At 73.5% G+C, this 49,007-nt stretch carries 47 protein-coding genes (1 of these 47 only partly in view); 28 read left to right on the top strand and 19 right to left on the bottom strand.

Features of this window, described 5'->3' with window-relative positions; all coding sequences use genetic code 11:
• Nucleotides 1–117: 117 nt before the first annotated feature.
• Entirely contained in the window at nucleotides 118–1,185 is a 1,068-nt protein-coding gene (locus tag ABZY33_RS14610) for a DUF3533 domain-containing protein (protein WP_356491901.1), read from the bottom strand.
• A gap of 150 nt (nucleotides 1,186–1,335) precedes the next feature.
• Here ABZY33_RS14610 and ABZY33_RS14605 point away from each other — a divergent pair, with 150 nt between their 5' ends.
• The 3 genes from ABZY33_RS14605 to ABZY33_RS14595 all read left to right on the top strand — a co-directional run bounded on the left by ABZY33_RS14605 (nucleotide 1,336) and on the right by ABZY33_RS14595 (nucleotide 6,823).
• Complete coding sequence (locus ABZY33_RS14605; protein ID WP_356491900.1) at nucleotides 1,336–4,779, top strand: DNA polymerase III subunit alpha; 3,444 nt, start codon at nucleotides 1,336–1,338, stop codon at nucleotides 4,777–4,779.
• Nucleotides 4,776–5,771, top strand: coding sequence for a hypothetical protein (locus ABZY33_RS14600; protein WP_356491899.1), 996 nt, complete (start codon nucleotides 4,776–4,778; stop codon nucleotides 5,769–5,771). Before ABZY33_RS14605 ends, ABZY33_RS14600 begins: the two co-directional genes overlap by 4 nt.
• A 173-nt stretch (nucleotides 5,772–5,944) precedes the next feature.
• The gene (locus ABZY33_RS14595; RefSeq protein WP_356491908.1) at nucleotides 5,945–6,823 is read left to right on the top strand and encodes an alpha/beta fold hydrolase; all 879 of its coding nucleotides are present in this window, start codon (nucleotides 5,945–5,947) and stop codon (nucleotides 6,821–6,823) included.
• A gap of 46 nt (nucleotides 6,824–6,869) precedes the next feature.
• Here the strand turns inward: ABZY33_RS14595 and ABZY33_RS14590 are convergent, their stop codons facing one another.
• Together ABZY33_RS14590 and ABZY33_RS14585 are read right to left on the bottom strand one after the other, a co-directional pair.
• The gene (locus ABZY33_RS14590) at nucleotides 6,870–7,889 is read right to left on the bottom strand and encodes a lytic polysaccharide monooxygenase (protein ID WP_356491898.1); all 1,020 of its coding nucleotides are present in this window, start codon (nucleotides 7,887–7,889) and stop codon (nucleotides 6,870–6,872) included.
• 235 nt (nucleotides 7,890–8,124) lie between these two features.
• A complete protein-coding gene (locus tag ABZY33_RS14585; RefSeq protein ID WP_356491897.1) occupies nucleotides 8,125–8,814 on the bottom strand; it encodes a response regulator in 690 nt (229 codons plus the stop codon).
• 139 nt (nucleotides 8,815–8,953) lie between these two features.
• Between ABZY33_RS14585 and ABZY33_RS14580 the strand changes: the two genes are divergently transcribed.
• The 4 genes from ABZY33_RS14580 to ABZY33_RS14565 are packed head-to-tail and all read left to right on the top strand — an operon-like array spanning nucleotide 8,954 to nucleotide 12,438.
• Nucleotides 8,954–9,937 carry a tripartite tricarboxylate transporter substrate binding protein gene (locus ABZY33_RS14580; protein WP_356491896.1) on the top strand — a complete coding sequence of 328 codons (984 nt, stop codon included), beginning with the start codon at nucleotides 8,954–8,956 and terminating at the stop codon, nucleotides 9,935–9,937.
• A complete protein-coding gene (locus tag ABZY33_RS14575) occupies nucleotides 9,934–10,464 on the top strand; it encodes a tripartite tricarboxylate transporter TctB family protein (protein ID WP_356491895.1) in 531 nt (176 codons plus the stop codon). Before ABZY33_RS14580 ends, ABZY33_RS14575 begins: the two co-directional genes overlap by 4 nt.
• Nucleotides 10,465–10,468: 4 nt before the next feature.
• Nucleotides 10,469–11,977, top strand: coding sequence for a tripartite tricarboxylate transporter permease (locus ABZY33_RS14570; protein WP_356491894.1), 1,509 nt, complete (start codon nucleotides 10,469–10,471; stop codon nucleotides 11,975–11,977).
• Nucleotides 11,974–12,438, top strand: coding sequence for a GNAT family N-acetyltransferase (locus ABZY33_RS14565; RefSeq protein WP_356491893.1), 465 nt, complete (start codon nucleotides 11,974–11,976; stop codon nucleotides 12,436–12,438). Before ABZY33_RS14570 ends, ABZY33_RS14565 begins: the two co-directional genes overlap by 4 nt.
• Before the next feature lie 10 nt (nucleotides 12,439–12,448).
• On the opposite strand, the gene ABZY33_RS14560 is transcribed toward ABZY33_RS14565, so the two are convergent.
• The gene (locus tag ABZY33_RS14560) at nucleotides 12,449–12,586 is read right to left on the bottom strand and encodes a hypothetical protein (protein WP_356491892.1); all 138 of its coding nucleotides are present in this window, start codon (nucleotides 12,584–12,586) and stop codon (nucleotides 12,449–12,451) included.
• A 108-nt stretch (nucleotides 12,587–12,694) separates the two neighbouring features.
• On the opposite strand from ABZY33_RS14560, the gene ABZY33_RS14555 reads away from it, so the two are divergent.
• Nucleotides 12,695–13,297, top strand: coding sequence for a class I SAM-dependent methyltransferase (locus ABZY33_RS14555; RefSeq protein WP_356491891.1), 603 nt, complete (start codon nucleotides 12,695–12,697; stop codon nucleotides 13,295–13,297).
• A 17-nt stretch (nucleotides 13,298–13,314) separates the two neighbouring features.
• On the opposite strand, the gene ABZY33_RS14550 is transcribed toward ABZY33_RS14555, so the two are convergent.
• Nucleotides 13,315–13,812, bottom strand: a complete 498-nt coding sequence (locus ABZY33_RS14550; protein ID WP_356491890.1) for a DUF402 domain-containing protein — start codon at nucleotides 13,810–13,812, stop codon at nucleotides 13,315–13,317.
• A gap of 201 nt (nucleotides 13,813–14,013) precedes the next feature.
• Here ABZY33_RS14550 and ABZY33_RS14545 point away from each other — a divergent pair, with 201 nt between their 5' ends.
• Entirely contained in the window at nucleotides 14,014–14,379 is a 366-nt protein-coding gene (locus ABZY33_RS14545) for a GntR family transcriptional regulator (RefSeq protein WP_356491889.1), read from the top strand.
• A 24-nt stretch (nucleotides 14,380–14,403) separates the two neighbouring features.
• Here the strand turns inward: ABZY33_RS14545 and ABZY33_RS14540 are convergent, their stop codons facing one another.
• Nucleotides 14,404–15,498: a DUF5925 domain-containing protein gene (locus ABZY33_RS14540; protein WP_356491888.1), complete on the bottom strand. Its 1,095-nt coding sequence runs from the start codon at nucleotides 15,496–15,498 to the stop codon at nucleotides 14,404–14,406.
• Between the two features lie 351 nt (nucleotides 15,499–15,849).
• Between ABZY33_RS14540 and ABZY33_RS14535 the strand changes: the two genes are divergently transcribed.
• A complete protein-coding gene (locus ABZY33_RS14535; protein WP_356491887.1) occupies nucleotides 15,850–16,659 on the top strand; it encodes an SGNH/GDSL hydrolase family protein in 810 nt (269 codons plus the stop codon).
• A gap of 17 nt (nucleotides 16,660–16,676) precedes the next feature.
• Here the strand turns inward: ABZY33_RS14535 and ABZY33_RS14530 are convergent, their stop codons facing one another.
• On the bottom strand, nucleotides 16,677–18,332 hold the full coding sequence (locus tag ABZY33_RS14530) for a protein kinase (RefSeq protein ID WP_356491886.1): 1,656 nt from the start codon (nucleotides 18,330–18,332) through the stop codon (nucleotides 16,677–16,679).
• Nucleotides 18,333–18,810: 478 nt separating this feature from the next.
• Between ABZY33_RS14530 and ABZY33_RS14525 the strand changes: the two genes are divergently transcribed.
• Nucleotides 18,811–19,080, top strand: a complete 270-nt coding sequence (locus ABZY33_RS14525; protein ID WP_356491885.1) for a hypothetical protein — start codon at nucleotides 18,811–18,813, stop codon at nucleotides 19,078–19,080.
• A gap of 170 nt (nucleotides 19,081–19,250) precedes the next feature.
• On the opposite strand, the gene ABZY33_RS14520 is transcribed toward ABZY33_RS14525, so the two are convergent.
• A complete protein-coding gene (locus tag ABZY33_RS14520; protein ID WP_356491884.1) occupies nucleotides 19,251–20,036 on the bottom strand; it encodes an ABC transporter permease in 786 nt (261 codons plus the stop codon).
• Nucleotides 20,033–21,004: an ATP-binding cassette domain-containing protein gene (locus ABZY33_RS14515; protein WP_356491883.1), complete on the bottom strand. Its 972-nt coding sequence runs from the start codon at nucleotides 21,002–21,004 to the stop codon at nucleotides 20,033–20,035. The genes ABZY33_RS14520 and ABZY33_RS14515 overlap by 4 nt, the downstream gene beginning before the upstream one ends.
• Before the next feature lie 63 nt (nucleotides 21,005–21,067).
• On the opposite strand from ABZY33_RS14515, the gene ABZY33_RS14510 reads away from it, so the two are divergent.
• Complete coding sequence (locus ABZY33_RS14510; protein ID WP_356491882.1) at nucleotides 21,068–21,781, top strand: TetR/AcrR family transcriptional regulator; 714 nt, start codon at nucleotides 21,068–21,070, stop codon at nucleotides 21,779–21,781.
• 189 nt (nucleotides 21,782–21,970) lie between these two features.
• Here the strand turns inward: ABZY33_RS14510 and ABZY33_RS14505 are convergent, their stop codons facing one another.
• From ABZY33_RS14505 to hmgA, 3 genes are all read right to left on the bottom strand, one after another.
• Nucleotides 21,971–23,185, bottom strand: a complete 1,215-nt coding sequence (locus ABZY33_RS14505; protein ID WP_356491881.1) for a type ISP restriction/modification enzyme — start codon at nucleotides 23,183–23,185, stop codon at nucleotides 21,971–21,973.
• Nucleotides 23,186–23,207: 22 nt separating this feature from the next.
• Nucleotides 23,208–23,957, bottom strand: a complete 750-nt coding sequence (locus ABZY33_RS14500; RefSeq protein WP_356491880.1) for a GntR family transcriptional regulator — start codon at nucleotides 23,955–23,957, stop codon at nucleotides 23,208–23,210.
• Between the two features lie 245 nt (nucleotides 23,958–24,202).
• Nucleotides 24,203–25,525, bottom strand: a complete 1,323-nt coding sequence (gene hmgA, locus ABZY33_RS14495) for a homogentisate 1,2-dioxygenase (protein ID WP_356491879.1) — start codon at nucleotides 25,523–25,525, stop codon at nucleotides 24,203–24,205.
• 133 nt (nucleotides 25,526–25,658) lie between these two features.
• Between hmgA and ABZY33_RS14490 the strand changes: the two genes are divergently transcribed.
• The 7 genes from ABZY33_RS14490 to ABZY33_RS14460 all read left to right on the top strand — a co-directional run bounded on the left by ABZY33_RS14490 (nucleotide 25,659) and on the right by ABZY33_RS14460 (nucleotide 34,570).
• Nucleotides 25,659–26,165, top strand: a complete 507-nt coding sequence (locus ABZY33_RS14490; protein ID WP_356491878.1) for a hypothetical protein — start codon at nucleotides 25,659–25,661, stop codon at nucleotides 26,163–26,165.
• The gene (locus ABZY33_RS14485; protein ID WP_356491907.1) at nucleotides 26,162–26,779 is read left to right on the top strand and encodes a TetR/AcrR family transcriptional regulator; all 618 of its coding nucleotides are present in this window, start codon (nucleotides 26,162–26,164) and stop codon (nucleotides 26,777–26,779) included. The genes ABZY33_RS14490 and ABZY33_RS14485 overlap by 4 nt, the downstream gene beginning before the upstream one ends.
• A 144-nt stretch (nucleotides 26,780–26,923) precedes the next feature.
• Nucleotides 26,924–29,146, top strand: coding sequence for a molybdopterin oxidoreductase family protein (locus tag ABZY33_RS14480; RefSeq protein WP_356491877.1), 2,223 nt, complete (start codon nucleotides 26,924–26,926; stop codon nucleotides 29,144–29,146).
• A 123-nt stretch (nucleotides 29,147–29,269) separates the two neighbouring features.
• Complete coding sequence (locus ABZY33_RS14475) at nucleotides 29,270–30,670, top strand: CitMHS family transporter (RefSeq protein ID WP_356491876.1); 1,401 nt, start codon at nucleotides 29,270–29,272, stop codon at nucleotides 30,668–30,670.
• A gap of 10 nt (nucleotides 30,671–30,680) precedes the next feature.
• On the top strand, nucleotides 30,681–31,997 hold the full coding sequence (locus ABZY33_RS14470) for an MFS transporter (RefSeq protein WP_356491875.1): 1,317 nt from the start codon (nucleotides 30,681–30,683) through the stop codon (nucleotides 31,995–31,997).
• Between the two features lie 76 nt (nucleotides 31,998–32,073).
• Nucleotides 32,074–33,462 carry an aldehyde dehydrogenase family protein gene (locus ABZY33_RS14465; protein ID WP_356491874.1) on the top strand — a complete coding sequence of 463 codons (1,389 nt, stop codon included), beginning with the start codon at nucleotides 32,074–32,076 and terminating at the stop codon, nucleotides 33,460–33,462.
• Between the two features lie 25 nt (nucleotides 33,463–33,487).
• Nucleotides 33,488–34,570: a Zn-dependent alcohol dehydrogenase gene (locus ABZY33_RS14460; protein WP_356491873.1), complete on the top strand. Its 1,083-nt coding sequence runs from the start codon at nucleotides 33,488–33,490 to the stop codon at nucleotides 34,568–34,570.
• Nucleotides 34,571–34,582: 12 nt separating this feature from the next.
• On the opposite strand, the gene ABZY33_RS14455 is transcribed toward ABZY33_RS14460, so the two are convergent.
• Complete coding sequence (locus ABZY33_RS14455; RefSeq protein ID WP_356491872.1) at nucleotides 34,583–35,497, bottom strand: LysR family transcriptional regulator; 915 nt, start codon at nucleotides 35,495–35,497, stop codon at nucleotides 34,583–34,585.
• 72 nt (nucleotides 35,498–35,569) lie between these two features.
• Between ABZY33_RS14455 and ABZY33_RS14450 the strand changes: the two genes are divergently transcribed.
• Complete coding sequence (locus ABZY33_RS14450; RefSeq protein ID WP_356491871.1) at nucleotides 35,570–35,959, top strand: RidA family protein; 390 nt, start codon at nucleotides 35,570–35,572, stop codon at nucleotides 35,957–35,959.
• 34 nt (nucleotides 35,960–35,993) lie between these two features.
• On the opposite strand, the gene ABZY33_RS14445 is transcribed toward ABZY33_RS14450, so the two are convergent.
• A complete protein-coding gene (locus ABZY33_RS14445) occupies nucleotides 35,994–36,650 on the bottom strand; it encodes a TetR/AcrR family transcriptional regulator (RefSeq protein ID WP_356491870.1) in 657 nt (218 codons plus the stop codon).
• A 79-nt stretch (nucleotides 36,651–36,729) separates the two neighbouring features.
• Between ABZY33_RS14445 and ABZY33_RS14440 the strand changes: the two genes are divergently transcribed.
• The 3 genes from ABZY33_RS14440 to ABZY33_RS14430 all read left to right on the top strand — a co-directional run bounded on the left by ABZY33_RS14440 (nucleotide 36,730) and on the right by ABZY33_RS14430 (nucleotide 38,990).
• On the top strand, nucleotides 36,730–37,881 hold the full coding sequence (locus ABZY33_RS14440; RefSeq protein WP_356491906.1) for an acyl-CoA dehydrogenase family protein: 1,152 nt from the start codon (nucleotides 36,730–36,732) through the stop codon (nucleotides 37,879–37,881).
• 92 nt (nucleotides 37,882–37,973) lie between these two features.
• Nucleotides 37,974–38,264 carry a YiaA/YiaB family inner membrane protein gene (locus tag ABZY33_RS14435; protein ID WP_356491869.1) on the top strand — a complete coding sequence of 97 codons (291 nt, stop codon included), beginning with the start codon at nucleotides 37,974–37,976 and terminating at the stop codon, nucleotides 38,262–38,264.
• A gap of 63 nt (nucleotides 38,265–38,327) precedes the next feature.
• Entirely contained in the window at nucleotides 38,328–38,990 is a 663-nt protein-coding gene (locus tag ABZY33_RS14430; RefSeq protein ID WP_356491868.1) for a TetR/AcrR family transcriptional regulator, read from the top strand.
• On the opposite strand, the gene ABZY33_RS14425 is transcribed toward ABZY33_RS14430, so the two are convergent.
• Entirely contained in the window at nucleotides 38,981–39,442 is a 462-nt protein-coding gene (locus tag ABZY33_RS14425; RefSeq protein ID WP_356491867.1) for a MaoC family dehydratase, read from the bottom strand. The two genes, ABZY33_RS14430 and ABZY33_RS14425, sit on opposite strands and share 10 nt — an antisense overlap.
• A gap of 92 nt (nucleotides 39,443–39,534) precedes the next feature.
• Between ABZY33_RS14425 and soxR the strand changes: the two genes are divergently transcribed.
• The gene (soxR, locus tag ABZY33_RS14420; protein WP_356491866.1) at nucleotides 39,535–40,026 is read left to right on the top strand and encodes a redox-sensitive transcriptional activator SoxR; all 492 of its coding nucleotides are present in this window, start codon (nucleotides 39,535–39,537) and stop codon (nucleotides 40,024–40,026) included.
• Here the strand turns inward: soxR and ABZY33_RS14415 are convergent.
• Both ABZY33_RS14415 and ABZY33_RS14410 read right to left on the bottom strand, forming a co-directional pair.
• On the bottom strand, nucleotides 39,959–41,317 hold the full coding sequence (locus ABZY33_RS14415) for a solute carrier family 23 protein (RefSeq protein ID WP_356491865.1): 1,359 nt from the start codon (nucleotides 41,315–41,317) through the stop codon (nucleotides 39,959–39,961). The genes soxR and ABZY33_RS14415 overlap by 68 nt on opposite strands.
• Nucleotides 41,314–42,432, bottom strand: coding sequence for an aryl-sulfate sulfotransferase (locus tag ABZY33_RS14410; RefSeq protein WP_356491864.1), 1,119 nt, complete (start codon nucleotides 42,430–42,432; stop codon nucleotides 41,314–41,316). Before ABZY33_RS14410 ends, ABZY33_RS14415 begins: the two co-directional genes overlap by 4 nt.
• A gap of 106 nt (nucleotides 42,433–42,538) precedes the next feature.
• On the opposite strand from ABZY33_RS14410, the gene ABZY33_RS14405 reads away from it, so the two are divergent.
• Nucleotides 42,539–43,051: a helix-turn-helix domain-containing protein gene (locus ABZY33_RS14405; RefSeq protein ID WP_356491863.1), complete on the top strand. Its 513-nt coding sequence runs from the start codon at nucleotides 42,539–42,541 to the stop codon at nucleotides 43,049–43,051.
• Between the two features lie 64 nt (nucleotides 43,052–43,115).
• Here the strand turns inward: ABZY33_RS14405 and ABZY33_RS14400 are convergent, their stop codons facing one another.
• Nucleotides 43,116–43,826 carry a 3-keto-5-aminohexanoate cleavage protein gene (locus tag ABZY33_RS14400; protein WP_356491862.1) on the bottom strand — a complete coding sequence of 237 codons (711 nt, stop codon included), beginning with the start codon at nucleotides 43,824–43,826 and terminating at the stop codon, nucleotides 43,116–43,118.
• Nucleotides 43,827–43,946: 120 nt separating this feature from the next.
• On the opposite strand from ABZY33_RS14400, the gene ABZY33_RS14395 reads away from it, so the two are divergent.
• Together ABZY33_RS14395 and ABZY33_RS14390 are read left to right on the top strand one after the other, a co-directional pair.
• Nucleotides 43,947–44,375, top strand: a complete 429-nt coding sequence (locus ABZY33_RS14395) for a helix-turn-helix domain-containing protein (RefSeq protein WP_356491861.1) — start codon at nucleotides 43,947–43,949, stop codon at nucleotides 44,373–44,375.
• Nucleotides 44,372–44,776, top strand: a complete 405-nt coding sequence (locus tag ABZY33_RS14390; RefSeq protein WP_356491860.1) for a DUF4180 domain-containing protein — start codon at nucleotides 44,372–44,374, stop codon at nucleotides 44,774–44,776. The genes ABZY33_RS14395 and ABZY33_RS14390 overlap by 4 nt, the downstream gene beginning before the upstream one ends.
• Before the next feature lie 787 nt (nucleotides 44,777–45,563).
• On the opposite strand, the gene ABZY33_RS14385 is transcribed toward ABZY33_RS14390, so the two are convergent.
• The gene (locus tag ABZY33_RS14385) at nucleotides 45,564–46,166 is read right to left on the bottom strand and encodes a hypothetical protein (RefSeq protein ID WP_356491859.1); all 603 of its coding nucleotides are present in this window, start codon (nucleotides 46,164–46,166) and stop codon (nucleotides 45,564–45,566) included.
• Between the two features lie 267 nt (nucleotides 46,167–46,433).
• On the opposite strand from ABZY33_RS14385, the gene ABZY33_RS14380 reads away from it, so the two are divergent.
• Nucleotides 46,434–49,007, top strand: partial view of a penicillin acylase family protein gene (locus tag ABZY33_RS14380; RefSeq protein WP_356491858.1) — the 5' portion only. 291 nt of this gene lie beyond the right edge of the window; only the first 2,574 of its 2,865 coding nucleotides appear in the window; its start codon is at nucleotides 46,434–46,436; its stop codon lies beyond the right edge, outside the window.

Raw genomic sequence — 49,007 nt, 5'->3', positions numbered from 1 at the left:
GCTCGCCCCCCTCGGTGCCGAGCTCGGCGCCGCCCCGGCCCCGCCCGCTCCCCCCCCGGCCCCCCGCCACCGTGAGGACGGTGGCGGGGCGCCGTGCGTGCCCGGGCCGGGGCGGGTTCAGGAGGCCACGCCGACGTGCGTCGAGCCGCTCCCGGTGCCCCCGCCGCCGCGGCGCGCGCCGCCCCGGCCGCGCTCGCGCACGGCCGGCACCAGCAGCGTCACCACGATCCCCACCACCGCCCAGGCCGACAGGACCAGCAGCGAGTGCGTGACGTCGTTGCCCTGGAAGTAGGCGATGGAGCGCGCCGCCCAGGTGCCCGCGCCGGGCGGCAGCCAGGGTCCGATCGCCCGCCAGAACGGCGGCAGCATGGGCAGCGGGAAGGCACCGCCCGCGCTCGGGTTGCCCGCGACGACGATCAGCAGCACGGCGAGGCCGATGCCGACGATGCCGGTCAGCTCCTCCAGGGCGAGCGTGATCGCGCCGACCGCGAAGGTGACCAGCGCGCCGAGCCCGGCCAGGCCCCAGAAGGAGCCGGGCAGCGCGCCGAGGATCGTGTCACCGATGATGAGCGAGCCGCCGATGCCGCCGACGACCGAGACGAGGGCCATCGCGCCGAGCCGGATCGCCGCGCGCTGCGGGCTCGTCGGCCGGGAACCCGCGCTGATCGACATGATCGAGGCGCACAGATAGCCGCCGACGCACCAGCCGACCACGAGGTAGAAGGCGGAGAGCCCGTCGAAGTCGTGCGCGGAGGCGGGCGCCACGTCGACCACCCGCACGGTCCGCCGCTCGGCGGCGTCGACCTTGGTGGCGAGGGTCTCGAGGCCACTGGCCAGGACCGTGCCGCCGCCGGACGCGACGAGCAGCGTGTCCTTGCTGCCCCGCGGGTCGACGACCAGGGCGCCGTCGATCTTCCGGTCCGTGATCTGCCGGCGCGCCGTCTTCTCGTCGGCGACCACCCGCGGGTCCAGCGGGGAGCCGGGCAGCCGCGCGAGGCGCTGCTCGGTCTGCTGGGCGGCCGCGGGCGCCGGGGCGACCACGCCGAACGGCACGTCCTTCGGCTTCGGATCGTGCAGCGCCCCCACGTAGGAGGCGATGAACAGCAGCTGGAGGGCGAGCACGCCGATGACGAGCAGGGCGGCCCGGGGGGTGACGGCGGATCTGAACTCGTCGGCGAACTTCATGCCCCTACGCTCCGGCGGGGCTCCCCGTCGTGCAGGCGGGGTGGGCCGAACGGGTGCCCGTATCGGCAGTCGCACACGCGTTCGAAAGTTGGTCTATGGTGGTGGTGGGGGAGGTGAGATCCGATTGGTTCGAGGGTGCTGGAGGTGCGCGTGGTGGACTTCACGCATCTGCACACCGTGTCCGGGTTCTCGGTGCGCTACGGCGCGTCCCATCCGGAGCGGCTCGCCGAGCGCGCCGCCGAGCGGGGCATGGCCGCCCTCGCCCTCACCGACCGCTCCACCGTCGCCGGGGCCGTCCGGTTCGCCAAGGCGTGCGCGCGGCACGGGGTGCGGCCGCTGTTCGGCACCGAGCTCGCGGTGGGCGCCCCCGAGCGCGACACCCGCCGCAGGGCCCCCGTGCGCGGCGGCGCCTTCGTCGACGAATCGACACCCCGGGCCACCTTCCTCGCCCGGGACGGAGCCCGCGGCTGGGCCGCGCTCTGCCGCCTGATCACCGCCGCGCACGCCGGTGACGACCCCAAGGACATCCGGCTGCCGTGGGCGGAGAACCACGGCGAGGGCCTCACCGTGCTGCTCGGCCCCGCCTCGGACGTGGGCCGCGCGCTCGCCGCCGGACGCCCCGACCGGGCGGCCGCGCTGCTCGCCCCCTGGCGCGAGGTCTACGGCGACGCCCTGCGCCTCGAAGCCGTCCACCACGGCAGGACCGGGACCGGGCCCGGCTCGCTGCGGCTGGCCGCCCGCACCGTCGGCTTCGCCGCCGAGCAGGGGATCCGGCCCGTCCTCAGCAACGACGTCCGCTACGCCGACCCGGGCGCGGGCCCCGTCGCCGACGTCCTGGACGCCGCGCGCCGCCTCGTCCCCGTCGACCCCGCCAAGGAACTCGACAGCGGGGAGCGGTGGCTGAAGGGGCCCGACGCCATGCTGCGCGAGGCCGAGCGGATCGTGGAGGCGGCCGGCTTCCGCCGGGGGACCGCCCACCTGCTCCTCGACCGGACCCGGTCCACGGCCGACGCCTGCCGCGTCGACCCCGAGGACGACCTCGGCATCGGCTCCGTCCGCTTCCCCGAACCGCACCTCGTGGGCGCGGGCCGGCGCACCGCGCAGCGGGTCCTCGCCTCGCGCGCGACGGCCGGCCTGGTCCGCCGCGGCCACGCCGGCGACCGGGTCTACGCGGAGCGGCTCCAGCGGGAGCTGGACATCATCGCCCACCACGACTTCGCCACCTACTTCCTGACGGTCGCTCAGGTCGTGGACGACGTACGGTCCATGGGTATCCGGGTCGCGGCCCGCGGCTCGGGGGCCGGGTCGCTGGTCAACTACCTGCTCGGCATCGCCAACGCCGACCCCGTCGAGCACGGCCTGCTGATGGAGCGCTTCCTGTCCGAGCGGCGGGCCGTCCTGCCCGACATCGACATCGACGTCGAGTCCGCGCGCCGCCTGGACGTCTACCGCGCGATCCTCGACCGGTTCGGCGCCGAGCGCGTCACCACCGTCGCGATGCCGGAGACGTACCGGGTGCGGCACGCGATCCGCGATGTCGGCGCGGCCCTGTCCATGGACCCCGCGGACATCGACCGGATCGCCAAGGCGTTCCCGCACGTCCGGGCCCGCGACGCCCGCACGGCCATGGCCGAACTGCCCGAACTGCGCCAGATCGCTGGGGAGTTCGGCTCCGACACCCGGCTGTGGGAGCTGGTCGAAGCACTCGACGCGCTGCCCCGGGGCGTCGCCATGCACCCGTGCGGGGTGCTGCTCTCGGACGCCTCTCTGCACGCCCGTACGCCGACCGTGCCGACGAGCGGCGAGGGCTTTCCCATGTCCCAGTTCGACAAGGAGGACGTGGAGGAGCTCGGGCTGCTCAAGCTGGACGTGCTCGGGGTACGGATGCAGTCGGCGATGGCGCACGCCGTGAGCGAGGTGGAGCGGGCGACCGGCACCGCCGTCGACCTGGACGCGGTGCCGCAGGGGGACCCGGCGACGTACCGGCTCATCCGGTCCACCGAGACGCTCGGCTGCTTCCAGATCGAATCGCCCGGCCAGCGCGACCTGGTGGGGCGGTTGCAGCCCGCCACCTTCGACGACCTGGTGGTGGACATCTCGCTGTTCCGCCCCGGCCCCGTCTCCGCCGACATGGTGCGGCCGTTCATCGAGGCGCGGCACGGCCGGGCCCCGGTCCGCTATCCGCACCCGGACCTGGCGGACGCGCTGCGGGAGACGTACGGCGTCGTCGTCTTCCACGAGCAGATCATCAAGATCGTCGACATCATGACGGGGTGCGGCCGCGACGAGGCCGACCGGGTGCGGCGCGGCCTGTCCGACGCCGAGTCGCAGGCGCGCATCCGGTTCTGGTTCGCCCAGCACGCGGCGGCGCGCGGGTACGACGCCGCCACCATCGCGCGGACCTGGGAGATCGTGGAGGCGTTCGGTTCGTACGGCTTCTGCAAGGCGCACGCCGTGGCCTTCGCCGTCCCCACCTACCAGTCGGCGTGGCTGAAGGCACACCACCCGGCGGCCTTCTACGCGGGGCTGCTCACGCACGATCCCGGGATGTACCCGAAGCGGCTGCTGCTCGCCGACGCGCGGCGGCGGGGGGTGCCGGTGCTCCCGCTGGACGTGAACCGGTCCGCGGTCGCTCATCGGATCGAACTGGTGTCCGGTCCGGACCGTCCCGAAGGCACCTGGGGCATCCGGCTCGCGCTCTGCGACGTCTACGGCATCAGCGAGGCGGAGGCCGAGCGGATCGCGGCCGGGCAGCCCTACGCCTCGCTGCTCGACTTCTGGCAGCGGGCCCGGCCCAGCCGGCCGCTCGCCACCCGGCTCGCCCAGGTCGGCGCGCTCGACGCGTTCGGCGCCAACCGCCGTGACCTGCAACTGCACCTGACGGAGTTGCAGCGCTCCGGGCGCGGCTCGCGCGGCGAGCAACTGCCGCTCACCGGTGGGCGGCGCACCGCCTCGGCCGGGCTGCCCGACCTCGGCGACGCGGAACGGATGAGCGCCGAGCTGGGGGTGCTCGGCATGGACGCGTCGCGGCATCTCATGGGCGACTACGAGCAGTTCCTGGACGAACTGGGCGTGGTGTCGGCGCGGCGGCTGCGGGAGGCCGAGCACGGGGCCACCGTGCTGGTGGCCGGGGCCAAGGCGGCCACCCAGACCCCGCCGATCCGGTCCGGGAAACGGGTCGTCTTCAGCACCCTCGACGACGGCACGGGCCTGGTCGACCTCGCGTTCTTCGACGACGCGCACGCCGCGTGCGCGCACACCGTCTTCCACTCCTGGCTGCTGCTCGTGCGCGGCACGGTCCAGCGGCGCGGACCGCGCAGTATGAGCGTGGTCGGTACGGCGGCCTGGAACCTGGCCGAGCTGACGGAGGTGTACCGGGAGCGGGGGCTCGACGAGGTGGCGCGGCGCATGGCCGCCCCGGCGCCCGGGACCGAAGGGGCGGACGGCGCCGGGGAGGCGGCCGGGACCGACCGCCGGATCCGGCTCTCCAACGGCTACGAGATGTACCCCTGGGCCGATCTCAAACCGGCCGGCGACGGCGGGCTGGGCCCCCGGCGCACGCTGTGGCACCGCAGTTCGGGGAGTGCGGGATGAGCGCGCGGGAGCGCGGCCGCACGGAGCCGGGCGGCGTGCTGTGCGTACGGTTCCTGCTGTCGCCCGCCCAGGAGACCGGGCTGCCCCGGCTGCTCGCACTCCTGGGTGAATTCAGCCCGGCCGTCGAGGCGCTGCCGCCCGACTCCGCGCTGGTCGATCTGCGCGGCGCCGTCCGGTACTTCGGGCGCGACGCGCGGCAGATCGCCTCCGTCGTCCGGGTCCGGGCCGTCGCCCTGTACGGCGTGGAGTGCGTCATCGGCGCCGGGCCCGGACCGCTGACCGCGCGGATGGCCGTGCGCGAGGCCACGGTCGGAGTGACCCATGTGGTGGACGACGCACGGGAGTTCCTCGCCGGTCAGCCCGTCGGCGCACTGCCCGGCGTCGGCACCGCCACCGCCCGGACCCTGCGCGAGTACGGGCTCGACACGGTCGGCCGGCTCGCCGCCGCACCGCTGTCCACGCTGCAGCGGCTCACCACGGCGCGCACCGGACGCGAGCTGCACGAAAAGGCGCGCGGCATCGACCGCGCCCGGGTCACCCCGAACGCCGCTGCCCGCTCCCTGGCCGCCGAACGCACCTTCGTACGCGACGAGTTGGACCCGTACCGGCACCGGCGCGCGCTGCTGGCCGCGGCCGACGAGGCGGGCGCCCGCCTGCGCGACGCGGGCCAGGTGTGCCGCTCGCTGACCCTGACGGTCCGCTACGCCGACCGGTCCTCGACCGTACGCAGCCGGGCGCTGCCCGAGCCGACCGCCCACTCCGTCGCCCTGGCCACCGCCGCGTACCGGATGTACGAGACGCTCGGCCTGCAACGGGCCCGGGTGCGGGGCGTGTCCCTGCGCGCGGAGGGGCTCGGCCCCGCCGGGACGGCGCCCCGGCAGCTGACCTTCGACCCGGTGGACGAACGGGCCCGGGTGCTGGAGGCGGTCTCCGACCGGGCCCGGGCGCGGTTCGGCCCGGGGGCGATCGTGCCGGCGTCCCTGGCGGCCTGACGCGCTCAACAAGCGCGGTGTATAAGGCTGCTGACATGCCATCAGGGAAGTATCGCGCAACCCGGCCGGGAAATTTTTACCGACGCGTAACTTCACGTCTCACCTACTCACGCGTAACTTGACGCGTGCACAGCAAACTCCTGCAACTCCCCTGAGCCGCAAGGAGCTTCATGATGCTGCCCACAGCCGCCCTCATCCGGAAGAGAGGGCGGCGGGCCGTGCGCGCCCTCGCCGTCGTCGCCGGTCTCCTCGCCGCGACGGTGACCCCCGCCGCCGTCGCCCACGCCGCACCCGCCGCCGTCCACAGCGGCTGGAACGACTACTCCTGCCAGCCGTCGGCCGCTCATCCGCGCCCCGTCGTCCTCGTCCACGGCACGTTCGGCAACTCCGTCGACAACTGGCTCGTCCTCGCGCCCTACCTGGTCAGGCGCGGCTACTGCGTCTTCTCCCTCGACTACGGACAGCTGCCCGGCGTGCCCCTCTTCAACGGGCTCGGGCCGATCGCGAAGTCCGCCGGACAGCTGGACACCTTCGTCGGCAAGGTCCGCGGGGCCACCGGCGCAGCCAAGGTGGACCTCGTCGGGCACTCCCAGGGCGGCATGATGCCGCGCTACTACCTGAAGTTCCTCGGCGGCGCCGCCGAGGTGAACGCGCTCGTCGGCATCGCCCCCGACAACCACGGCACCACCCTCAGCGGCCTGACCGGGCTGCTGCCCTACTTCCCCGGCATCGAACCGCTGCTGACACTCGCCACCCCCGCGCTCGCCGACCAGATCGCCGGATCGGACTTCGTCACGAAGCTCAACGCGGGCGGCGACACCGTGCCCGGCGTCCGTTACACCGTCATCGCGACCAAGTACGACGAGGTCGTCACCCCGTACCGCACCCAGTTCCTCGACGGGCCCGGCGTACGCAACGTCGTCGTACAGGACCTGTGCCCCGCCGACCTCTCCGAGCACGTGACCATCGGCACCGTCGACCTCGTCGCCTACCACGAGGTCGCCAACGCCCTGGACCCCGCACACGCCACCGCGACCGACTGCTTCAACTGACCTGTAGGAGGCGGCGGCCGGGGGTCGCCGCCCGAGGCCGGACAGGTCAGCGGCCGTGCCGGCCGCCCGTCACCGCGCGGCGGCGCACCGAGGCGAACAGGCCCGCGGCGCCGACGGCCAGGGCGGCCGCACCGCCCACCGCGATGTAGGGGGTGGTGGAGTCGCCGCCGGTCTCGGCCAGCTTCTCCGCACCGCCCTGCGCGGCCAGTTGCCCATCCGCGCCGCCGTCCGCGCCGGGGCCGTCCGCCGCGCCGCCGGCCTCCGGGGACGCCGACGCGGGGGCCTCGTGCGCGTCGTGCGTCGCGGCGGCGTCGCCGCTCATGTCCATGCCGCCGTGGTCGACCGTCGACTTGTCGGCGTCCCGCGCGATCTGCTCGTCCGTCGGCGCGGACGGGGCGGCCGCCGGGGCCGGGTCCGAGGCGGCGGCGGACCCGCCGTACGTCACGTCCGAGCAGGAGTAGAACGCCTCCGGGCTGTCCGAACGCTGCCAGATGCCGTAGACCAGCTGACGGCCCGTGCGCTCGGGCAGCGTGCCGGAGAAGGTGTAGAAGCCGCCCTCGGCCACCGGGTCCGTCTTCGTCGCGACCGGGTGCGCCAGGTCCAGGTCGGACCAGGCCAGCGGCTTCGAGGCGTCATAGCCCTGCTTCGTCAGATAGAGGTTGAACGTGCCCTTGTGCTGGGCGGTCACCTTGTACTTGAAGGTGTACGAGCCCGCCGTCACCCGCGTCGCGGGCCAGTCGGCGCGGGCCAGGTCCATGCCCTTGAACTCCTCGGCGCCGGCCGAGCAGAGCTTGCCGTCGGGGATGCGCTCTTGGGACTTGCCGCCGGCCGCGCCGTCCCGGATGCCGTTCCAGTCGTACAGGGCCTGCGGGCCGCCCGCGGCGACCGCCGCCTTGCACGCCGCCGACGTGGGGCTCTCCGCGCCCTCGGCGTAACAGGCCGCCACCCTGCTGGCCGGGTCGCCGAGCGTGCCGTGCGCTGCCGCGGGAGTGGCCGACAGGGTGATCAGGGCGAGCGGGGTCACGGCCGTGGCGGCCAGCGCGGCGACTTTGCGCGGAGTGGGCATGGGGGCTCCTGGGCGTTGGTGAACGGGGGTTGTGGCAGTGAAGTTAGCCCGGGGAGTGGTGCGGATCCGCCCTGTTCGGGGGGGTGAGTCGATCTTTATGGCGCGCTTAAGACGCGGCTCAGTCTGGGCTCAGGAAAGGACGCCACAGCACCCTGGAGGAGGCGGTCCGGTGGTGCCTGCCGCGTCGTCGTGGTCGCTCGCGCAGTTCCCCGCGCCCCTGAGCGGCGCTTCCCCTCTAGGCCGTCCAGTGGTACCGGCGTTCCGGGCGGCCCGTGCCGCCGTAGCGGAGGGTCACCCGGGCGCGGCCGGTGTCCGCGAAGAACTCCAGGTAGCGGCGGGCGCTCACCCGGGACAGGGAGCCCGCCTCCTGGGCGCACTCCGTGGCCGACAGGCCCTGCGGATGGGCGCGCAGCGTGCGCTCCACCAGGTCCGCGGTGTGCGCGGCCAGGCCCTTCGGCAGCTCCCGGGAGCCCGGCGGGCGCGCGCCGAAGATCTGGTCGACGTCCTCCTGCCGCGCCTCGTCGAGCGTGTCGAGCCGCGCCCGCACCGCCGCCACATGCCGCAACTGCTCCTGCAGCGCCGCCTGGTTGAACGGTTTGATCAGGTAGTGCAGCGCCCCGGCCCGCAGCGCCGCCCGCACGATCCGCGCGTCCCGCGCCGCGGTGATGAACAGCGCGTCCACCGGGGCGCGGGCAGGATCGCGCTCCTCCGCCGCCCGCAGCTCCCGCAGCACGTCGATGCCGTCCATGTCCGGCAAGTACACGTCCAGGAGCACCAGATCGGGCCGGACCGCCTCCGCGGCGCGCAGCGCCTGCGCGCCCGTGTGCGCCACCGCGGCCACCACGAAACCGTCCAGCGCGGACACGTACCGGCTGTGCAGCTTGGCGACCATGAAGTCGTCGTCCACGACCAGCACCTTCGTCACTGGCGCAGGGTAGGTGCGCGACCACAAGGACCACAACGTTCCTTAAGCGCGGAAGGCAGACAAGCCGTTCACCCATGGGCAACATGTGGGCCACCTCACACCCCCGTTCCCTCTCCCCAGCCGACAGGTGGTGGCACCCGTGCGCCTGCGCACCCCCCTCGCCCTGCTCGGGGCCGCGGCTCTCGTCCTGGTGGGGCCGCCCCTGCTCACCACGGGCAGCGGCGCCGACACCGGCACCCGGATCCCCGGCCTGCGCCTCATGGTCCCCAACACGCCCGGCGGCGGCTACGACATCACGGCGCGCACCGTCGCCAAGAACGCCGAGGACGCCGGACTGACCCACAACATCGAGGTGTTCAACCTGCCCGGCGCCGGCGGCACCGTCGGCCTCACCCGCCTCGCCGGCGAGCACGGCAACGGCAAGCTCGCCATGTCCATGGGCCTCGGCGTCGTCGGGGCGGCCCGCTCGAACCACTCCCCGAAGACCCTCGGCGACACCACCCCCATCGCCCGCCTCACCGAGGAGCCGGACGTCGTCGTGGTCGCCAAGGACTCCCCGTACCGGTCCATCGGGCAGCTCGTCGACGCCTGGAAGAAGAGCCCGGGCGGACTGCCCGTCGGCGGCGGCTCGTCGCCCGGCGGCCCCGACCACCTGGCGCCCATGCTCATGGCGCGGGCCGCCGGCATCCCGCCCCGGAAGGTCAACTACATCCCCTTCGACGGCGGCGGCGAACTCCTCGCCTCCATCCTCGGCAGCAAGGTCGCCTTCGGCGTCTCCGGCGTCGGCGAGTACCTCGACCAGATCAAGAGCGGCGAACTGCGCCTCCTCGCCGTCACCGGACCCGAACGGGTCCCCGGGCTCGACGGGCCCACGCTCAAGGAGTCCGGCTACGAGGTCGACTTCACCAACTGGCGCGGCATCGTCGCCCCGCCCGGCCTCTCCGCCGCCCAACGCGCCAAACTCACCGCGCTCATCCGTGAGTTGCACGCCTCCGACGCCTGGAAGCAGTCCCTGAGGAAGAACGGCTGGGACGACGCGTTCCTCGTCGGCGACGACTTCGGGACCTTCCTGGCCGCCCAGGACAAGAACGTGGTGTCCGTACTGAAGGAGCTGGGCCTGTGAGCACCACCGACACCCAGGAGCCGCCCGGGACCCGGCGGACCTGGCTGCGCGACCACTCCGAACTCGGCGTCTGCGTCCTGCTGCTCGCCCTCGGCGCCCTCGTCCTCACCGACGCGCTCGCCATGGACGTCGACCTGACCCAGCGCGGACCCGTCGGCCCCCGGACCGTCCCGCTCGTCGTCGGCACCGCCCTGCTGGTGGTCGCCGTCCTGCTCGCCGTCGACGTGCTGCGCGGCGGCCGGGGCGAGGCCGAGGGCGGCGAGGACATCGACCTGTCCGAACCCGCCGACTGGCGCACCGTCCTCCTCCTCGCCGGGGTCTTCCTCGCCACCGCCGTCCTCATCGAACCGGTCGGCTTCCCCGTCGCCGGCGCCCTGCTCTTCTGGGGCGCCGCGTACGCCCTCGGCAGCCGCCACCTCCAGCGGGACCCGCTGATCGCCGCCGGACTCTCCCTGCTCACGTACGCCGTCTTCGACCACCTGCTCGGAGTTCCCCTGCCGGGCGGCCCCCTGATGGGAGCGCTGTGACGCCATGAACGCACTCACCTCCCTGATGGACGGCTTCGGCACCGCCCTCACCCCCGTCAACCTCCTGTGGGCCGCCCTCGGCGTGCTCCTCGGCACCGCCATCGGCGTCCTGCCCGGCATCGGGCCCGCCATGGCGGTCGCCCTGCTGCTCCCGGTGACGTACGGACTCGAACCCACCGGCGCGTTCATCATGTTCGCGGGCATCTACTACGGCGCCATGTTCGGCGGCTCCACGACGTCCATCCTGCTCAACACACCGGGGGAGAGCGCCGCCGTCGTCGCCGCGATGGAAGGCAACCCGATGGCCAAGGCGGGCCGCGGCGCGCAGGCCCTCGCGGCCGCCGCCGTCGGCCACTTCGCCGGCGGCATGATCGGCACGATCCTGCTCGTCGCCCTCGCCCCCAAAGTCGCCTCGCTCGCCGTCGACATCGGCGCGCCCGACTACTTCGCCATCATGGTCCTCGCGTTCATCGCCGTGACGTCCGTCCTCGGCTCCTCGCGCATCCGCGGCCTCGCCTCCCTGCTCATCGGACTCACCCTCGGCCTCGTCGGCCTGGACCAGATGACCGGCCAGCAACGGCTCACCTTCGGCTCGTTGCAGCTCGCCGACGGCATCGACGTGGTCATCGTCGCGGTCGGCCTCTTCGCCATCGGCGAGGCCCTGTGGGTCGCCGCGCACCTGCGCCGCGGCGGCGGCGAGGCCATCCCCGTCGGCCGCCCCTGGCTCGGCCGCGCCGACCTGCGGCGCACCTGGAAGTCCTGGCTGCGCGGCCCGCTCATCGGCTTCCCGTTCGGCGCGATCCCGGCCGGCGGCGCCGAGATCCCCACCTTCCTCTCCTACGTCACCGAGAAACGGCTGTCCAAGCACAAGGACGAATGGGGCAAAGGCGCCATCGAGGGCGTCGCCGGTCCCGAGTCCGCGGCCTCCGCGTCGGCGGCGGGCACCCTCGTCTCCATGCTCACCCTCGGCCTGCCCACCACCGCGGTCGCCGCGGTCATGCTCGCCGCGTTCCAGCAGTACGGCATCCAGCCCGGCCCGCTCCTGTTCGCCCGCGAACCCGAGCTGGTCTGGGGCCTCATCGCGTCCCTTTTCGTCGGCATGGTCCTGCTCCTCGCCCTGAACCTGCCGCTGGCCCCGGTCTGGGCGAAGCTGCTGCGCATCCCGCGCCCGTACCTGTACGCCGGGATCCTCTTCTTCGCCGCGGTCGGCGCCTACGCGGTCGGCGGGGACTCCCTCGACCTGGTCATCCTGCTGGTCATCGGCCTCATCGGCTTCGGCATGCGCCGCTACGGACTGCCCGTCCTGCCCGCCGTCATCGGCGTCATCCTGGGCCCCAACGCCGAACAACAGCTGCGGCGCGCGCTCCAGATCAGCGACGGCAGCGCCGGCGGCCTCGTCAACACCCCGTTCTCGGTGACCGTCTACGCGCTCGTGCTGCTCATCGTGGCATGGCCGCTGGTCAGGAAGGCGCTGGTGCGCGGCAGGGGGAGTGGCGTAGACAGGGCGGCATGAACAGCGTGCCCCTCCCGGTCCGACCCGCCACCGCCGCCGACGTGCCGGCCGTCGCGGCCGTCACCGACGCGGCGTACCGCCCCTACATCGCCCGGATCGGCCTCGTGCCGCAGCCCATGGAGGCCGACCACGCGGCGGACGTGGCGGCGGGCCGCGTGTACGTCACGGGCGACCCGGACGTACACGGCCTGGTCGTCGTCGAGCCGCGCCCCGGCCACCTCTTCCTCGGCAGCATCGCGGTCCACCCCGCCGCCCATGGGCAGGGGGTGGGCCGCGCTCTGCTCACCTTCGTCGACGAACACGCCCGCCGGCTCGGCCTGCCCGAAGTCCGGCTCTACACCCACGCGCTGATGGTGGAGAACCGGAAGATCTATCCCCGGTACGGGTACGAGGTCGTGGAGCGCCGCGTCGACGGGCCCTACGACCGCATCCACTACCGCAAGCGTCTCAGCCCCCTCTGACCCGGCCCGGCTACTCGTCCGGCCACCACGTCTTGCGGATGTCCTTGCGCACCTCCGCGCGCTCGCGTGCCGTCTCCGCAGCCTCGTCCCGCAGCCGGCGCGTGAGGGTGCTCGCTCCGGTGGGCTTGTGCATGGTCACTCGGCGCATGGTGCCTCCTGTAGCTCCACGGGTGCCAACCCGCTGCCGTTGTAGACCTGTTCCCGCCCGCGTCGACATCGAAGCGCAATTGTCAGTGGCGGTTGTCATGATGTGGCGATGGAGCACAGCGCGGGGAGCGAGCAATGGGACGCGGCGGCGGGCGCGTTCGACGAGGAACCCGACCACGGCCTGCGGAATCCCGCGGTACGCGGCGCCTGGGCGCAGCGGCTCGGGGCCTGGCTGCCGGCGCACCCGGGCGACCTGCTGGACCTCGGCTGCGGCACCGGCTCCCTGTCCCTCCTCGCGGCCGAGCGCCACCACCGGGTGACGGGGGTCGACTTCGCCCCGGCCATGCTGGAGCGCGCCCGGGAGAAACTCGCGGGCCACGACGCCGCGTTCCTCCTCGGGGACGCCGCGGCACCTCCCGTCCCGGCGGCCTCGTACGACGTCGTGCTCGTCCGGCACGTGCTCTGGGCCCTGCCCGATCCCGCGGCCGCGCTGCGGACCTGGGCGGGCCTGCTGCGGCCGGGCGGACGCCTGGTGCTGGTCGAAGGGGTGTGGGGAGAGGTGAGCCCCGCCGGGATCCCCGCGCGGCGCCTTGTCGCCCTGGCGGGGGAGGTCTTCGCGGACGTACGGCACGAGGAGCTGTCGGGCGACGCGCGCCTGTGGGGACGGCCGGTGCGCGACGAGCGGTACGCGGTGGTGGCGGCGGGGCGCTGAGCGGCGCCCGGGGCTGCTCACTCCAGCAGGGCCGGGAGTCCGCCGGCCCGGGCGCACCGCTCCAGGTCGTCCAGGGCGCGGACCGCCGCCTCGGCCGCCGCGGGATCGCGGTCGGCCAGGCCGCTGGCGGCGAACTCGTCCTCGTCCAGGCGCAGCACCTGCGTCCCGTCGGCGGAGACCCACAGGTCGAGATCGAGGTCCTCGCTGACGACCTGGCCGTCGTCCGCGCGCCGGGCGGGCCGGGTGATGTCGCAGTACCAGCCCTTCAGCCGCCCGTCGCCCGCCCGGACCTCCTTGACCGCGTACCAGCGGTCGCGCCAATAGTGCTCCGTGAACACGTCGCCCGGCTCGAAGCGCACGAAGCCGAAGTCGCGCACGCCCGCGCCCGCCCACTCGGCGCGCACGGCGATGTGCGTGCCGTCGTCGGACAGCAGCCGCGCCGGGTAACCGATCTTCGTACGGCCCGCCTTGACGAGCCTGACCTGAACGCCGGCAAGGGGTGCGGGGGTGGGCATGGCGGACCTCCGTCGCTTCGGACTGGTGGGCGGACCGTCCGGCGCCCCGGCGCGTACCGGCCAGGTGCCGGACGCAGGCGATCACGGTCGTGTGCCGCACGCTACGTGCCCGCGCGGGCGGAAGCCTCCGATTTATCCGGGGGCCGGCCGGCCCGGGGCCGGAGGCTGCGGCCGGTGCGGTGCTGCGGGACAATCGGGCGCGTGACCTTGAAGATCCGTATGGACGACAGTGCCGCCCCCTACGAGCAGGTGCGGGCGCAGATCTCCGAGCAGGCCAGGGCCGGGACGCTGCCCGTCGGCCACAAACTGCCCACCGTGCGCGGCCTCGCCGAGGAGCTGGGGCTCGCCGCCAACACCGTCGCCAAGGCGTACCGGGCGCTGGAGGCGGACGGGGTGATCGAGACGCGCGGGCGCAACGGCACGTTCGTCGCCGCCGCCGGGGACGCCGCCGCCCGGGAGGCCGCGCTCGCGGCGCAGGGCTTCGCCGAGCGCGTCCGGCGGCTCGGGCTCTCCGAGGACGCGGCCCTGGCGGCGGCCCGGGACGCGCTCCGCGCGGCGTACGCGTAGCGGCGGCGGCCGCCAGACCGGGCCCTACAGGTAGAGCCCGGCCTCCGCCCCGCCCCGCTGGTCCGGGACCGAGGTCGGCGCGATGCCCCGGCGCAGTGCGTACAGCTCGGCCAGCGTCGCGCCGTCCCGGCCGAGACCCTCCTCCGTGCCGAGCCAGCCGGTCGCCTCGCGGCGGGTCAGCGGGCCCACCTCGATGCGGGCCAGGCAGCGGCCGGGCCGGACCACCGCGGGGTGCAGGCGCTCCAGGTCCTCGTTCGTGGTGACGCCCACCAGGACGTTGCGGCCCTGGCCGAGCAGGCCGTCCGTCAGGTTCAGCAGCCGGGAGAGCGCCTGGCCCGCGGTGTGCTTGGCCTCGCCGCGGATCAGCTCGTCGCAGTCCTCCAGGAGCAGCAGCCGCCAGCGGCCCTTCGCCGTGCCGTCGTCCTCGCCGATCGCGATGTCCATCAGATAGCCGACGTCGGAGAAGAGCCGCTCGGGGTCGAGCACGCAGTCGACCTGGCACCAGTCCCGCCAGGAACGGGCCAGCGTGCGCAGCGCCGACGTCTTGCCCGTCCCCGGCGGGCCGTGCAGCAACAGCAGCCGGCCCGCGACGGACTCGGGGCGCGTCTTCATCAGCTCGTCCAGGGCCGCGGCGACCGGCTCCGTGTAGTTGGACCTGACCTCCTCCCACGTGCCCGCCGAGATCTGCCGCGTCGTGCGGTGCGGGCCGCGCCGCGGCGACACGTACCAGAACCCCATCGTCACGTCCTCCGGCTGCGGCTCCGGCTCGTCGGCGGCGCCTTCGGTCGCCTGGCCGAGCACTTGCTCCGCCAGCTCGGACGTGGTCGCCGTCACCGTCACGTCCGCGCCGCGGTTCCACCGCGAGACCAGCACGGTCCAGCCGTCGCCGCCGGCGAGCGTCGCGCTGCGGTCGTCGTCGCGCGCGGAGCGCAGCACCCGGGCGTCCGGCGGCAGCAGCGTGGCGCCGGCGCGGACCCGTTCGATGTTCTTCGCGCGCGAGTGCGGCTGCTCGCCCGTGGCGAAGCGGCCCAGGAACAGCGCGTCGACGACGTCGGAGGGGGAGTCGCTGTCGTCGACGCCCAGCCGGACGGGGAGCGCGTCGAAGGGGTTCGCAGACATGCCGTCATGATCCGGCACAATCGTGCGGCCCGCACGGAGATTTCCCGAGTGCGTCCGTCAGGGACCGCCCCGGGGCACCCCGGCCGAGCCGCAACACGGCGCCGTTTGCCGAACTTCCGTGTGCGCGAAGCGAGTCGGATCGCCTCCCGGCCCTCCTGCGGCCGCGGTGCGCCCGGATCTCCTGGGTGGACGTCGGCGTCTACGGGCGTAGCGTCCGCAAGTTGAGGGTATGTCATAGCCCTGACATGTACCTGCAATTGAACGCCGGACGAATCCTCGTCCGGAGTACTTCCCGGTAACTCTGTGGCGTGCTACCACAGATGCGGCAGAGATCCTGCTAAGGGAGGTTCCATGAGACGTTTCCGACTTGCGGCATACGTGACCTCGTTCCTCTTCGCCACCGCGGCCGCCCTCACGGGGGCGGGCGCGGCCCAGGCGGCCGGGAGCGCCGCCCCCACCGGCTATGTGGCCCTCGGTGACTCGTACTCCTCCGGAGTCGGCGCCGGCAGCTACGACAGCGCCAGCGGCGACTGCAAGCGCTCCACCAAGGCGTACCCGGCGCTGTGGGCCGCCGCCCACTCACCCTCCAGCTTCAACTTCACCGCGTGCTCGGGTGCCCGTACGGGTGATGTCCTCTCCGGTCAGCTCGGCCCGCTCGGCTCGGGGACCGGCCTGGTCTCCATCAGCATCGGCGGCAACGACGCCGGCTTCGCCGACGTCATGACGACCTGCGTCCTGCAGTCCGAATCCACCTGCATCAACCGGGTCAACCAGGCCCGCGCGTACGTCACCTCGACCCTGCCCGCCAACCTCGACAAGGTGTACACGGCGATCAGCACCAAGGCCCCGGCCGCCCATGTGGTGGTGATCGGCTACCCCCGCTTCTACAAGATCGGCGGCTCCTGCCTCGCGGGCCTGTCCGAGAACGAGCGGTCGGCGATCAACTCGGCCGCCGACCTGATCAACGCCACCACCGCCAAGCGCGCCGCCGACCACGGCTTCACCTTCGGCGACGTGACCTCGACCTTCACCGGCCACGAGATCTGCTCCGGCAGCGCCTGGCTGCACAGCGTGAACTGGACCAACATCGGCGAGTCCTACCACCCCACCGCCGCCGGCCAGTCGGGCGGCTACCTGCCCGTGTTCACGTCCGCGGCCTGACCGCCCCCGGGCACCGTTCAGTACGTGGGTGAACCGGTGGTGGCCCCGCTCGTCGGGGTCACCACCTCACAAGTGAGCGCATAAGCCACATAGTTGGACGTCACCGCGACCGGGCTGCGCACCTCGACGCGGATCCGGTTGTGCAGCGTCGCGCCCTGTTCGTACGCCGTCTGCACGGTGTCGACCGTACGGCTGCGCGACGAGCCCGCGGCGAAGTGCAGGGTCTTCCAGCCCGGATCGGACGGCTGCCCGCTCTCGGTGACCCAGCGGTACGCGACCTCGGCCGGGGCCCGGCCCACGGTGACCGTCGCCGCGAAGGCCGGGGCCCGGTCCGCGGGCGGTGGACACCCGCCGCTGTAACTGCCGCGCACGGCGCGCACGCTGACCCGCACCGACTGGACCGGCGTGGTGGTGTGCCCGCCGCCGCCCGAACTCCCCTTCCCGGAAGCCTTGCCGTCACCCGTTTCCGTGTCGCTCGTGCTGCCGGGACCTGCGCCGGGACCCGGGCCGTCGCTCGCGGTGGTCTCGCCCGGGCTCGCGCCGCCGCCCCGGGAGCCGGTGTCGCCGCTCGCCCCCGCCGTGCCGCCGCCCCCGCCGCCGTCCTGGCTGAGCAGCGCGTAGGTGAGACCGCCGACGGCGAGCAGCAGCACGACGATCGCGGCCACCAGCACCAGGGGCGTGCGGCGCGCGGACCGGCGGCCCGCGCCGTCGGAGGTGTCCGTCGCCGGACCGGTCCGGTCCGGGACCGGGTGCGCGAGCGGCGTGGGCGGCGTGTCCGGCAGCCGCAGCGAGGTCTGCGTCGGCAGGGTCGAGACCGGCGACGCCGCCGCGGCGCGGCCGGGCGGGGTGCCGCCCGCGCCGATGAGCCGCAGATCGCGTTCGGTGTCCGCCGCGCCGGCCCGCGCCGCCGGGTCCTTGCGCAGCAGCCCCTCGATGACGGGGGTGAGCGGACCGGCCCGGCGCGGCGGCGGCAGCTCCTCGTCGACGACGGCCCGCAGCGTGCTCAGCGGGGTGTCCTGGCGGAACGGCGAGTGCCCCTCGACGGCCGCGTACAGCAGCACTCCGAGGGACCACAGGTCGGACTGGGGGCCCGGCGCGCGACCCAACGCCCGCTCGGGTGCGAGGAATTCGGGCGAGCCGATGATCTCGCCGGTCATCGTCAGGGCCTGGGTGCCCTCGACCGTGGCGATGCCGAAGTCGGTGAGCACGACCCGGCCGTCGTTCGACAGCAGCACGTTGCCCGGCTTCACGTCACGGTGCAGCACCCCGGCGTCGTGCGCGGCCCGCAGCGCGGCCAGCACCTCGGCGCCGACGTGCGCGGCGCGCCGCGGGACCATGGGGCCCTCGGCGTCGAGCTGGTCGGCGAGGGTGAGCCCGCGCACCAGCTCCATGACGATCCACGGCCGGCCGTCGTCGGTGGCGACGTCGTAGAGCGTCACCACGTTGCGGTGCGCGATACGGGCCGCGGCCCAGGCCTCCCGCTCCAGGCGCGCGTACAGCCGCTCGACATCGGCCGCCGGCAGCCCGGCCGGTGCCCGCACCTCCTTGACGGCGACCTCACGGCCGAGCACCTCGTCGCGCGCCCGCCAGACCGTGCCCATCCCGCCGGCGCCGAGTGGTTCGGTCAGCCGGTACCGTCCCGCGACCACACGCTCACTCACGGGTGCCCCCATTCGCGGCAAGACGAGTCCGCACGACAAGTCTGAACAAAAGTAGCTCAACGGAGCGCGGTTGCGGCCCCCTTGGGAATCGGTCGCGGGCGGATCCACCGCACGTGAGATGGGCCACGTCCGCGCCGCGCCGGCCCTTGACGCGGCGCGCGCCCGGGTGCCGCCTCGCCCGATACCGCCCGTTCCCGGCCGTGCCGCCCGGTCGGGGACCCTCGACACGCCGTCAGCGGCCCCCGGCTTGACGGCGGGCATCCGTTCACTCGCTGTGACGAACCTGTCCGGCGGCGGCGCGCAGAGCCCGAAAAGTGCCCAGCTTGTCCAACTCGCCCTGGAATCAGTCGTATTCGGAGAGTAATCAGTAGAAGGGCGTCAACCACCCGCCGGATGTGGTGAATCGTGCGACCGGGATACACGAGTGTCCCGATGGGGCGATAGGGTTAACCTGCCCGGGCCGGGTGCCCTCGTATGGGTGGGGAGTGACATGGAACAGATAACAGTGCGCAGCAGGCCTCGTGTGCCTGCGATCACGTGCGGGAGCAGCGCGACCAGTTCGCGTCTCGACCGCCATCTCTCGGTGCTCGGCGGTCCTGCCGTCCCGCAGCGCGAGGTGGCGGAGGCGACGACGCTGATGCGTGAGCTGACCGCACGTGACACGGCGCACAAGCGTGGCGGGAGCGCCGCGCGGATGCGGCGGGTCTCGCTCTTCGCGCCACTGCGGCGACTGCGCCGCACGTTGTTCGGCGGCCGCTGACAGGCCGCCCGTCCAGCGGGTACGGGGCCCGCATCCGAACTCCACGCCGTCCGGCGTTACCGCCGCGCATCTTCGCGACCGTCATCCCCACGGCACCGCGGCGGGCGCCCCGGCAGCGGAGTCCGGGTGCGGGCCCTCGTGCTGTCCGGCCTGGTCCGGGCCGGACCTGATCAGTGGCCGGCCCGCGCGCAGCGGCGGACCGCGAGCGGCACGGACAGCAGGAGCAGGGCCGCGCACCACGCCAGCGCCCCGGCCACCGGGTGCGCCACCGGCCAGGACGCGCCGTGCGGCACCGGCGCGCTGCCGGTCAGCTCGCGAACGGCCGTGCACACGGCGCTGATCGGATTCCACTCGGCGAGCGTGCGCACCCAGCCGGGCATCCCCGCGGTCGGGAGGTAGGCGTTCGACAGCAGCGGCAGCATGAACGTCGCGCTGCCCAGCTGCCCCGCAGCCTCCTCGCTGCGCGAGACGACGCCGAGCAGGATGCCGAGCCACGTGGCGGCGAACCGGAAGAGCAGCAGCAGCCCGAACGCGGCCAGGGCGCCCGGCGCCCCGCCCTCGATCCGCCACCCCATCGCGAGCCCCACCGCGACCAGCGGGACCAGGCCGGCCGTGGCCGTCACCAGATCGGCGGCGGACTGCCCGAGCGGCACGGCGGCCCGGCTCATCGGCAGCGTGCGGAACCGGTCCATCACGCCGCGGTGCGTGTCCTGGGCCGCCGTGAACATCCCGGTCATGATCCCGTTGGCCGCCGTCGCCACCAGCATGCCGGGGACGAGGTAGGCCCGGTAGTCGCTGCCCGGCATCGCCAGGGCGCCGCCGAAGACGTACCCGAAGAAGAGCAGGAAGACGACCGGCATCGTCTGCGTCATGACCGGGATCGCCGGAGCGTGCCGGATGCGCTGGAGGTGGCGGCCCACCAGGGCCGTGCCGTCGTACAGAAGTGCGGTGCTCATACGGCGCTCTCCCGGGTCTCGTGGTGGGTGCGGGTCAGTCGCAGGAACACTTCGTCCAGCGTTGGCGGGCGCAGGGTGACGTCCGTCAACGGGACGCCGGACGCGTCGAGTTCGCGCACGACGCGGGGGAGTGTGAGGGCCGGGTCGAGGACGACCGCGCCGGCCGTGCGCCGCTCGGGATCGAGCCGGGGCCGCGCCCCGGTGAGCTGGTCGAGGACGACGGCGGCGGCGTGCAGCGCCTGCTCGCCCGCGTCGTCCGGCACGACGACCTCCGCGTAGTGCCCGATCTGCGCCTTGAGCGCGGCCGGGGTGCCCGAGTGGGCGGCGCGGCCCGCGTCGATCAGCACGACCTCGTCGGCGAGCTGATCGGCCTCCTCCAGGTACTGCGTGGTCAGCAGCACGGTGGTGCCCGCGCGGGCCAGTTCGCGGACCGCGCCCCAGATCCCGTTCCTGCTGTGCGGGTCGAGGCCGGTGGTCGGCTCGTCGAGGAAGAGCACGGCGGGCCGGGTGAGCAGGCTCGCCGCGAGATCGAGGCGGCGGCGCATGCCGCCGGAGCAGGTGCGGGCCGGCCGGTCCGCGACCTCGGTGAGCGCGAACCGCTCGATCAGCTCGTCGGCCCGGGACCGCGGGGCGCGCAGCAGCCGGGCGAACAGCCGCAGGTTCTCCCGGCCGGTCAGGTCCCCGTCCACCGACGCGTACTGCCCGGTGACGCCGATGCTGCGGCGCACGGCGTCGGGGGCGGCCGCGATGTCGTGCCCCGCGACCCGGGCGGTGCCGGCGTCCGGGCGCAGCAGCGTCGTCAGCAGCCGCACCGCCGTCGTCTTCCCGGCCCCGTTCGGCCCGAGCAGACCGCAGACCGTGCCCGCCCGCACCGCCAGATCGAGGCCCCGCAGGGCGTGCACGGCTTTAACGCCCGTGCCGAAGCGCTTCTCCAGACCTTCACTAAGTACAGCGTACGTAGAAGTCATGGCGTCACCATAGCGCACTACGTACGCCGTACGTAACTACGATGGAGGGCGAGGTGATGATCCATGGCGGTCCGACCGTCCGAACCCGAAGTGATCTGGGCGCGCCCCGAGCGCGCCGGCCGCGGCCCCCGGCCCGCGCACAGCCGGGCCGACATCGCGGCCGCGGCCGTCCGGGTGGCCGACGCGGAGGGGATCGACGCGGTGTCCATGCGGAAGATCGCCGCGGAGCTGGACATGGGCACGATGTCGCTCTACAACTACGTGCCGCGCAAGGAGGACCTGTACGAGCTGATGGTCGACGCCGTCAGCGGTGAGTACGCCTACCCCGAGCCGACCGGTGACTGGCGCGCGGACGTCCTGGCCCTGGCCCGCCAGACCCGGGCGCTCATGCACCGCCACCCCTGGCTGCCGCGGCTGATGTCCCCGGTCTACGGCTTCAGCCCGAACGCGCTCACGTACCTGGAGTACTGCCTGCGCTGCCTGGACCCGCTGGAGCGGCCCTACGGCACGAAGATGGAGCTCATCGCCGCCGTGACGAGTGTCGTGACGACGTACGTCGCCAACGAGATCGCCACCGAGGAGCGGACGCGGTCACTGCCGTGGAGCGCCGAGCAGGAACAGGCGGTGCGGATCGGGTATTTGGGCGGGCAGGTGGCGTCGGGGCGGTATCCGCGGCTCGCGGCGGCGTTCACCGAGGACTCCGGGCCGATCGACCTGGAGGCGGTGTTCGAGCGGGCGCTGCGGCGGGTGGTGGAAGGGTTTGTGGCGGCGGGGTGAGGCGGGCCGGGGTGGGCTGCTGCTCGCCGTGGTGGCGTACTTGGTGGGTGGCCGCGGGCCGGTGGGGCTTCTCGCGCAGTTCCCCGCGCCCCTGAAAGGCGCACTTCGTGCGCCCTCCTGGGCGGCGGCGAAGCCGCATGGTCCAGGGGCGCGGGGAACTGCGCGACCGGCCCCCACTCGCCCGCGGTGTCACAAGAACGCGAACTGGCCGCCCGGGCCTTCCTCGGGCTGGTCGAGGACCGTGGCCGGGCGGCGGGCGCCGGCCGGGACCGGGAGCACCCCGGCGCGGCGCAGCTGGTGCGGGCCGATGAGCGTGCCGACCCCCGTCCGCAACTCCCGCTGGAGCGGGGCGAGATCGGCCAGGAGTGTCAGCACGGTCACGAGTTCGAGCAGCTCGGACGTCCACGGCTGCGGCCACGTCGCCGGGCGCACCGCCGCCAGCGTGCCCGGCTCGGCCGGCGTGGTGCGGCGGGCGAACCACCGCTCCAGGACCCGGACCCCGCTGACGTGGAAGTCCCAGGCCGCCGCCGGGACCGGCGCGATGCGTCCCTCGCCGACGAGCAGGGCCTCCTCCTCGCGGTCGTAGAGCAGCTCGGTGGGGCGGGCCGGCAGCGCCGCGCGCACGTAGGGGCGGCGGCCGCCGGGCAGTCTGGGCCGCTCGGCGCCGGAGCCGCGCCGGTGCAACCACAGCACGCGGCGGCCGAGTTCGACCCCGCGGGACCACACCTCCGGGTCCGCCGGGAGCGGCACCCGGCACTCCTTGGCGTCCCTGTCGCCCGCCGCCAGCACCCAGGCGGCCAGTTCCCCGGCGGTCACCGCACGGCCGTACACCTCCGCGAGGTGGGCGAGCAGGCCGGGGGTGACGTTGGGCTCCGTGCCGCCGGGGCGCCGGTAGAGCGGGCGGATCCGGCCCGGCCGCCCGGCGGGGGAGCGGCCCTCGGGCAGCACGGCGCAGGCCAGCACCGCGGGGCCGCCCGCGTCGGGGACGTACCCCTGCTCGACGAGGAAGAGCTGCCGGTCGTCGGCGACCCGCCACAGCTCGGGCCGGGCCACGTCGATCAGCCGCTGGTCGGGGATGAGCCACTGTTCGTCGAAGGGTCCGTGCAGCACCCGCACCGGCTCCGGGCACGGACCGGCGGCCCGTGCCAGCGGATCCGTCCCCGCGCGCTGCCCCGGCAGTTGGGCGGCGGCCATGTGCAGGGTCCGGGCGCGCGACGGTTCGAGCAGCGCCTCGCGCCGGTCCTGCGGCGCGGTGACCAACGCCTTCCAGCGGGCCTTCAGCGACGCGGCGTCCGGCGCGAGGGGCCAGCCCCGGCCCAGCCGCAGCGGCGCCACGGACCACGGCATGAGGTCCGCGAGCGGCACGGTGTCGGTCAGCGGCCCGTCGTTCGTCACGCCCGGCATGGTACGTCGCCTCCAGGGCGGGTCAGTCGGCGTCCAGCGTCACCGTGAACGAGAAGCGGTCCCCGCGGTAGTGGATGACCGCGACGTCCAGTACCTGCCCCTCCTCGTCGTACGTGATGCCCGTGTAGTGCAGGATCGGGCTGAGCAGCGGGACCCTCAGCAGCCGGGCCGTCTCCGGGTCGGCGAGGCGGGCCGCCACCGAGTCGGTGATCCGGCTGATCCGCACGCCGACCCCGTCCCGCAGCACCTTCGTCATCGGCCAGCGCGCCAGGTCCGCCACGTCGAGCCGCGCGCCGAGCTCCGGCCGCACGTAGTTGCGGGCGTGGTTGGTCGGCTCGCCCGTCTCCTCGTCGCAGCGCAGCCGGTGGTAGGTGGCGACGGAGCCGACGCCCGGGAACAGGTCGGCGTAGGCCACCGGGACCGGCGCCGTGCCGTGCGCGAGCAGCTCGGTCGTCATCCCGGACTGCTGGGCCACGATCGCGTCGACGGAGCCGAGCAGCCGCACCGGCGCGCCCTGCCGGGCCGCCGGCTCGATGAACGTGCCGCGGCGCCGGTGCCGCGAGATGAGTCCCTCGTCCTCCAGCTCCTTCAGGGCCTGGCGCATGGTCAGGACGGAGACCCCGTAGTGCCCCGCGAGCTGCTCCTCGGTGGGCAGCCGCAGCGGGTCCTGCGGGGAGCGGCCGAGTATGGAGGCGCGCAAGGACTGCGACACCTGATACCAGAGCGGCAGCTTGCGGTTCAGGACGATCGAGTCCGGGGCGAATGACGTCACGGGGTTATCCGTATCTGGCGGGGGCGTTCAGTGCAATGTGCGGGGCGGGTGCGCCGGTTCGTGTGCCGGGTTTCTGTGGCGCGGGCGGCTGCCGGCCGGTGGGGCTTCTCGCGCAGTTCCCCGCGCCCTGGAGCATGCGGCTCCGCCGCAGCCCCGTCTCAGGGGCGCGGGGAACTGCGCGACCGGCCACGACGCACCGTCAGCCGCCGACGAGACCGCCACCCGGCAGACGGGACCGCGCAGCCCTATCCCGGGAAATGACGCTCAAGGCCGAGCCACACCTCGTCATAGCCGCGCTGCAAGTGCCCCGCGTCGCGGGCCTGCGGCGCCACCGTGATCGGCCACCGCGTCTCGAACATGAACGCCAGCCCGTCATCGACCCGCTGCGGCACCAGCTCCGCCGCGCTCGCCCGGTCGAACGTCTCCCGGTCGGGCCCGTGCGCCGACATCATGTTGTGCAGCGAGCCCCCGCCGGGCACGAACCCGGCGGCCTTCGCGTCGTAGGCGCCGTCGATGAGGCCCATGTACTCGCTCATCACGTTCCGGTGGAAGTACGGCGGCCGGAACGTGTCCTCGCCGACCAGCCAGCGCGGCGCGAAGACCACGAAGTCCACGCCCGCGAGGCCCGGGGTGTCCGAGGGTGACGTCAGCACCGTGAAGATCGACGGGTCCGGGTGGTCGTAGGAGATCGTGCCGAGCACGTTGAAGCGGTGCAGGTCGTACACGTACGGGACGTGGTTGCCGTGCCAGGCGACGACGTCGAGCGGGGAGTGGTCGTAGGTGGCGCTCCAGAGGTTGCCGCAGAACTTGTTGACGACCTCCACCGCGCGCGGCGCCGCCCCGTCGTCCTCGTACGCGGCGACCGGGGCCCTGAAGTCCCGGGCGTTCGCCAGGCCGTTGGCACCGATCGGGCCGAGGTCGGGGAGGCGCAAGGGCGCACCGTAGTTCTCGCACACGTACCCGCGGGCGGTCTCGTCGAGCAGCTCGACCCGGAAGCGCACCCCGCGCGGGATCAGCGCGACCTCGCCCGGCGCGGCGGCGAGCAGGCCGAATTCGGTGCGCAGCAGCAGGCCGCCGGCTTCCGGCACGATCAGCAGCTCGCCGTCGGCGTCGCTGAACACCCGGTCCGTCATGGGGGAGTCGGCGTGGTAGAGGTGCACGGCCATGCCGGTGCGCTGCGTCGCGTCGCCGTTGCCGCCGAGCGTCCACAGGCCGGCCAGCCAGTCCGTGCCGGGCGCGGGCGCGGGCAGCGGGTCCCAGCGCCGCCGGTTGGGATCGGGCACGGCCTCCGTGAAGGGGGCGGTGCGCAGGGCACCGTTGTCCACGCGGGTGAACTCCGGGTGCGCCGCCGACGGGCGGATCCGGTACAGCCACGAACGGCGGTTGTGCGCGCGGGGCTCGGTGAAGGCGGTGCCGCTGAGCTGCTCCGCGTAGAGGCCGAGCGGGGCGCGCTGCGGCGCGTTGCGCCCCACGGGCAGGGCGCCCGGCACCGCCTCCGAGGCGTGCTCGTTCCCGAAACCGGACAGATAGGCCAGACCCTCGGCCTGCTTGCGGACGTCGCCGCTCATCTTCGCTCCCTCGTCCCTGATTCCTATGCTCAACCGTAGGATTCGGTGCCACCCCGCGCAAGAGGTTCTCCGCGTCGCGGACTCCTCCCCGGGAGGGATCCGTGAACGTGAGCGTTGCTCTACTGTCCCGGTCATGTCCAGGACACCGTGCGCCCGTGCCACGGCCGCCCTCCTGGCGTGCGCCGTGCTGACGGGGCTCGCCGGGTGCGGCGGCGACGCCGACCGGCCCCGGCGGGCCGGCACGCTCCTCGACCGCACCGACGACGAGGGCCACCGGTACCGGCAGGTCCGCGGCGAGGGCGCGCCGGAGGTCGCCGTCGTCGTCCAGCCGGACGCCGACCCGGCGCGCGGCTGGTACCTGCGGGTGCGCGTCCGCCACTTCCGGCTCAGCCCCGCGGGCACCCCGGCCGTGGCCGTGCGGGGCCGCGGCTACGTCCAGCTCTCGCTGGACGGCCATCGCCTCTCCCGGCTGCGCGGCGCCGCCTACCGGCTGCCCGCCGCCCGGCTCAGCCGCGGCACGCACCACGTCACCGCCCGCCTCCACGCCGACGACCACACCGTCTGGGCGGTCGAGGGGAAACCGGTCGAGGCCACCGCCGACCTGACCGCCTCCGGCGCCGAGGCGGCCCCCGTAGGCTGACCGGCATGCCCCATCCCACGTCCCTGCGCCGCACACCCGTCCAGCAGCGCAGCGCCGAGCGGCTCGGCCGGATCCTCGACGCCTGCGCCCGGCTCCTCGACGAAGCGGGGTACGACGAGCTGAGCACCCGGACCGTCGCGGCCCGCGCCGACGTGCCGATCGGCTCCGTGTACCGCTTCTTCGGCAACAAGCGCGCCCTGGTCGACGCCCTGGCCCAGCGCAACCTGGAGCGGTACGCCGAGCGCGTCGCCGAGCGGCTCGGGACCATCGCCGCGGACGACTGGCGCGCCGCCATGGACGCCGTCCTCGACGAGTACCTCGCCATGAAGCGCACGGCGCCCGGCTTCGCCCTCGTCGACTTCGGTACGCAGATCCCCGTCGGCGCCCCCGACGCCGACCCCAACCACCGCGTCGCCGACACCCTCACCGGCCTCCTCGCCCCGCACCTGGGCCGCACGCCCGACGCCGCCCTGCGCCGCGCCTTCCTGGTCGCCGTCGAGGCCGCGGACGCCCTGGTCCGACTCGCGTTCCGCCTCGACGCGGCCGGAGACGAACGGATCATCGAGGAGACCCGGCAACTGCTCCGGGCGTACCTGGGGCGCGTCCTCGACTGACCGGGCCCCGGCCGGACCGGCCGGGGAAGGCGCGACGGGCCGGTCCCGTCCCGCCGATCGCCTCCCCCTCCTCCATACCGCTCGGTATGCTCATCGCCTGTCCGCCCGTCCCGCCGTGCCCCACGCCTCGTTCCGGGAGACGCCATGCCCCGTACCGCCCTGCGTATCTGCCCGCTCTGCGAAGCGACCTGCGGACTCAGCCTCACCATCGAGGGGACCCGGGTCACCGGGGCCCGCGGCGATCGTGACGACGTGTTCAGCCGCGGGTTCATCTGCCCCAAGGGCGCCTCCTTCGGCGCCCTCGACGCCGACCCCGACCGGCTCACCCGGCCCCTCGTCCGCAAGGACGGGCGGCTCCAAGAGGTCGACTGGGACGAGGCGTTCGACGCCGTGGCCGCCGGCGTGCGGCCCCTCGTCGAGCGCTACGGGCCGGACAGCGTCGGCGTCGTCCTCGGCAACCCGAACGTGCACACCATGGCCGGTGCCCTCTACCCGCCGCTCCTGCTCGGCGCCCTGCGCACCCGCAACCTCTTCACCGCCTCCACCGTCGACCAGATGCCCAAGCACGTCTCCAGCGGACTGCTCTTCGGCGACGCGAACGCCATCCCGGTCCCCGACCTCGACCGCACCGACCACCTCCTGATCCTCGGCGCCAACCCGCTGGAGTCCAACGGCAGCCTGTGCACCGCCCCGGACTTCCCCGGCCGGCTCAAGGCCCTGCGCGCCCGCGGCGGCACGCTCACCGTCATCGACCCGCGCCGCACCCGCACCGCCCGGCTGGCCGACCGCCACCTCGCCGTCCGGCCCGGCACGGACGCCCTGCTGCTCGCCGCCGTCGCGCACGTCCTCTTCGAGGAGAAGCTGGCCGACGTCGGACCCCACCTCGCCGACCACGTGCAGGGACTCGACGAACTGTCCGACGCACTGCGGGAGTTCACCCCCGAGGCCGTCGCCGCCCGCTGTGACATCCCGGCCGCCACCGTGCGCGTCCTCGCCCGGGAACTCGCCGCGGCCCCCACCGCCGCCGTCTACGGCCGCGTCGGCAGCACCACCGTCGCCTTCGGCACCGAGGCGAGCTGGCTCGTCGACGTCCTGAACATCCTCACCGGCAACCTCGACAAGCCCGGCGGCGCCCTCTTCCCGCTCTCCGCCACCGCCCCGGCGCCCCGCCCGGCCGGCCCCGGCAAGGGCTTCGCCCTCGGCCGCTGGCACAGCCGCGTCTCCGGGCACCCCGAGGCCAAGGGAGAGCTGCCGCTCGCCGCGCTCGCCGAGGAGATCGACACCCCGGGCGAGGGTGCCGTGCGGGCCGTCGTCGCCATCGCCGCCAACCCGGTCCTCTCCGCCCCCGACGGCGACCGCCTCGACGCGGCGCTGGCCTCGCTCGACTTCATGGTCAGCGTCGACCCGTACCTGAACGAGACGTCCCGCCACGCCCACGTCGTGCTGCCGCCGCCCCCGCCGTCCCGAAGCGCCCACTTCGACTTCGCGTTCAACGCCTTCGCCATCCGCAACCAGGCCCGCTACACCCCGGCCGCCGTCCCCCTCCAGGACGGGCAGCCCGACGAGTGCGCGGTGCTGGCCCGCCTCGTCCTCGCGGTGGGCGGCCGGCACGGCGCACCGGCCGGCACCGTGGACGAGACGGTCATCGCGGCCACCCTCGCCAAGGCCGTCACCACCCCGCACTCGCCCGTCCTCGGGGCCGACCCCGAGCGGCTCGCCCGCGAACTCACCGGCCGCACCGGACCCGAGCGCCGCCTCGACATGATGCTGCGCCTCGGCCCCTACGACCTCACCCTCGACGACCTGCTCGCCCAGCCGCACGGCATCGACCTGGGCCCCCTGGAGCCGCGGCTGCCCGCCCTCCTGAAGACCCGCAGCGGCCGGATCGAACTGTTGCCGCGGCCGATCGCCGACGACCTGCCGCGGCTGCGCCGGGAGCTGAGCCGGAAGGAGGAGGGGCTCGTCCTCGTCGGGCGGCGCCATCTGCGCTCCAACAACAGCTGGATGCACAACATCCCCGCCCTGACCGGCGGCTCCAACCGCTGCACCCTCCAGGTCCACCCCGACGACGCCGCCCGGATCGGCCTGACCGACGAAGCGCCCGCGCGCGTACGGGCGGCCGGCGGCGAGGTGGTGGCGCCGGTGGAGGTGACGGACGCCGTGCGGCCCGGCGTCGTCAGCCTGCCGCACGGCTGGGGCCACGACCGCCCCGGGACCCGGCTCGGCGTCGCGGCACAGGACCCGGGCGTCAACGTCAACCAGCTCCTCGACGGGCGCCTGCTCGACCCGCTCTCCGGCACCGCCGTGCTCAACGCGCTGCCCGTCGAGGTCACGGCGGTCGAGGCGGCCCCGCCCATACCATCGTGACCTGGAGTTTTGCGCTTATTGCTCGGGCGTCAACATCTTGTTAACGCTCGCGCCACGCCCCTAACGTCGCGCTGACCGCCACTCCCGGGCGGCAGTTCAACGGCGAACGTAGGGACCCACTCCATGCTGACCATCCTCGGATTCGTCATGATCGCCACCTTCCTGGTGCTGATCATGATGAAGAAGGTGTCGCCGATCGCGGCGCTCGTGCTCATCCCCGCGCTCTTCTGCGTCCTGGTGGGCAAGGGGGCGCACCTCGGCGACTACGTCATCGCGGGCATCGGCGACCTCGCGCCCACCGCGGCGATGCTGATGTTCGCGATTCTCTACTTCGGCGTGATGATCGACGTCGGCCTCTTCGACCCGGTCGTCCGCGCCATCCTGCGCTTCGCCAAGGCCGACCCCGTCCGCATCGTCGTCGGCACCGCCGTGCTCGCCGCGATCGTCTCCCTGGACGGCGACGGCTCCACCACCTTCATGATCACCGTCTCGGCGATGTACCCGCTCTACAAGCGGCTGAAGATGAGCCTCGTCGTGCTGACCGGTGTCGCCGCGACCGCCAACGGCGTGATGAACACCCTGCCCTGGGGCGGCCCCACCGCCCGCGCCGCCACGGCCCTGAAGGTCGACGCGAGCGACATCTTCGTCCCCATGATCCCGGCGCTCGCCACCGGACTCGTCTGCGTCCTCCTGCTCGCCTACGTCCTCGGGCGCCGCGAGCGCACCCGGATCGGGTACCTCTCCCTGGACTCGGTGGTCGAGGAGACCGTGAGCGAGGGCGCCGCCGGGAAGGTCCTGGTCGGCGCGGGCGGCGGCACCGGCACGGCGGCCACCGGCGGCGGCGACACCGCCACCGCGTACGCGAACGAGGACGGCGAGACCTTCGCCGGGCTCGACCCGCACCGCGCGACCCTGCGCCCCCGGCTGTACTGGTTCAACGCGCTGCTCACCGTGGTCCTGCTCACCGCGATGATCATGGAGCTGCTGCCGATCCCGGTCCTCTTCATGCTCGGCGCCGCGCTCGCCCTCTCCGTCAACTTCCCGCACATGCGGGACCAGAAGGCCCGGATCGGCGCCCACGCCGAGAACGTCCTGAACGTCTCCGGCATGGTCTTCGCCGCCGCCGTCTTCACCGGCGTCCTCCAGGGCACCGGCATGGTCGACCACATGGCCGAGTGGGTCGTGAGCGGCATCCCCGACTGGATGGGCCCGCACATGGCCCTGGTCACGGGCGTCCTGTCGATCCCCTTCACCTACTTCATGTCCAACGACGGCTTCTACTTCGGCATCGTGCCGGTCCTCGCCGAGGCCGGGAACGCGCACGGTGTCTCCACCCTGGAGATCGCCCGCGCCTCCCTCGTCGGCCAGCCGCTGCACATGTCGAGCCCGCTGGTCCCGGCGGTGTACGTGCTGGTGGGCATGGCGAAGGTCGAGTTCGGCGACCACACCCGGTTCACCGTGAAGTGGGCCGCGCTGACCGCCCTGGTGGTTCTCGGCGCCGGTCTGCTGTTCGGGATCGTGTGAGGAAGGTGCCGTGACGCACGCGCCCAGCGGAAGCCGCGGCTGGCTGCTCCGTCTCGTCCTCGCCTTCGGCTTCGCGCAGGCGGCGGTCTCCATGGCCCGGCCCGCCGTCTCCTACCGGGCCCTCGCGCTCGGCGCCGACGAACGGGCCGTCGGCGTCATCGCCGGGGTCTACGCGCTCCTGCCGCTGTTCGCCGCGGTCCCGCTGGGCCGCCGTACCGATCACGGCCGCTGCGCCCCGCTGCTGCCGGCCGGTGTCGTCCTGATCTCCGGCGGCTGCGCGCTGAGCGGCCGCGCGGACTCCCTGCCGGCGATGGCCGCCTGGAGCGGCGTGATGGGCCTCGGTCACCTCTGCTTCGTCATCGGCGCCCAGTCGATCGTGGCGCGCCAGTCCGCCCCGGACGAACAGGACCGCAACTTCGGCCACTTCACCATCGGCGCCTCCCTCGGCCAGCTCGTCGGGCCCGTCGCCGCGGGCGCCCTGATCGGCGGCCCGGACCGGGCGGGCACCAGCGCGCTCGCGCTGCTGGTCGCGGCGGGCGGTTGCGCGGCAGCGTTCACGTCGCTGTGGCGCATCGAGTTCCGCCGTACGCCGACACGGGCGCGGCCGGGTGAGCGCAGCCCCACCCGCGTCCCCGTCCACCGCATCCTGCGCACCCGGGGCGTTCCCGGCGGCATCTTCGTCAGCCTCTCCGTACTCTGCGCGACCGACGTCCTCACCGCCTACCTCCCGGTCGTCGGCGAGGACCGGGGCATCGCCCCCTCCGTCGTCGGTGTCCTGCTGAGCCTGCGCGCGGGCGCCACGATCGCCTGCCGTCTGGTGATGACCCCGCTGATCAACTGGCTCGGCCGGTCCGCGCTGACCGCCACGACCTGCCTGGCGGCCGCCGTGCTGTGCGCGGGCATCGCCCTGCCCGTCCCCGTCTGGGGCCTCGGCGCGATGCTGGTCCTGCTCGGCTTCTGCCTCGGGGTCGGCCAGCCGCTGTCGATGACGACGGTCGTGCAGGCGGCCCCGCCGGAAGCCCGCTCCACCGCCCTGGCCCTGCGCCTGACCGGCAACCGCCTCGGCCAGGTCGCGGCGCCCGCGTCGGCGGGCCTGATCGCCGGGGTGGCGGGCACGGCGGCCCCGTTCGTGATGCTGGGCGGCCTGCTGCTGGTGGCGGCGGCCTGCGGCTTCCGGGCCGCGTCGGTGAAGCGCCCCGAAGGGGCGCGGGGGACGGCGCGAGCGACCACGACGGGTCAGGCACCCGCCGACGAGGCCGAGGCCGGCCACGGCGCGCCGGCGCGACCCGCCCGATCACCCCGCCGAGCCCCGCGCGGGAACACGTGACCCACGTCTCTGGCGCCCCAAAACTATCGCCGCTAGTTTAGGACGCGGACAGACGAACGGCGAGCGAGGGAGTGCCATGCGGGCCCACGACGGCATGTACATCGGCGGCGAGTGGCGGCCCGCCGCGGGCGGCGACACCATCGCGGTCGTCAACCCGGCCGACGAGAAGGTGATCGGCCACGTCCCCGCGGGGACCGCCGAGGACATCGACGCCGCCGTCCGCGCCGCCCGTGCCGCCTTCCCGGGCTGGGCCGCGACCCCGCCCGCCGAGCGCGCCGCGCGGATCGCCGCGCTCCGGGACGTCCTGGTGGCCCGCAAGGACGAGATCGCGGAGACGGTCACCGCCGAGCTGGGCGCCCCGCTGCCGTTCTCGCAGACCGTGCACGCGGGCGTACCGGTCCTCGTCGCGGGCTCGTACGCCGAACTCGCCGCCACCCACCCCTTCGAGGAGAAGGTCGGCAACTCCACGGTCTACGCCGAGCCGGTCGGCGTCGTCGGCGCCATCACGCCCTGGAACTACCCGCTCCACCAGATCGTCGCCAAGGTCGCCCCGGCGCTCGCCGCCGGCTGCGCCGTCGTCCTCAAGCCGGCCGAGGACACCCCGCTGACCGCCCAGCTCTTCGCGGAGGCGGTCGACGAGGCCGGGCTGCCCGCGGGCGTCTTCAACCTCGTCACCGGCCTCGGCCCGGTCGCCGGTCAGGCGCTCGCCGAACACGCCGACGTCGACCTGGTCTCCTTCACCGGCTCCACCGCGGTCGGCCGGCAGATCGGCGCGACGGCGGGCGCGGCCGTCAAGCGCGTCGCCCTCGAACTCGGCGGCAAGTCGGCCAACGTCATCCTGCCCTCCGCCGACCTCGTCAAGGCGGTCAACGTCGGCGTCGCCAACGTCATGGGCAACTCCGGCCAGACGTGCAGCGCCTGGACCCGGATGCTCGTGCACACCTCGCAGTACGACGAGGCGGTCGAACTCGCCGCGGCCGCCGCCGCCAAGTACGGCGACCGCATCGGCCCGCTCGTCAACGCCAAGCAGCAGGCGCGGGTGCGCGGGTACATCGAGAAGGGCGTCGAGCAGGGCGCCCGCATCGTGGCGGGCGGCCCCGAAGCCCCGCGCGAGCAGGGCTACTTCGTCCAGCCCACCGTCTTCGCCGACGTCACCCCGGACATGGCCATCGCCCAGGAGGAGATCTTCGGCCCGGTCGTCTCCCTCATCCGGTACGAGGACGAGGACGACGCCGTCCGGATCGCCAACGGCACCGTGTACGGCCTCGCGGGCGCCGTCTGGGCCGGCGAGGAGGCGGAGGCCGTCGCCTTCGCGCGCCGCATGGACACCGGGCAGGTCGACATCAACGGGGGACGCTTCAACCCCCGTGCCCCGTTCGGCGGTTACAAGCAGTCCGGCGTCGGCCGCGAGCTGGGCGCCCACGGCCTGTCCGAGTACCTCCAGACGAAGTCCCTTCAGTTCTGAGCCCACTCCAGGGAGTTGCGCCATCATGGTCCGCGCCGCAGTACTGCCCGCCGTCGGCTCTCCGCTGGAGATCACCGGCATCGACCTGCCCGAGCCGGGGCCGGGACAGGTCCGTATCAAGCTCGCCGCCGCCGGGGTCTGCCACTCCGACCTGTCCCTGACCGACGGCACCATGCGGGTGCCGGTCCCCGCCGTCCTCGGCCACGAGGGCGCGGGCACGGTGGTCTCCGTCGGCGACGGCGTCACGCACGTGGCGCCCGGCGACGGCGTCGTCCTCAACTGGGCTCCGTCCTGCGGGCGTTGCCACGCCTGCTCGCTCGGCGAGGTCTGGCTCTGCGCCGACGCGCTGGCCGGGGCGGGCGCCGTCTACGCCCGCCGCTCCTCGGACGGCTCGGACCTCCACCCCGGCCTGAACGTCGCCGCGTTCGCCGAGGAGACCGTCGTCGCCGCCGACTGCGTCCTGCCCGCCCCGGCCGGGGTCCCGCTGACCGACGCGGCCCTCCTCGGCTGCGCCGTCCTCACCGGCTACGGCGCGATCCACCACTCGGCGCGGGTGCGCGCGGGCGAGACCGTCGCGGTGTTCGGCGTCGGCGGCGTCGGCCTCGCCACGCTCCAGGCCGCGCGGATCGCGGGCGCCTCGAAGATCATCGCGATCGACGTCTCCGCGGCGAAGGAGGAGCTGGCCCGGCAGGCGGGCGCGACCGACTACGTCATCGCCTCCGGGACCACGGCCCGCGAGATCCGCGCCCTCACCGGCAAGCAGGGTGTGGACGTGGCCGTCGAGTGCGTCGGCCGCGCGGTGACCATCCGCACGGCCTGGGAGTCCACCCGCCGCGGCGGCCGCACCACGGTCGTCGGCATCGGCGGCAAGGACCAGCAGGTCACCTTCAACGCCCTGGAGATCTTCCACTGGGGCCGCACCCTCGCGGGCTGCGTCTACGGCAACTGCGACCCGGCGACCGACCTGCCGGTCCTCGCGGAGCACATCCGCGCGGGTCGCCTGGATCTCAGCGCCCTGGTGACCGAACACATCACCCTGGACGAGATCCCGTCGGCGTTCGACGCGATGGTGGCGGGCAAGGGCGGCCGGGCGCTGGTCATGTTCTGACCCTCGTGATCGCTACACCTGGCCCCGGCCCGGCGGGCCTTGGGCGAGGGCGGCCAAGATGCCGGGGACCAGAGGGTTCGGGTCGTTCTTGCGCCACGCGACGGCGACTCGTGTGCGCACGGCGCCGGGCGCGATCCTGCGGAAGGCGACGCCTTCGAGCCGGATCCGGCGGATGCTCTCCGGGGCCAGTGACACGCCGAGGCCGGCTCCCACCAGAGCGCAGACGGTCTGCCATTCCACAGCGTGTTGGGCCACCTGTGGGGTGAAGCCCGCCGCGATGCACAGATCCGTGATCTGGTCGTGCAGCGGCGGGCCGACGGCGCGCGGCAGGAGCACGAAGGGGCAGTCCGCCAACTGCTCGACCTGGACGGTTCGTTGCGCCGCGACGGGGTGCGAGGCGGGCAGGACGGCCACGAACGACTCGCTCAGCACGGTCTCGAACCCGAGCTCCGCGTCCGGGGCGGGCGGCTCCCGCAACAGGCCGATGTCGATCGTCCGGTCGCGCAGGGCGGCCAGTTGCGGCGTGGTGGTCATCTCCTGGATGTCCAGCCGCACGGCGGGAAACCGTTCCCGGAAGGTGCGCAGCAAGCGGGGGAGGAGGGTGAGGGCGAGTGAGGCGGCGAAACCGATCCGCAGGCGGCCGGCCGCGCCACTGCCGGCTTCCCGGGCCGCGGTCAGGCCCTGTGCGAGGTGACCGAGGGCGTGCCCGGCGGCAGGGAGGAGTTCCCGGCCTGCCGCGGTCAGGCCGATGCGCCCGGGTTCGCGGCTGAAGAGGGCGTAGCCGACCTTCTCCTCCAGGCGGCGGATCTGCTGGCTCAGCGGCGGCTGGGCGATGCCGAGGCGGGCGGCGGCACGGCCGAAGTGGAGTTCCTCGGCGAGAACGAGGAAGGCGTGCAGCTGCGGCAGGGAAAGTTCAGGACGCTCCATACGCTCAGAGATATCACTGCGCACCTGACGAGGTATTAGACGTATCAATACTGGTCACTTAGCGTTCGGCGCATGACAGAGCGACGTTCCCTCCTCAGCGGCTCGACGTTCGAGGAGCAGATCGGGTACGCCCGCGCCGTGATCGACGACGACTGGGTCCATGTGTCCGGGACGACCGGATTCGACTACACCACCATGACGATCTCCGGCAACGTGGTGGAGCAGGCCGAGCAGTGCCTGCACAACATCGCGGCCGCCCTGACCGAAGCGGAGTGCACCTTCGCCGACGTCGTGCGAGTGCGCTACCTGCTGCCCGACCGAGCCGACTTCGAACCCTGCTGGCCGGTGCTGCGCCGCGCTTTCGGCGAGGTCCGGCCGGCCGCCACCATGCTCATGTGCGGCCTCGCCGACCCCCGCATGAAGATCGAGATCGAGGTGTACGCCCGGCGGACCACGGCGTGACCGCCTGATCCGGTCACGGAGAACCGGGCGGCCCCTAGCCGCGTCCGGCCGCCGCCACGATCCGCTCGTACTGGACACTGAGCCCGTCGAGCAGCGCGGCGAGCCCGGTCTCGAAGGCCCGCTCGTCGACGACATCCTGCTTCTCCGCGAGGAGGTGCGCCTGCCCGAGGTGCGGATAGTCCGCGGGGTCGTACGCCGTCTCGTCGTCGACGAAGCCGCCCGCGAAGGAGCCGAGCGCCGAGCCCATCACGAAGTAGCGCATCAGCGCGCCGATGGACGTGGCCTGCGCGGGCGGCCACCCCGCGTCGGTCATGGCCCCGTAGACGGCGTCGGCGAGACGCAGTCCGGCCGGCCGCCGGCCCGGGCCCTGGGCCAGCACCGGCACGATGTTCGGGTGCTCGCGCAGCGCGGCCCGGTAGGAGACCGCCCAGTCGTGCAGCGCGGTCCGCCAGCCCCGGGTGTCCCCGGCCTCAAACATGTCCAGGTCGACCTGGGCGCTCACCGAGTCGGCGACCGCCTCCAGGATCTGGTCCTTGGTGCGGAAGTGGTTGTAGAGGGAGGGCCCGCTCACCCCCAGCTCGGCCGCGAGCCGCCGGGTCGAGACGGCCGCGAGCCCCTCGGTGTCGACGAGGGCGCGGGCCGCCTCGACGATGCGGTCGGTGCTCAGCAGGGGCTTGCGCGGTCGGGCCATGCGGCACATAGTAGGGCTGTCAGCTGAAAACTAGCAGTGCTAATTTATGGCATCTGCCGCACGTGCCTGGGAGTCGTCCGTGGATCTGGAGCTGAGCGAGGAGCAGGCGGCCGTGCGCCGCCTGGCCAAGGACTTCGTGGACCGCGAGATCGCGCCGCACGTGGTGGCGTGGGACCGCGCCGAGGAGGTCGACCGGGCCGTCGTCAAGAAGCTCGGCGAGGTCGGGTTCCTCGGTCTGACCATCGGCGAGGAGTACGGCGGCTCGGGCGGCGACCACCTCGCGTACTGCCTGGTCACCGAGGAGCTGGGCCGCGGCGACTCCTCCGTGCGCGGCATCGTCTCGGTCTCTCTGGGCCTCGTCTCCAAGACGATCCAGTCCTACGGGACCGAGGAGCAGAAGCGGCACTGGCTGCCCCGGCTCACGGCCGGCGAGGCCCTCGGCTGCTTCGGCCTCACCGAGCCCGGCACCGGCTCCGACGCCGGGAACCTGACCACGCGGGCCGTGCGCGACGGGGACGACTACGTCATCAACGGCGCCAAGATGTTCATCACCAACGGCACCTGGGCCGATGTCGTCCTGCTCTTCGCCCGCTCCACCGACGCCCCCGGCCACAAGGGCGTCTCCGCCTTCCTGGTGCCCACCGACACCCCCGGGCTGACCCGCCGCACCATCCACGGCAAGCTCGGCCTGCGCGGCCAGGCCACCGCCGAACTGGTCCTGGAGGACGTCCGCGTCCCCGCCACCGCCCTGCTGGGCGCCGAGGGCAAGGGCTTCTCGGTGGCGATGTCCGCCCTCGCGAAGGGCCGGATGTCCGTCGCCGCCGGCTGCGTCGGCATCGCCCAGGCCGCGCTTGACGCGGCGGTCGGCTACGCGGGCGAGCGCGAGCAGTTCGGCAAGCCGATCGCCTCCTACCAGCTGGTGCAGGAGCTGATCAGCGACATCGCGGTCGACGTGGCCGCGGCCCGGCTGCTCACCTGGCGCGTCGCCGACCTCATCGACCGCGGCGAGGAGTTCGCCACCGCCGCCTCGCAGGCGAAGCTCTTCGCGTCCGAGGCCGCGGTCCGCGCCGCCAACAACGCCCTCCAGGTCTACGGCGGCTACGGCTACATCGACGAGTACCCGGTCGGCAAGCTGCTCCGCGACGCCCGCGTCATGACCCTGTACGAGGGCACGAGCCAGATCCAGAAGCTGATCATAGGCCGCGCCCTGACCGGTGTCTCCGCGTTCTGAGGGCGGCGGCCCGGGGGCCGGTCCGGGCTGAGTACGTACCTGAGTAGCTGAGCGGAGGCGGCCACGGGCCCCGCCGGTCCATTCTCTTCGCTATGAGTGAGACACCGGTCAAACAGCAGAACACCGCGGCCTACTACGGACAGGCCGTCGCGTCCTTCGCCCTCGCGCTCACCGCCGTCACGGTCGGGATCTACCAACTCGACGCCAGCGGCTGGATCCGCGCCTTCCTCGCCGTCTCGGTCCTCTACCTCACGACGTCGGCCTTCACCCTCGCCAAGGTGGTCCGGGACCGCCAGGAGGCGGACCAGATCGTGAGCCGCGTGGACCAGGCCCGCCTGGAGAAGTACCTCGCCGACCACGACCCCTTCAAGCCGGTGGCCTAAGCGCCCGCTCACCTCGGAGGGTATGGTGTGGGCGCACGTACCCGGGAGGATGTGAGCGGACCGATGACGCAGGACGAGCAGGCCCCCGACCGAGCGGCCCAGGCCGTCGACGAGGTGCCGTGGGCCGAGGTCACCCCCGACGCCGCGCGGCGACTGCTCGTCGCCGCGGTCGAGGCGTTCGCCGAGCGGGGGTACCACGCCACCACCACCCGCGACATCGCGAGCCGCGCCGGCATGAGCCCCGCCGCGCTCTACATTCACTACAAGACCAAGGAGGAGCTCCTCCTGCGGATCAGCCGCATCGGCCACGAGAAGGCGCTGCTGATCCTGCGGCGCGCCGCCGACGGCGAGGGCGGCGCGGCCGAGCGGCTGACCGAGGCGGTCCGCTCCTTCGTGCGCTGGCACGCCGGGCATCACACGACCGCCCGCGTCGTCCAGTACGAACTGGACTCGCTCGGCGAGGAGCACCGCCCCGCCATTGTGGAGCTGCGCCGCCGCAGCGACGCCGCCGTGCGCGAGATCATCGGCGACGGGGTGGCGAGCGGGGAGTTCGACGTGCCGGACGTCCCCGGCACCACCCTCGCCGTGCTCTCCCTCTGCATCGACGTGGCCCGCTGGTTCAACGCCGAGGGCCGCCGGACCCCCGACGAGGTCGGCGCGCTCTACGCCGACCTCGTGCTGCGCATGGTGGGGGCCGACGCGCAACGCCGGCCGGCTCAGACGTAGTAGCGGGAGACCGACTCGGCGACGCAGACCGGCTTCTCGCCGCCCTCGCGCTCCACGGTGAACGCCAGAGTCACCTGCACCCCGCCCGGCACGTCCGTCACGGACGTGATCGAGGCCGTCGCCCGCAGCCGCGAGCCGACCGGCACCGGGGCGGGGAAACGGACCTTGTTCGTGCCGTAGTTGACGCCCATCTTCACGCCCTCGACCGCGATCAGCTGCGGGCCGAACAGCGGCAGCAGCGACAGCGTCAGGTACCCGTGCGCGATGGTCGTGCCGAACGGGCCGGCCTTGGCGCGCTCCGGGTCGACGTGGATCCACTGGTGGTCACCGGTGGCCTCGGCGAACTTGTCGATCCGTTCCTGCTCGACCGTGACCCAGTCCGTGTGGCCCAGCTGTTCGCCGACTGCGGCCTTCAGTTCGTCGGCATCCTTGAAAACCCGCGGCTCCGCCATCTCCAGTGACCTCCCAGGTCCGTTGTCTAAGCGCTTGCTCAGACCTCTGGGCATGCTAACAACCGGCCCGCCCGGGCACTAGGCTCGGCCGGGTGCCACAGATCCCGGAGAAGATCCACGAGCTGACCGTCGGCCAGGTCTCGGCCCGCAGCGGCGCCGCCGTCTCGGCGCTGCACTTCTACGAGTCCAAGGGTCTGATCGCCAGCCGCCGCACCCCGGGCAACCAGCGCCGCTACACCCGCGACACGCTGCGCCGGGTCGCCTTCATCCGCGCAGCGCAGCGCGTGGGCATCCCGCTCGCGACGATCCGCGGCGCCCTCGCCGAACTCCCCGAGGAGCGCACCCCGACCCGCGAGGACTGGGCGCACCTCTCGCAGACCTGGCGGGGCGAGCTGGACGAGCGGATCCGGCAGCTCGCCCGGCTGCGCGACCACCTCACCGACTGCATCGGCTGCGGCTGCCTCTCCCTGGAGACCTGCGTGCTCTCCAACCCCGACGACGTCAGCGGTGAGCGCCTCACCGGCTCGCGTCTGATGGCGGAGCGCCAGGAGCGTCAGGGCAGCCGGGAGCGTCCGGCGCGGTGAGGTCCGGCCCCGGCCCCACCGCCCGGAACACCGCGCTGAGCGCCACCGCCGCCAGCGCCCCGGCCGCCACCCCGCTGCCGAACAGGGTGCGGGCCCACGACGGCAGCTCCGCGTAGATCTCCGGCGCCACGATCGGCAGCATGCCGATGACCAGGGCGAGCGCGATGACGACGCTGTCCGTGCCGTTGTTCAGGTCGGTCCGGGAGAGCATGCCGAAGCCCATCACCGCGATCACCGCGTAGATGACCAGGCCCGCGGCGCCCACCACCGGTCCGGGGACCGCCGCGAGCAGCCGGGTCAGCGGGGTCAGCAGTCCGCACAGGACGAGCAGCACGCCGGCCCCCGCCGTCACGAACCGGCTGCGGACGCCGGTGAGCTGGACGATGCCGATGTTCTCGGCGCTGGTCACCATCAGCGACGTACCGAAGACGCCGGAGCCGAGCGAGACCAGCGCGTCGGCGCGGGCGATGCGCGGCACGTCGCGGCCCGGGTCGGGGGCGCGGCCGACGGCCTCGCTGTTGAGGACCGTCTGCCCGGTGGCCTCGGCCAGGGAGGCGAGCGCGAAGACCAGCAGCGGGATCGCGGCGAGCAGGTCGATGTGCGGGGCCCCGTACGGGAAGAGGTCCGGCAGCGCGAACGCGGCACCGTGCGCGACCTCGAGGTCGGTGCCGGTGAGGACGGCGATCAGCGTGCCGCAGACCAGGCCGAGCAGCACCGCCATCTGCCGCCACACGCCGCGCAGGACGAGGAAGAAGACGGCGATGACGCCGAGCGTCGCGAAGCCGAGCCCCGGCCCGGCGGCGACCATCGGCGCGGTCACCTTGATCATGTTGATGCCGATGAGGACGACCGTCGTCCCCATCACCAGCGGCGGGAAGAGGCGCACGAGCCGGCCGTAGAACGGCAGCACGCAGAGCAGGAACGCGGCCGAGACCAGGACCGATCCCGAGGCCGTCGCCGGGCCGTACTCCCGCGCGATCTGCAGGAAGATCGCCACCGCGGCGCCGCCCGGCAGCATCAGGAAGGGCAGCCGCGCGCCGACCCGCAGCACGCGCACCCCGAGCGACTGGAGCAGCGCGCCGATCCCGCACAGCACCAGCGTGGCGCTGAGCAGCGACGCGGTCCGCCCGGCCGGCAGCTCGAGCGCTGTCGCGATGAGGATGACGGAGGAGACGGGCGCGGCCACGCCCGCCAGCAGGTGCTGGCAGGCGAGGGGGACGAGGCGCCGCAGCGGCAGCATCTCGTCGACCGGTGCCGTACCCGCCCCGGAGTGCGCCGCGGTGGCGGTCACCGGCTCAGCCAGGGCAGCTCGGCCGCCGAGTAACGGTAGGAGCGGAAGGCGGCGTTGGGCTCGGAGGGGAACAGCTTGCGGACCTCCTCCTCCTGGTAGCCGCCGAAGTACGGGATCACGTACTCCCAGCACAGGTAGCCGTCCGCGGTCACCTCGAAGAGGCGGCCCGCGGGGGAGTCGGTGATCAGCGTGTTCCCGTTCGGCAGCCGCTGGGCGCTGCCCATGAACGGCGCGAAGAACGACTCGCGGGCCGGGTCGTGGTACTCCCACACCACCTTGCCGCTGGAGCGTTCGATCTCGATGACCCGGCTGAACGGCACGTCCCAGTGCGGCCGGAAGACGCCGTTGTCGAAGACGAGGACGTTGCCGTTCTCCAGCTCGGTCGGGCAGTGCTGCTGCGAGACGACGCCCGGCTCGGAGCGCCAGACGATGTCCCCGGTGGCGCGCTCGATGACGACGACCGCCGACACCGAGCGGAAGCTCGCGAGGATGTTCCCGTCGGCGAGCGGCAGCACGCTGTTGATCAGCGGATAGTGCTCGCGGGCGTAGTCCGGGTGGAGCGGGAAGGCGTCGCGGTCGAGCCGGTCGGCGACCCGCCACTCCCAGGTCCGCCGCCCCTCCGCGTCGACCTCGACGATCGTGTCGGCCCACACCGTGGTGCCGCCGGCCTCCGAGCCGGGGACCCCGCCGCGCACGGCCGCGGCCGCGGCGCCGGTGAGCGGTTCCAGGGCCGTGTACAGGACGCGGCCGTCGCCGTAGTGGTGGGCGTCGTGGTGCTGGAGCGGGTCGCGGTGCTCGCGCACCACCGTGCCGTCCGGGGTGATCTCCTGCATCAGGCCGCCGCGGTACTTGTGCCACATCGGGAACAGCGCGGGCTCGCCGGGCAGGACGCCGTTGTAGGCGAGGTTGCCGCCGGCAAGGATGCGGGCGTGCCGGCCCGGGCGGTGCGGCAGGTCCCACCGGTGGACGGTCTCGCCCCGCAGGTCGATCAGGTACACCTCTCCGCTGCCGGTCAGCGGCGCGAACAGGGTGTAGCCCGGGTATGCGGCGTCCTCGTCGAGCGCGATCAGGCCGGTACCGCGGCGGCGCCGCTGGTTCTGGTCCACGCGAGCCATGGAGGCCCCTTCCCATGGTTAACTTTTTTAAGTGACGGTGAACGAGTTAAGCACGGCTATAGGGTGCGCAGGAACAGGGAGCACAGGGAAAGGGCGTTACAAGTACATGAACGTGGGACCGGGCATCCGGCGCAGGCGGCGCGCCCTGGAGCTGACGCTCGCCGACGTGGCACGGCGGGCCGGGGTCTCCGTACCGTTCCTGAGCCAGGTCGAGAACGGCCGCTCGCGCCCGAGCATGAACTCGCTGCAGCGCATCGCCGACGCGCTCGAGACCACCGCCGTCGAACTGCTCGCCGCCGCGGAGGTGCCCCGCCCGGTCGACGTGGTCCGCAGCGCGGACCACCCCGCGACGGACGGCGGGGTACGCCCCCTCGTGCGCGGCCGGCAGCACCTGCACGCCCTGGAGTTCACCGGCGAGCACGACTGGGACCGGGAGTACCGGCACGCGGGCGACGAGATCCTCTACGTGGCCGACGGCTCGGCCGAGGTGGAGGCGGGCGGCACGCGCCATCTCCTGGAGCGCGGCGACACCCTGTACTGCGCGGCGCAGATGCCGCACCGCTGGCGGCCGCTGGAGCCGGGGACCCGGGTGCTGCTGGTCGGGGTCGCGGCCCCGTAAGGGGTGCGGGGGGCGGTGCGAGCCACCCCGTACGGCGCCCGTGTCCGGACCCGGCGCCCGCCCGCTACAACGCGACGGCGGCCGCGACCAGTTCGGCGTTGCCGCGCGCCCGCTCCCCGTCCGGCAGGAACAGCGTGTCCTCCAGGCCGATCCGCGTCGCGAGGCCCGAGCGGAGCGCGAGCCGGAGCACCGGCCACGCACCCCCTTCCTCCCCGTGCAGCAGCACCGGCCGCCCGTGCGCGGAGCCGAGAGCGGCCAGCAGTGCGCGGGCCGTCCCCTCGGCCGACTCGGGGCGGGTGTCGGTGACCTCGGCGAGCACCCGCAGCACCCGCGGCGCGAGCGGTGACGCCGCGAACCGCTCGGCCCCGTCCGTGCCCGACCAGACGCCCGCCTCCACCCCGACGCCCCGGGCGAGCAGCGCGGCGGCCACCGCCTCCGCGCCGGGCTCGTGCCAGTTCACCGAGGCGTGGTCCGGCAGGGTCGGCCACGCCTCGATCCGCGCCACGCGCGCGGCGGGGTCGGGCTCGGCCCACGCGCCCGTCGTCACACCGACCGGCACGGCGACCCGGGCCCGGACGGCGTCGAGCGTCGCCGCCACCGCACGCGGCGACAGCGTGTCCTGTCCGCACGGCGACTTGGGGTGGACATGCACATCCGACGCGCCGGCCGCGACCGCCCCGGCGGCGGCTTCGGCCAGCGCGCCGGGCGACAACGGCACCACCGCTCCGTCGCCGGCTCCCCGCGCACCGTTCAGACAGACCTGTACGAACACCATGGGCCCGATGGTCGCAGCAGGCGCGGACAGCCGGCCACCGGCCGGCGACGGCCAGTCTTCGCACGGGCGGGATGCGGCCGAAAACGTCCCTCACCTTCCCTCCTGAGGTATGTTGAGGGAGTGCAGCGACAGTATTACTCCCTCGATCAGGTCGCAGACCTGCTCGGCCTCCACGTCCGGACCGTGCGCGGCTATGTCCGCGACGGGCGGCTGAAGGCCACCCAGGTCGGACGCCGCTACCGCGTCACCCGCGCCGACCTGGACGCCTTCACCGGCGCCCCGGCCGCGCCCCGCCCGCCCGGCGGCGCGCACGCCGAGGCCTCGATCATCGTCCAGGTCGACGGCGTCACCCCGCAGGCCGCGATGCGGCTGGGCAACACGGTCGTCGCGGTGGCCCACAGCGCCGGCGGCGACAGGGGCGCGGCCCGGCTGCGGGTGGAGAGCGTCTACGACGAGGAGCGCGCGGTGCTCAAGGTCATCGTGCTGGGCGGACTCGCCGAGGCCGCCGAGCTGTTGCGGATCGTCGACACCCTGGTGGAGGACTCATGACGGACGAACCGGCGGACGAGCTGCGGGAGTTGGCGGGGGTGGCGGTATGGGTCTGCTCCCCGGACGGCCCGCCCCTCGACGGGGAGCGCGCCGCGCTCGACCTGATCGGCGAGGCCGGTTACCGCGGCGCCGCCTGGGTAGCCGTCCCGGCCGCGCGGTGCGGCGCGGACTTCTTCCGGTTGCGGACGCGCGTCGCGGGCGAGGTCGTGCAGAAGTTCGCCAACTACCGCCTGGGCCTGGCGATCGTCGGCGACATCACGGCGCAGACCGCCGCCAGCACGGCACTGGCCGACTTCGTCCGGGAGAGCGACCGCGGCGGACAGCTGTGGTTCGTGCGCGACACCGCCGCATTGGAGGCGCGCCTGGTGGCTCCGCAGCGCGCCGGCGCGCGACGCGTCTGACGGCGGTCAGCTTGTGGTTCGTGCGCGACGCCGCCGCGCTGGAGGTGCGCCTTGTGGCTCCGCAGCGCGCCGGCGCGCGACGCGTCTGACGGCGGTCAGCTTGTGGTTCGTGCGCGACACCGCCGCACTTGAGGCGCGCCTCGTGGCTCCGCAGCGCGCCGGCATCCGACGCGACTGACGGCGGTCTGCCCCGGCTCACTCACCGTGGCATGGGCCGATCGCCTGCGCGGCACTGGCCGATTGCGTCCGGGAGAGCGACCGCGGCGGTCAGCTGTGATTCGTGCGCGACACCGCCGCACTGGAGGCGCGCCTCGTGGCTCCGCAGCGCGCCGGCACCCGACGCGCCTTAACGCGGACTACCCCGGCTCACCGCGGCGCGGACTGACCGCCTGCGCGGCCTCGCCGCAGGCCGGCCGCATGTCGCAGCCGGGGCGCCGCCCACGGTGACCGGTGACGCCGCCGAAACCGGCGTCCGCCGACCGACCCGACCCAGCGCTGCCACACCGTGCCCAAGGACACCGCCGCGCACCCGGCCGGCCCCGGGGACCACCGACCCCGGCCCGTCCCGCCCACGCCATGGAGGTCCCGCTCGGCGCCGACGCGCGTATCTGCCGCGGTGCCTGCTGAACCGCGAGCACCTAGAGGCGATTCCCGGCCAGGAGCGGCCAGGAGTGACCCGGGTCGGTCAGGGGTGAATCCGGGGGCGTGCCGGTGACCGGCTCGCACCCCCGTCGCGCTGTACGTCGCTCCACACCGCAGCGCCAAACCCTCGCTCCGCGCCCCCGCGCTACGCCGTGACCAGCTGCCGCGCCCGCCTGGCCTCCATCAGGGCCGCGGACGTGAGCACGGGCCGCGGCACCACGATGCCGCAGTGCGCGCAGACGGGGCCCGACGACGGTTCGTGCGCCAGGTCGTGCTTCCAGACCAGCGCCGTGCCCGTGCAGACGGGACAGCTGCGGCCCGGTTCGCGCTCCAGCGCCGCTATCAGCCGGCGCAGCACGTCGGCCAGCGGCTCGGTGGGGTGCACCGACGGGTCGTCGCACCAGGCGACGCCGAAGCCGCCCCAGGTCAGGCGGTGCCAGTCGTCGACACTGCCCGGGCGGCGCAGCCCGTCATGCTTCTCCTTGCGCCGCCGCTGCGCGAAGGCGACCTCGTACGCGAGCCAGACGGCCCGCGCCTCCTCCAGCTCCTCCAGCGCCGCCACCAGGCGCGCCGGGTCGGGGGAGCGGTCCTCGGGGCCGAACCCGGCCCGGGAACAGAGATGGTCCCAGGTGGCCCGGTGGCCGTAGGGAGCGAATCTCTCCAGGCACTTGCGCAGTGAGTAGCGCCGCAGTGCCAGGTCGCTCAGTGGGTCGCGCACCTGTCTTGCCAGACTCCGGAATCCAGCCATCGCCCTGCACCTCCGTCACACGTACGTCGGCGTCGCCGCGGCCATGGCGCGACGTCACCGAGTAGACGTATCGACACGCGATTCGGATCCCTCTCCGGGGCGGCCGGTCCCATCCGGTCTCCGATGGAAGCCATCACCGCCACCTTCCGAGGCTGAGGAGTCGACGAGTGATCCCTGTGGTGATTCCGAAAACGTGACGCATGTTCATCTTCTGTCGTGGGCTAACCGCCGGTAACCTCCGGCACACCATCGTCGGGAGGACCAGGCATGCGACGACGCATCCCACGAACCACCCTGCACAGAAAGGGCGCCGGCCCTTTGCGGAGACTTACGGCCGCCGCAGCGCTCCTACTCACCGCGGGACTGCTCTCCCCTCTCTCGACGGCCACGGCCGCCGACGAACCCGCACCCGTCAGCGACTACTGCAAGGGGCAGTGCGCGGACATCCTGCCGCCCGGGGCGAACGGCAGCGCCACGCTGGCCGAGATCCTCGCCAACAAGCTGCTCGGTACCCAGCCCGCTCACGCCGACGATCAGCTCGGCCCTTATGACGCCCTGTCCTCCGGCTACCCCTCACTCACGGATGACACGCTCACGAACTTCTTCAACGACTCCTCCTTCGGTGTCGCGGCCGATCAAGTGGGCTCGGTCACCCGTCCTCGCGAGGACGTGACCATCACCCGTGACAAGAAGAACGGCGTACCCCACATCAAAGGTTCCACGCGGTACGGAACCGAGTTCGGCGCCGGGTACGCCGCAGGTCAGGACCGGCTCTGGCTGATCGACCTGTTCCGCCACATCGGACGCGGCGAACTCACCTCGTTCGCCGGCGGCGCCCTCGCCAACCAGGGCCTGGAGCAGGAGTTCTGGCCACAGGCCCCGTACACCGAGGACGATCTGCAGAAGCAGGTCGACTTCATCAAGAGCTCCGGCGGCGAGCGCGGCAAACAGGCCATGGACGACGCGCAGGCCTACATCGACGGCCTGAACGCCTACCGGACCAAGTCCAAGAACGGCCGTTACTTCCCGGGCGAGTACGTCCTCACCGGCAAGATCGACGCGATCACCAACATCGGCGAGATACAGCCGTTCAAGGTCACCGACATGATCGCGCTGGCCTCGGTGGTCGGCGGCCTCTTCGGCAACGGCGGCGGGGGAGAGGTCGACGCGGCCCTCTCGCTCCTGAAGTCCCAGGAGAAGTACGGCGTCGAGAAGGGCACCCAGATCTGGGAGTCCTTCCGCGGCCGCAACGACCCGGAGGCCGTCACCACCATCCACGACGGCACGAGCTTCCCCTACGGGCAGAAACCCGCGAACGCGCGCGGCCAGGCCCTGCCCGACAAGGGATCGGTCGCCAGGGAGCCGCTCGTCTACGACCGTACGGGCTCGGCGGCGACGGCCGCGAAGTCCGGCACCGTGGCCAAGGACCCGGTGACGGCTCCGGCGAAGCTCAAGCCGCTCCAGGGCATGTACGACGACGGGGTGCTGCCGGCCGGCATGTTCTCCGGTTCGGCCACCAAGAAGGGCATGTCCAACGCCCTCCTCGTCTCCGGCAAGCACACCGCCTCCGGCCATCCGGTCGCCGTGTTCGGACCGCAGACCGGCTACTTCGCGCCCCAGCTGCTGATGATGCAGGAGCTGCAGGGGCCGGGGCTCAGCGCGCGCGGCGTCTCCTTCGCGGGCGTCGGCATGTACATCCAGCTCGGCCGCGGCCAGGACTACTCCTGGTCGGCGACGTCCGCGGGGCAGGACATCACCGACACCTACGCGGTGCCGCTGTGCGAGCCGGGCGGCGGCGCGCCGACCAAGGACTCCACCTCCTACGTCTACCGGGGCACCTGCACCCCGATGGAGAAGCTGGAGAAGAAGAACGCCTGGAAGCCGACGGTCGCCGACTCGACGGCCGCGGGCTCCTACCGGATGCAGGTCTTCCGCACCCAGTACGGCATCGTCACCCACCGCGCGACGGTCGACGGCAAACCCGTCGCCTACACCTCGCTGCGCTCGACCTACCGCCACGAGGCCGACTCGATCATCGGCTTCCAGATGCTGAACGACCCGTCGTACGTCACGGACGCCGCGACCTTCGCCAAGGCCGCCCAGCACATCAGCTACGCCTTCAACTGGTTCTACGCCGACTCGCGGGACATCGCGTACTACAACAGCGGCGCCAACCCCGTGCGGGCCAAGGACGTCGACATGTCGCTGCCGGTCAAGGCCGAACAGGCCTATGAGTGGCAGGACTTCGACCCGAAGGACAACACCTCGGCCCAGACACCGCCGGCCGAACATCCCCAGTCCGTCAACCAGGACTACTACGTCTCCTGGAACAACAAACAGGCCAAGGACTTCACCGCCGCCAACTTCAGCCTGGGCGCCGTCCAGCGCGCGAACCTGCTCGACGACCGGGTGAAGAAGCTGACCGCCGAGGGCGGTGTCACGCGGGCCTCGCTCACCCAGGCCATGGCGCAGGCCGCCGTGACCGACCTGCGCGGCGAACAGGTGCTGCCGGAACTGCTCAAGGTCATCCGCAGCAAACCGGTCGACGACCCGCAGCTGTCCAAGGCGGTCCAGCAGCTGGAGGCCTGGCGCGCCGCGGGAGCGCAGCGCAACCAGACCGCGGCGGGCTCGAAGACCTACGCGCATCCGGACGCCGTGCGGATCATGGACGCGTGGTGGCCGCAGCTGGTGGAGGCCGAGTTCAGGCCGGGGCTCGGCGACGACCTCTACCAGGCGCTCACCGGCCAGCTCAGCGTCGACGAGGCGCCCTCGGCCGGCCACGGCCCGACCGGCGCGCACGCCGGATCGGCCTTCCAGTACGGCTGGTGGGGCTATGTCGAC

The sequence above is a fragment of the Streptomyces sp. NPDC006552 genome, assembly GCF_040611655.1.
Taxonomy (GTDB): Bacteria; Actinomycetota; Actinomycetes; order Streptomycetales; family Streptomycetaceae; genus Streptomyces.
The sequence above is the reverse complement of the archived record's forward strand: the minus strand, read 5'-3'. Positions and strand labels throughout refer to the sequence as shown.

What these genes read in the sequence shown, in the direction of transcription:
- ABZY33_RS14445 (WP_356491870.1), bottom strand. Translation starts at nt 36,650, where the DNA reads ATGGCCCGACCGCGCAAGCCCCTGCTGAGCACCGACCGCATCGTCGAG.
- ABZY33_RS14435 (WP_356491869.1), top strand. Translation starts at nt 37,974, where the DNA reads ATGAGTGAGACACCGGTCAAACAGCAGAACACCGCGGCCTACTACGGA.
- ABZY33_RS14455 (WP_356491872.1), bottom strand. Translation starts at nt 35,497, where the DNA reads ATGGAGCGTCCTGAACTTTCCCTGCCGCAGCTGCACGCCTTCCTCGTT.
- ABZY33_RS14570 (WP_356491894.1), top strand. Translation starts at nt 10,469, where the DNA reads ATGAACGCACTCACCTCCCTGATGGACGGCTTCGGCACCGCCCTCACC.
- ABZY33_RS14490 (WP_356491878.1), top strand. Translation starts at nt 25,659, where the DNA reads ATGTCCAGGACACCGTGCGCCCGTGCCACGGCCGCCCTCCTGGCGTGC.
- ABZY33_RS14450 (WP_356491871.1), top strand. Translation starts at nt 35,570, where the DNA reads ATGACAGAGCGACGTTCCCTCCTCAGCGGCTCGACGTTCGAGGAGCAG.
- ABZY33_RS14535 (WP_356491887.1), top strand. Translation starts at nt 15,850, where the DNA reads ATGAGACGTTTCCGACTTGCGGCATACGTGACCTCGTTCCTCTTCGCC.
- ABZY33_RS14595 (WP_356491908.1), top strand. Translation starts at nt 5,945, where the DNA reads ATGCTGCCCACAGCCGCCCTCATCCGGAAGAGAGGGCGGCGGGCCGTG.
- ABZY33_RS14460 (WP_356491873.1), top strand. Translation starts at nt 33,488, where the DNA reads ATGGTCCGCGCCGCAGTACTGCCCGCCGTCGGCTCTCCGCTGGAGATC.
- ABZY33_RS14565 (WP_356491893.1), top strand. Translation starts at nt 11,974, where the DNA reads ATGAACAGCGTGCCCCTCCCGGTCCGACCCGCCACCGCCGCCGACGTG.
- ABZY33_RS14560 (WP_356491892.1), bottom strand. Translation starts at nt 12,586, where the DNA reads ATGCGCCGAGTGACCATGCACAAGCCCACCGGAGCGAGCACCCTCACG.
- ABZY33_RS14520 (WP_356491884.1), bottom strand. Translation starts at nt 20,036, where the DNA reads ATGAGCACCGCACTTCTGTACGACGGCACGGCCCTGGTGGGCCGCCAC.
- ABZY33_RS14405 (WP_356491863.1), top strand. Translation starts at nt 42,539, where the DNA reads ATGAACGTGGGACCGGGCATCCGGCGCAGGCGGCGCGCCCTGGAGCTG.
- ABZY33_RS14480 (WP_356491877.1), top strand. Translation starts at nt 26,924, where the DNA reads ATGCCCCGTACCGCCCTGCGTATCTGCCCGCTCTGCGAAGCGACCTGC.
- ABZY33_RS14600 (WP_356491899.1), top strand. Translation starts at nt 4,776, where the DNA reads ATGAGCGCGCGGGAGCGCGGCCGCACGGAGCCGGGCGGCGTGCTGTGC.
- ABZY33_RS14610 (WP_356491901.1), bottom strand. Translation starts at nt 1,185, where the DNA reads ATGAAGTTCGCCGACGAGTTCAGATCCGCCGTCACCCCCCGGGCCGCC.
- ABZY33_RS14410 (WP_356491864.1), bottom strand. Translation starts at nt 42,432, where the DNA reads ATGGCTCGCGTGGACCAGAACCAGCGGCGCCGCCGCGGTACCGGCCTG.
- ABZY33_RS14465 (WP_356491874.1), top strand. Translation starts at nt 32,074, where the DNA reads ATGCGGGCCCACGACGGCATGTACATCGGCGGCGAGTGGCGGCCCGCC.
- ABZY33_RS14475 (WP_356491876.1), top strand. Translation starts at nt 29,270, where the DNA reads ATGCTGACCATCCTCGGATTCGTCATGATCGCCACCTTCCTGGTGCTG.
- ABZY33_RS14430 (WP_356491868.1), top strand. Translation starts at nt 38,328, where the DNA reads ATGACGCAGGACGAGCAGGCCCCCGACCGAGCGGCCCAGGCCGTCGAC.
- ABZY33_RS14390 (WP_356491860.1), top strand. Translation starts at nt 44,372, where the DNA reads ATGACGGACGAACCGGCGGACGAGCTGCGGGAGTTGGCGGGGGTGGCG.
- ABZY33_RS14425 (WP_356491867.1), bottom strand. Translation starts at nt 39,442, where the DNA reads ATGGCGGAGCCGCGGGTTTTCAAGGATGCCGACGAACTGAAGGCCGCA.
- ABZY33_RS14400 (WP_356491862.1), bottom strand. Translation starts at nt 43,826, where the DNA reads ATGGTGTTCGTACAGGTCTGTCTGAACGGTGCGCGGGGAGCCGGCGAC.
- ABZY33_RS14540 (WP_356491888.1), bottom strand. Translation starts at nt 15,498, where the DNA reads ATGTCTGCGAACCCCTTCGACGCGCTCCCCGTCCGGCTGGGCGTCGAC.
- hmgA (WP_356491879.1), bottom strand. Translation starts at nt 25,525, where the DNA reads ATGAGCGGCGACGTCCGCAAGCAGGCCGAGGGTCTGGCCTATCTGTCC.
- ABZY33_RS14555 (WP_356491891.1), top strand. Translation starts at nt 12,695, where the DNA reads ATGGAGCACAGCGCGGGGAGCGAGCAATGGGACGCGGCGGCGGGCGCG.
- ABZY33_RS14550 (WP_356491890.1), bottom strand. Translation starts at nt 13,812, where the DNA reads ATGCCCACCCCCGCACCCCTTGCCGGCGTTCAGGTCAGGCTCGTCAAG.
- ABZY33_RS14510 (WP_356491882.1), top strand. Translation starts at nt 21,068, where the DNA reads ATGGCGGTCCGACCGTCCGAACCCGAAGTGATCTGGGCGCGCCCCGAG.
- ABZY33_RS14525 (WP_356491885.1), top strand. Translation starts at nt 18,811, where the DNA reads ATGGAACAGATAACAGTGCGCAGCAGGCCTCGTGTGCCTGCGATCACG.
- ABZY33_RS14515 (WP_356491883.1), bottom strand. Translation starts at nt 21,004, where the DNA reads ATGACTTCTACGTACGCTGTACTTAGTGAAGGTCTGGAGAAGCGCTTC.
- ABZY33_RS14590 (WP_356491898.1), bottom strand. Translation starts at nt 7,889, where the DNA reads ATGCCCACTCCGCGCAAAGTCGCCGCGCTGGCCGCCACGGCCGTGACC.
- ABZY33_RS14505 (WP_356491881.1), bottom strand. Translation starts at nt 23,185, where the DNA reads ATGCCGGGCGTGACGAACGACGGGCCGCTGACCGACACCGTGCCGCTC.
- ABZY33_RS14530 (WP_356491886.1), bottom strand. Translation starts at nt 18,332, where the DNA reads ATGGGGGCACCCGTGAGTGAGCGTGTGGTCGCGGGACGGTACCGGCTG.
- ABZY33_RS14385 (WP_356491859.1), bottom strand. Translation starts at nt 46,166, where the DNA reads ATGGCTGGATTCCGGAGTCTGGCAAGACAGGTGCGCGACCCACTGAGC.